Source organism: Sphingobacterium deserti (assembly GCF_000757725.1).
GTDB lineage: Bacteria > Bacteroidota > Bacteroidia > Sphingobacteriales > Sphingobacteriaceae > Sphingobacterium > Sphingobacterium deserti.
Map to the genome: position 1 here is coordinate 1 of NZ_JJMU01000031.1, position 51,423 is coordinate 51,423.

Sequence of the window (51,423 nt, forward strand, 5' to 3'; positions counted from 1 at the left end):
ACAAAAGTAACGCCCTGTCCTGGCAAAGGACGGAAAGGTTTGAGCGAGGGACAATCCGTTTGAAAAGAAAAAAGTCCCCTTACAAAAGTAACGCCCTGTCCTGGCAAAGGACGGAAAGGTTTGAGCGAGGGACAATCCGTCTGAAAAGCAAAAATCCCCTTACAAAAGTAACGCCCTGTCCTGGCAAAGGACGGAAAGGTTCGAGCGAGGGACGATCCGTTTGAAAAGCAATAAAAAACCCCTTCGATTCGTATCGAAGGGGTTTTCAAACTACTTATATAAAATCCTAAACTTTATGGTATTATCGATCTGCTTGAGCTGCTTCAACAAATTCTTATCGTAAGCAGCATGTATATCGGTCACAGCATAGCCAATATCCCCTTTTGTCATCAAAAATTGAGAGATGATATTGATGTCATTTTCTGCATACACATTATTGATCTGGGCCATAATGCCGGGAACATTTTGATGGATGTGGAGCAGGCGGTGAGCTTGCATGAGCCTTGGTAACGTCAAGTTTGGGAAGTTACGACTCATGTAGGTGTCTCCGTTGTTGATGAAGTCTGCCATTCGGCGCGGAATAAATTCGGAGTTACGTTTCTTGTTCTTTTTATCGTCGAAAACGACGATACCTTTTTCCGTACAAATTTCCTTGCTGACGTTTCCTTTAACATCACCTAAATAACCAATAGTTTTGAGCTTGTCAGCCCGTTCAAGCTGTTCGTCGAGGATCTTCACGCCATCGGCTACCAACAGCATGCCGACATCTTTGACGTATTTTTCTTCAAAGGTTTCCTTTGTGCGCACAGAAAACCCGTCGCGTTTGAGAATATGTACGGCTATTTCCGGCACATCGCCAATAATTAAACAAAGGATACGGTTTTTGGGGTACGAAATTGCTCGTGGCAAATCGTTCACGTATAAAAACTCATCAAAGCTCGGTGTGATATGGTCCGCTTTTTCCGTAACGCTTTGTCTGGAGATGTTTTCGGTAAAGGCGAAAAATTTCTCAATAAGACCGGATTCCTTCAGCTGAAAATCAGAGTAGCCGTCGCCGATTCCGAAGATACGACCATCGATATTGAGCGCTCGAAGTAGCTTAACCTTTCCTCCTTCGTCCGATAGCGGGTTGCTGTCATCGTAACCAATAATATTTCCTTCGTCGTCAAACTTAAACGTATTGGCGTAGATATTTTCTTTTTTTATGTGGTAGGGTGTTACCACAGGCGTGATAAACTCTTTAAATCCGCCCGAAACGATCCATGCGGTATCTTCATTTTTTTTGAAAAATTCCTTGTTTCGCCCAAATGACAAGGATACTTTCTTTTTCAAATGGGAAACTAACTTGTTTAGGTGTGATTTGTTTGCATTCAATAATTGCACGCGCCCCGTCAAGCTCTCCCGAAAAGAGATTTTGCCTTCCATAGCAAGATTTGTATAGTCTTCGATCTTCTGATAGATCTCCTCTCTATCGGGATGATCTTTTAATGATATGCGAGCTAATTCATCCAGTGCTTCGACTTGTGTAAAGGTACTATCGAAATCGATGATATAGTAATTTTTCACAGTAGTTCAGTTTGATTTATGGTGTTAGGATTTAGTGCAAGACTTATTTCCTTCAAAGTTACGTCAACAGGCTTAAAGATGTATCCTGTGGTGTCGGTGATCTTTTGATTCGAATAGGCTAGTTTTGAGGCCGCTGCTTTTGCGGCGTCGCGGGTTAAAGAAGGGCGCTCCCTTTTTATTAGTGCAATAAGCTTAGCTGCGCGCCAGGCAATGCTCAGCATAAAGGGCTTTGCTGCGACCGTTGGAGAAGGCTTGTTTAGAAGCTTCGAGATGCGTTCTAAAAGATCTTTGTTGGTGAGGTTTTCACTGTTCAGAATAAAACGTTCGCCAGAGATAGCTACTTGGTCCATGAGCACGATCATCACTTTAGCCACATCTTCCACATCCACGATGCCCACGGTACCTGGCGGATAGATTTTTAATCCTTTTTGCACCATATTGAAGATGACGCCGGAGCCTTTTGTGCCTGCTCCGATCCCCATGATAACAGATGGATTAACGATAACAGCGTCGAGCCCTTCAACGATGCCGCGCCAAACCTCCATCTCGCTTTCGTATTTTGACACAGCGTATTTTGAGTTCTCCGCGCCTTCGTCCCATTTACTACTTTCCGAAAGCAACTCCCCTCGCTTACTCACGCCAAGTGTTGCAATCGAGCTAACGTGGACTAAGCGTGCGCCGTGTTCAAGGCAGAGATTAACAATATGCTTAGTGCCTTCTATATTGGCATGCAGCATGGCTGCAAAGTCTTCCGGCTGGTAGGATATTTTGGCTGCACAATGGTACACCTGCGTAACACCGCCGAAGATATCGGATAACGTAAAATAATCCGTTATGTCGGCGTTGATCCATTGTATCAAAGAGGAAGAGCGCAAAGTTTCTGGGATCACCGAATGTTCGCGTTTGATGGCCACGACAGCCACACCTTGATCCGTTAATAATTTGATCAATGTTGATCCCAAAAAACCAGTTCCACCTGTTACAAATACCACTGCTGACTTAATTGTTGAAAGTTGTTCCTTCCAAAGATAGATTATTGTGATTTGCTATCCAAATCGTTTCGGTCTTATGAAGCCGGCTGTTTCTGCAGCTAATGGACGATTGATGAATAGTAATGTGATTCATCTTTGTGACGTATTACGAATAATCCTAACTATTGTTGATTAATTTTTCTTCAAAAAGCGAGCTAATAAATGCATATTTGTGAAGTTTGTATCCTATTTATACCAACATATTCTATGTCTTTAGCTGATTTTTTTTCGCCAATCTCAACACGTGAATTTTGTTCAGGCACCGATTTTTATAATTCGCAGTTTGGAAAGATTATCCAAGCTTACGAGCACACTTTCCCTGACCTTGATTCGCCGGATAATAAGCCGCAACTCGTAATTTTAGGCGTTGAGGAAGAGCGGGGTGCTGTCAATAATGCTGGTACAAAAAAATCCGCAAATGCCGTTCGCAAGCATCTTTACAATTTGTATCAAGGAGACTATAACGTACGTATAGCGGATTTAGGCAATATCCAGGCTGGCGCTACGATTCGGGATACCTATGTCGCCCTTAAAACCGTTGTTGAGGAACTTGTGAAGCAGGATATTCTACCGATCATTATCGGAGGTGGGCAAGATTTGACCTATGCGCAGTATACCGCCTACGAGGCCTTAGAGCAACGTGTAGAACTGGCTATCATCGATGCGAAATTTGATCTGGATCAAGACAATGCGGAGAATACATCTTTAAATTCCAATACCTACCTGAATCATATTATCTTACATCAACCCGACTATCTTTTCAACCTTAGTAATGTGGCCTATCAAACCTATTTGGTCAGTAAAGAATCGCTAAATATGTATGATAAGCTGTTTTTTAGCACCATGCGTATGGGGATGATGACAGGAAAGTTGGATCAAGCCGAGCCCTTGATACGTGCTGCAGATATACTAAGTTTTGATATTGGTGCAATACGGGCATCTGAAGCGCCTGGAAATGCGAATGCAAACCCGAATGGCTTATATGGCGATGAAGCCTGCCAGTTAACACGATATGCAGGGATGTCAGACAAATGTTCGTCCATCGGCTTCTACGAATATAACCCCACCTTTGATCCTATGGGGCACACCGGCAGTCTGGTAGCACAGATGATCTGGTGTTTTATTGACGGTTTCTATAACCGAAAAAACGATGCACCACTTATCCCCAAGTCCGCATACATCGTCTACCGAACAACATTGGAGAATGATGATTACGAGTTGGTGTTTGTGAAGAGCAAAAAATCTGACCGCTGGTGGATGCAAGTGCCGTATTTCGGGTCGAAATCTGTCAACGAGCGTTATTATTGGGTTCCTTGCAGGTATGAAGATTATCAGCAAGCCGTGGCAGGAGACATGCCCGACCTGTGGTGGAAAACACACCAAAAGTTGCAGTAAGACGAAGTGCTGAACAGTTCTCCTGCCGATCATGAGCAACGTGATTGGTGTTTATTATTATAGAAGTTTTTATGGAAATATTACTGATTGTAATTATCTGTGTTTTGGTAATTTTCATGCTATTATTGGTTCGCGCAAACGCAAGCAACGTCAGCAAAACCGAACATGAAAGGTTGGTTGAAATGCATAAGATTGCAGGTCTGGATCTTGCTAAAGTGCAGGAAAGAGAGCGTATGCTGGCTGAACAGCGTGTGCAGCAAGATGCTGCACTACAACGCGAGCGAAATGAGCGCGCAGCACTAGAAAGGACATTGGAGGCTACAAATGCATATTTGCAGGCACAGCAGGAAAAGTTTCAGGCGCAGCAGGCCGAGATGACGCGCTTACGCGAAGAATTTAATCTGCAATTTCAGCATATGGCCAACAGCATTTTGGAGGAAAAAACGCAGAAGTTTACCGCGGTGAACCAGCAGCAAATGGACCAGATTCTAACGCCGCTAAAAGAAAAAATCAAAACATTCGAAGAGAAGGTGGAACGGACCTATCAACACGAAGCGGCAGAAAGAAACGTTTTGAAAGGAGTTGTGGAGCAACTCATGCAACAAAGTCTACTGATAAAAAATGAAGCTAACAACCTAACCAGGGCGTTAAAAGGGGATACAAAAAAGCAGGGGAATTGGGGGGAAATTATACTAGAGCGTGTCTTGGAACGCTCGGGGCTGATTAAAGATCAAGAGTATACCTTGCAGTCGGTATTCAACGCTGAGGAGACCCGTAAAATTCCGGATGCGATTATTCTGCTTCCCGAAGAAAAGCACTTGGTCGTGGACTCCAAGATATCTTTGGTCGCTTATGAACGATGGGTTAATACGGAAGACGAGGTGGAGCAAGCAAAATTTCTGAAACAACATGTGCATTCTATTGAAAGCCATGTAAGGGATTTGGCTACGAAGAATTACCACGATATATACGGCATACATTCGCCAGACTTTGTGCTACTTTTTATGCCTATTGAATCGGCATTAAGTGTTGCTGTTCGCGAAAAGCCCGATTTGTTTTCCGAAGCGTGGGATCGCAGGGTCGTCATTGTCAGTCCATCTACACTGCTGGCTACACTGCGCACCATAGCCAGCATTTGGGTACAGGAAAGACAAAACAGAAATGTATTGGAAATTGCGAAGGAAGCTGGCGCACTGTACGATAAATTTGTGGGCTTTCTAACGGATATGCAGCAAATCGAGGTCCACTTGCAGCGCGCTGGAGAAAAACATCAGGAGGCAATGAAAAAATTATCCTCAGGGCCAGGCAACGTAGTGAGAAAGATAGAGAATCTGAAGAGCCTAGGTGCGAAAGCAAATAAACAAATCGACAATCGCTTTCTGGATTAAGAAAGCGATTGTTGGTTGCTCATGAAGGGGATTGATTCCCCACTTGCACCCTGCCATCAATATCCCGCGGCAAAGTCATCTCCCCGCGGATCTGCGCCGACCTGCAATTTTCCATTGGGTAAAACAATAATGTTTTCCATTCTACCCATCTTCCCGCGTTTGTGAATGGAATACCCGTCTCTCTCCAAGCTTTGCCGTACTTTCGTTGCAATAGCTCCTTCTTCAACATCTATCTGATCGGGCTTCCATTGATGGTGAAACCGTGGAGCCGACACCGAAGCCTGCGCATCCATATCAAATTCAAGGACGTTAAGGATGCCTTGGAAAACCGAGGTGATAATAGTTGATCCGCCAGGCGTGCCAATGACCATTTTCAATTTTCCGTTTTCCTCCACTATCGTCGGCGACATAGCGCTGAGCATCCGTTTTCCCGGTTGAATAGCGTTTGCCTTTCCGCCTAACAGTCCGTACATATTTGGCGTTCCCGGCTTTACTGAAAAGTCGTCCATTTCATTGTTCAACAAGAAGCCGGCACCATCTACCCAGACGCCGGCACCATAGGAGCCGTTTAACGTCGTCGTGAGTGAAACCGCGTTTCCTTTGTTGTCTACAATACTGAAATGCGTTGTTTCTTCCGATTCATAGCCCGGAAATTTTGCTGCTTTCACCTGATCACTCGGGGTTGCTTTCTGCAGGCTTACTTTCTGCATGCGCGCTTGATTGCGTGATTTGTTGGTAAGATATTCGGCAGGAACTTTATAGAAATCCGGATCTCCAAGATGTGTTGCCCGATCGGCGTAGATGCGTCGTTCTGCCTCGACCATAGCCCGTACAGTGCTATCCGCCTGAAATCCCCATTGTTTTAAAGGATATTTTTCTACAGATTGCAGAAGTGCCAGCACGGCGATTCCACCGCTTGATGGTGGCGGCATGGAAATTATGCTGTAGTTTTTGTAGCTGCCTACAATGGGTTGTCGCCAAACAGCACGGTAGTTTTCTAGATCGGCATGAGAGATTATGCCATTTCCTCTTTTCATTTCAGCAACGATAAGGTCGGCGGTTTCACCCCTGTAAAATCCAGCGCTTCCATTGTTCGCAATTCTTTTCAAGGTGTTCGCCAGTTGATTTTGTACAAAAACATCGCCCTGCGTCCACGGTTTTTCTCGAATGATTTCCGCTCCATTTTTGTTTAACTTTTTAAACCGATCCTGATGCCTGTTAAACTCTTTCGCTTGCTGTGTTGTTAACGGGAATCCTTTTTCTGCAAGTGCTATCGCCGGTTCGAGCAGCGTGGACCAAGCTAACGATCCAAATTTCTTGTGCGCCTCTTCCATGCCTGCCACAGAGCCGGGTACGCCAGCTGCAAGTTGCCCGTCCAGACTTAATTCTGTAATAGGTTCGCCTGCTTCATCAAGATACATGTCACGACCGGCCTTGCCAGGTGCTTTTTCCCGAAAATCCAATGACGTAGTTTCTCCTGTGTGGTCCCTATATATCATAAATCCGCCGCCGCCAATGTTTCCAGCATTTGGATAAACAACAGCTAGCGCAAACTGAACCGCTATAGCCGCGTCAACAGCGTTGCCATTCTTTTGCAAAATATCAACGCCAATTTGAGACGCTAAAGGGTGCGCTGTTACTACAGCCCCATTGGAAAATTCCTTGATTTTATTCGCTCCTTGATTGCTGTGCTGCACTTGGCAGGAGCTTATAAATAAGATAAATAAAAGTGGATAATACAGTTTCATATGCAAATAATGTGTTTTTTAAAGGCCATCTGCCAGGTGGCGGATCTTTCTTTATTCATCGGCGTTTGTGTTTCCAAATATGGACATTATACCTGATAAATATAGATTAAAACTCTCGTTCCTAAAAACCTGAGGCGATATGGCTCTGCGATTTTAAAGATATGGGTCGCATTGAACCTTTGCGAAAAGACCGTTTCTTGCTAGAAGTTTGCTAACTTTAAATGATCTACAGGTAAATTATGAAATCTAAATGAAGAATAGATGAAAAGCATTGTTGTGACTCTCACCCTTTTATTTGGCTTCGCCGCGGTTTATGGGCAGCGCGTGCAAGTAATGTCTTATAATATCCACCACGGAAACCCACCCGATAAAGGTGATGTTATCGACCTTGAGCAAATAGCAAAGGTTATCCTGGAATCGGGTGCCGAGTTGGTCGGAATTCAAGAAGTGGATGTACGCGTGCCGCGCTCGCTATTTATTGATCAGGCACATAAACTTGCCGATCTCACAGGGATGTATTACTTTTTTTCTAAGGGAATTGATTTCGACGGGGGTGAATACGGCACACTTATACTGTCTAAATATAAGATTTTAGGCAATAGGCGATATGAACTTCCTATGCCGGTGCCTAGCGAGAATAGATCGTTGGCGATTGTAGATGTGGCTCTGCCAAGTGGTCAAATTCTGTCTTTCGCTAACACGCATCTGGATTTGAAACCGGAGAATAAACTTGCACAAGCAACCTACATCACGGAGATTGGTGATTGGTATGACAGGCCGTTGATTATCGTGGGTGATTTTAACGCAGAACCGGATAGCGAACCTTTGAAAGTTTTAGAAGCGTATTTCGCACGCAATACAACAACCAATACGGTTACTCATCCAAATCAAAATCCCTCCTCGGAAATTGACTATATTATGGTCGGTAAGCATTGCCGCTTTTCTTGGAAAACGTACAAGACCATAGCAACAGATGCGTCTGATCATCTTCCGGTGTTTGCTGAAATAGAGTTTAAATAGGGCCAGTCCATACGTCGGTCTTTAAAAACTTTATGACTTTAGCTTTTCATTATTTTTATGCCTGTCAGCATCTCGGATGGATTTCTTTTCGAGGTTTTTAAGCAGGGCATCGTGGAGGTCGATACCCGTTTGGTTGGCCAGGCATATCAACACGAAGAAGACGTCTGCCATCTCATCGGCAAGGTTCACCGCTTCGTCTGACTTTTTGAAAGATTGCTCGCCATACTGCCGCGCCATAATGCGTGCAACTTCGCCAACTTCTTCCATAAGTATGGCTGTATTTGTTAGCTCATTAAAATAACGAATGCCTGTACTATTGATCCATTTGTCAACTATCTCTTGTGCTTCCTTGATGGTCATGATATAAGTAATGTTAGTTGTTAAAAGTTATCCTTGTCTTTTGTGTTCATCATGATCGTGACGGGACCATCGTTTCGCAGATCGATCTTCATATCTGCTCCAAAAATTCCCATTTGAACTTCGTTGCCTAACAGCTCTCCCAAATATGTACCCATATCTCGGTATAATGGTTCAGCCTTATCGGGGCGGGCAGCTCGGATAAACGATGGGCGATTTCCTTTTTTCGTTTGCGCAAACAGGGTGAATTGGGAGATCAATAGAATTTGTCCGCCAATGTCTTTAACAGATCGATTCATCAATCCGTTTTCGTCGGAAAAAATTCGAAGGTTGACCAGCTTTTGCCCAAGCCACTCCATATCCTGCTCGCTGTCATCCTCCTCCACGCCTAACAATACCAGTAGCCCATTTTCAATTTTGCCGGTGCAAACGCTGTCCACCGTACAACTTGCTTGTGTGACCCTCTGTACAACTGCTCTCATGGTTTGCAAAGTAGAAATTAAAAAGTAAAAATTAAAAAGTCAAAATTCAAAATTCAAAAGTGACAATTCAAAAGTAAGAAGTCAAAAGTGATAATTTCAAAAGAGTCAAGTAAGAAGTCAAAAAAATTCAAAAGTTACGATTCAACAATTAAAACCTAACATTCAATCCAAAAAGGAAATTTGTTTCTGCTTGCGGATAGTAGGCATTTCCAAAAACTCTGGAACCATCTGCTTGGGCTATTCCGCCGTAGGTATATCCGTGCGATTCGTACTTCTCATTGAAAATATTGTTTATCGCTAAGTTGGCGTCGATGTTTTCAATATTCCACAGGGAGAAGCTATAACGTAGGCGTAGATTACTAACAAAAAACGGATCGACACTTCGCTCGCGACTGCTCGTATTATCAAGATATTGACGTGATACATACTTGCTTGCTAAACTGAATTCTAATGGTGTGATAGGGGTATAAGACAACTCATTGGAAAGAATGACAGCTGGTGAAAAGGAAATGTTTGTGGATCGGTATACATTCGTTACTTGCGGTGCATCTGTAGGATCCCAGTTATCATCTAGTATGCTGAGGTACTCGGTGTAATTTTTAATTTTATTTTCGCTGATGCCGGCAGTGGCTTTCCATTGAAAGTGTCTTGAAATCTTCCAGGCACCGTCAAATTCAAAGCCTATGCGGTAACTGTCCGGAACGTTTTCCCGAATGGAGCCGCCGACGTCATTGATTTCACCCGTAAGGACTAGTTGATCTTTGTAAAACATACCATATAAATTGGCACCGATATTTATATTTTCTTTTCGCAGACGGTAGCCTGCTTCGATATTATGCATCTTTTCGGCAATTGGTCTTGCATTAGCGGAAGACGCAACATAGTCATCACGAACTGGTTCTTTGCTACCATAAGCGTAGGAGCTGTAGAGTGTCGCACTCGGTGAAAGAATATACGTAGCACCTAGCTTTGGATTGAAGAAATGATGTTTCACGTTGACGTCAGACAGTATTCTGTTGTGGTCAAACCCTTCAAATGTATAGTCAACAAAACGATATTGTAAGTCTGTATAAAGATTGAAAGCGCCAAATTTACCATTCCACTTGCCATAAAAATTGACGTCATTTTTCTCTGCATCATTAAAGTAATACTTATCGCCCAATCGGCTATCTGATGCGTATCGAGCCCATATCACTTTGCCATAATGGTCACCACGGTATTGATTTGCGCCACCACCTATAATCAGGCTATGGTTTTCGTTAAGCTTATGGTTTACTGAAAAAACAGTTCCATAAAAATAATTATCCAACCAGCGTTGACGTATTAGATCAGTGGTATTGATCGTTGTATCGGTATTGATGATGGGTGTTAAACCGTATGTGCTAAAGTTATCATCTCCCCGGTATTCTTCATAATATCCCTTTCCACGCGTATAGTGCAAGGCAACGTTAAGCGTGGTATTAGCTGTAGTAAAATAATTATAATGGAGATGATGATGTGTCTGTGTGTAATTATCTGTTTGATTTTCGTAATCAAATCCGTTGTAGCGACGGTTTGTTTCCAGTAACTCTTCCGGCACGCCGTCCCATGCTTGGAAGGTTTTCTCCTTTCCAGAGAAAATGGTTGCTTTTAACTGATGCTTGTCTCCATAATAGCCTGCGTCTACATAAAATGACTTCAAATCCGAGGTCGCCTTATCAATGTAACCGTCCGAGCTGATGCGTGATAAGCGGGCGTTAAAAGCGAATTTATCGTTTATAAGTCCTGTGCCAAGTTTCACGGTGTTTTTCCAAGTGTTGTATGAACCAAAGGTGTTATTTAGTTCGGCGTAAGGTGTTGTTTCCAATGCGTCGGACTGCATGTTTAGCGACGCACCAAAAGCACCTGCGCCATTCGTGGATGTGCCTATGCCGCGCTGGATTTGAATGCTCTGCGTGCTTGAAGCAAAATCGGGAAGGTTCACGAAAAATGAACCCATACTTTCCGCGTCGTTCAGAGGGATGCCGTTTAATGTAACATTAATACGTTGGCTATTAGATCCGCGGATCGTCATGTTTGTGTATCCAACCCCCGCGCCGGCATCAGATCCGACAACGACGGACGGTGTTTGATCTATCAAGTAGGGGATATCCTGCCCTAAATTTAAGCGGTTAAGTTCTTCTTTCGAGATGTTTTTATACGTTGTCGCGGAATTTTCCGGTGCGCGGGTCGCCATCACCTGTACTTCGCCTGTTAATCGTTGGTCGGGTTGCAGCACGACGTGAACGGTGTTTTCCTGCGTTGGGTTAACGTATTTTGAATAAGAGCCAAAGCCAATGTGGCGAACCTTTAAGGTGCCAGCTTGCGGGCCGAGCTGTGGAAATGTCACGATTCCATCTTGATTAGAGGATTTTGTGATGCCTTGAAACTCAACCGATGCACCAGGAAGGGGCTTTTGTTCGAAGGTTTGGACCGAAACGCGCAGTTGCGTTTGGGCAAATGTCATGAATGTGCAAACGATCAATGCTAGAGTAACCAATCCATTCTTTACCATAAAAATTGATATTAATAAAAGTTAAACTGACTATTATCAGGGGCTATTAATAGCGGTCTCATTTAACTAACCTTTTCCCTCCGCCAGCATTACCTGGATCAGGTGCGTTCCGCAATAAAGCGAAACTGGGTATAATCTCAGCCTGTATTTGTGTTAAAAAACAAGGCACCCCTTTCGATGGCAACAAAAGTAAACATTAATTGTAGAAACACAAATTGTTAATCTTTTTTTTCAAAGGGGCTAAATGTAATTTTTAATTATCCTAACATGTTGTTTTTCGAATAAAATTTATAAATTAGCAAATGTATTTTCTTTATGTATGTTAAGAAAAGCCATTGACACGCATCAATGATTTCTTTTTATACACAAAAATTAAGTTTTGTAAATCGATGAGGTATATTTCAGCGAGTATAGTTGTCCCCGTAGTAGGGAACTTTTTGAAGAACGGCGTGGTCGCGATAGATGAGTCGGGGGTCGTTAAAGGAATTTACGAACAGAATGATGTTGCGGTTCTCGATGAGGAAAAAGAAGTTTATGAGGGTATTTTGATACCTGCATTTGTGAATGCGCACTGCCATATTGAGCTATCGCACATGTTAGACAAAACCCAAAAAGGGTTAGGGTTGCCACGCTTTCTTTCGGAAGTGATGAAGGGACGTGCCGCTGATGAAAGCGAAATTATGGGACAAATTGCGCTCGCTGACGAACTGATGTGGAAAAATGGCATTCAGGCAGTAGGTGATCACGTAAATACGCCATATTCGGCAGAGGTAAAGGCCCACAGTAAAATAGTCTACCATACCTTTGTGGAGATTATGGGTTTAAATAAGGAAGATATCCAACCGCGGATAGACGCTGCACGTGATACAGAATTTTACTTCGATGCAAATCACGCGTCTATCACGCCCCACGCGCCTTATTCCTGTTCCAAAGAGCTTTTCAAAGCGTTCAAGCGAGCCGTGAGCGAAGACAATATATTCAGCATACATAATCAAGAAAGCGACGAGGAGAATAAGCTGTTTCGTTATCGCGAAGGCGGATTTCTTGATTTTTACAAAGAAATGGGTTTTGACGCCGAAGGCTTTAAAGCGCAGGCTCGAAACTCCGTGCAATCTTATCTGCCACATCTGCCAAAGAATAATCGGCTAATTTTAGTGCATAATACCTTCACTTCCTTAAAGGACATCGACTTCATAAACCGTCAGGATAGGGATGTTTATTACTGTATCTGTCCCAAAGCCAATCTTTACATTGAAGGGAAACTGCCCAAGATACTGAATTTCATCCCTGATAGGGCCAAAATGGTATTGGGAACGGATAGCTTGGCATCTAATGACGGCTTGAGTATTTTAGAGGAGATGAAGGTGTTAGCCTCGCATTTTGAGCATTTGGATTTCTTACAACTGCTACAGTGGGCAACGATTAATGGCGCGAGAGCCTTGGGGTTAGAGGATGTTATGGGTTCTATTGAAGTGTCGAAGCGACCTGGGCTATTACTTTTGCAGGGAATGAATAATTTGCGCATTCATGATCGGGTGACATTGCAAAGAATCGCTTAGATTTCTTGGATTTTGTTCTGTACATTTGTGCTTCATGAAGCATTTAAATATAGAAGTTTATGGCAAGGTGCAAGGCGTTTATTACCGCCTAACCTGCAAAGCTGTAGCCGATCAGTTAGGGATTAAGGGATTTGTGATGAACCGACCTGATGGAAGCGTCTATATGGAAGCAGAAGGTGATCCTTTCGCTTTGGAAGAGTTGCTGGAGTTTTGCAAAGAAGGACCTGAGCGTGCTGAAGTAAAATCGCTTATGCAGGAAGAAGGCCCTCTTCGGGGCTTCAAGAATTTTGAGGTCGTAAAAAAAATCAAATAGCATACCGTGTCAGTAGTAAAAAGGTTTTTGGGTGATACAGCGATCTACGGCTTGTCCACGATCGTCTCACGTTTGCTCAACTTTGTTTTAACCCCTTTACTTATCAGTAAATTTCCGGCATCCGTATATGGCGTTTTCACAAATGTCTATTCGTGGGCGGCTTTAATCAATACTTTTTTGGCCTTCGGGATGGAGACGACTTACTTTCGCTATCTACAAAAAGTGGAGGCAGAAGATCGTCCTAAAGTATTTAACAATACCTTTCTAGTCACCTTGGTTACCGCCATGGTATTTGTCGGTTGCCTTCTCTTTTCCGACGATGCTATTGCAGGTTGGTTCGGAAGGAAAGGCCTACAATCTATCGCGGATTATAAAATGTATATTTTACTCATGGGGCTTACACTGGCGGCAGATGCTTTGGCGGTCGTCCCTTTTGCGAAGCTTAGGTCTCAAAATCGACCTATTCGCTATGCTGTGCTTAAATTATGCAATATTCTGGTATTCGTCTTTTTCAACCTCCTATTTCTAGTATTGATCCCAAAAGCTGCGGAGATAGGGATTTTACCGCAAGTAAATTTAGGGTGGTTTAGGGAAGGCTGGCTAGGCTATGTGTTTCTATCAAACTTGATAGCTAGTACAGTGACGCTCGTTATGCTCGTTCCTGAGATGAGGGGATTTCGGTTCCAGTGGGATAAGGGTATGCTGCAGTCCATGTTGTCCTATAGCTTTCCTATTTTCGTTGCCAATATTTCCTTCATTATTAATGAACATTTGGATAAAATATTGATGCCAAACTTGTTGCCAGAACAAATTGGCGAGCGGGATCTCGGAATTTATGGCGCTATTGCTAAAATAGCTGTCTTTCTTAGCATCTTTGTTCAGGCATTCCGTTTGGGTGCAGAGCCTTTTTTCTTTTCTTATGCGAAGCATGAAAATGCACGTAAAACCTATGCACTCATTATGGAGTACTTTGTTATCGCCATGATGTTCGTTATGGTTGGTTTATCCATGAATATTGAATGGCTGAAATATTTTATCAAAGGCGGTACTGAGGCAGAGATTGCACAGTATTGGTCTGGACTGGCTTATATACCTATTATACTTTTTAATTATGTGCTTTTGGGTATCTATATGAATCTTTCGGTATGGTACAAGCTTTCTGATCAAACGAGGTACGGACTCTATATTTCGGGAATAGGAGCTTTAACGACGATGGTTCTCTGTTATTATGCCATACCCCGTTGGAGCTATGTAGGGGCAATCTTCGTTACGACAGCTACCTATGTACTCATGGTCGCTTTGTCATACTTTTGGGGACAGAAAAACTATGTTATCCCTTATAATGTTAGGAAAATTTTGACGCACCTCTTTGTTGGCAGTGCCTTGGTGGTCGTTAATTTTACATTCTTGGATCGAAGTATATGGTGGGGAAATGCGTTATTAGTCTTCTACCTTTTATTGATACTGCTGGCAGAGCGAAAATTTATACAAAGAGTCCTTCGACTTTAAAGCTGATTTATTTGGAGAGGATGAATAGGAATTTTTGGTATCCTAAACGACCTCTTCCGCAAACTTATCGCTGATCTCTTCTAATACCTCCAATATATCGTGCTGGTTTTGTAGTCCGACAAGCTGCATCCGGTATTCTTTAAAGTTGGGGATACCTTTGAAATAATTTGCGTAGTGTCTGCGCATTTCGAAAATCCCGGTCTTGTCGCCTTTCCATTCGATAGACTTCGTTAAATGCGTTTTACAAACATCTACACGCTCTGCGATAGTTGGCCCTTCTAGGCGTTCGCCAGTTTGAAAAAAATGTTTAATTTCTCGGAATATCCACGGGTAGCCAATTGATGCGCGACCGATCATGATGCCATCAACTTCAAATTCCTGTCGCCAGGCTGCCGCTTTCTCCACGGAATCCACATCGCCATTTCCAAAGATCGGTATTTTGACGCGCGGGTTTTGCTTCACGTCTCGGATCATGCTCCAGTCCGCTTGCCCCTTATACATTTGTGCGCGTGTACGTCCGTGGATAGCGAGAGCCTTGATGCCGATGTCTTGCAAGCGCTCCGCAACTTCGTAGATGTTTTTTGTGTTGTCATCCCAACCGAGTCTGGTTTTAACCGTCACGGGAAGATGCGTCGCGTCCACAACGGCTTTCGTCATGGCAACCATTTTATCAATGTCTTGAAGTAGGGAGGAACCCGCCCCTTTACAAACCACATTTTTTACGGGGCAGCCGTAGTTGATGTCTATAAGATCCGGATTTGCGAGTGTGCATATTTCAGCAGATTGGCGCATGTGCTCGATGTCTGAACCGAAAATTTGTATGCCGATAGGTCGCTCGTACTCAAAAATATCCAGCTTTTGTCGTGATTTGGCAGCGTCGCGAATAAGCCCTTCCGATGATATAAACTCTGTATACATCATATCGACACCATTTTTCTTACACACATAACGGAATGGAGGATCACTTACGTCTTCCATAGGAGCCAACAATAGCGGAAACTCACCCAGATCAATATGCTCACCAATCTTAACAGCCATCTTCTCAATTTTTTACAAAGGTACTAAAAAATAGAAAATGAGTAGGGTAGGGAATTACCCTTGTTTAAAGCTGCAATCATTTAAGTGATCATCCACCATACCCACGGCTTGCATGTAAGCGTAGCATATTGTTGTTCCGAAAAACTTAATACCGCGTTTTTTAAGGTCTTTGGCTATCGCGTCAGATTCTGCGCTATGTGTTGCGGCGGATTTCATATCGGGTAGCGCGTTGACCATACGTTTTTTATCGGGCATAAAACTATAGAGATATTGGTAGAACGATCCGAATTCCTTTTGAATAGCGATAAAGACTTGGGCATTTTTCACTGTTGCTTCGATTTTTCCCCGATGCCGAATAATGCTAGCATCAAGTACTAATTCTTCTATCTTGTTTTGATCAAATTGCGCCACTTCGTTGTAATCAAAATTGCTGAAGGCATTTCTGTAGCCCTCCCTTCGTCGGAGAATCGTAATCCAGCTTAATCCCGCTTGCGCGGATTCTAATACAAGAAATTCAAATAGTATACGATCAGATGTCACTTGTTTACCCCATTCTTCATCATGGTATTTGGTATAGAGGTCGTCCGTGCCGCACCACGGACAGCGGATCAGTTCAGCATGCTTCATGTTTTCTTTTTTGCTTAATAATATTATCCTAACTTTACGCCAAAATAAGTAATTTTTTGCATGTATTGGTTGAAGCGCATTCTAATCACTGGTCTATTTTTTTTGTCGGTTTTACCGGGCATTTGTCAGTCGGATTCGCTACAAACAACGAACAGCGCGGATAGCGTTATGATGCAGGAAATAGACACTTTTAACTACATCTATCCGCCCGACGATCGGCCGCATCAGCTTTTACAGCGTTTGCTCGCTGGTATCCAGACCCGAAGTGTAGATTTCGAAAAAAGCTTATCCTATATGCGTGGCGAGGATAGTGAAGTGCCGACAGCAATGGGAACACAAAAGATCAGCCGCCCGGCATGGATACTCGGCAGTGTGTTTGTCCTTTTTTTTGCAGTAGGTCTAGTTAGAATTCTGTTTCCTGGAGATTTTACCATGATTGTGCAGGCCTATTATAATGAACGCACCCTGCAGCAAATTAGTAAAGAGGATAATATGCTCACCTCGTGGCCTTACATATTGCTCTATCTAATTTTTAGCCTCGCTTTAGGCTTATTTATTGTGCTGGTAGAATCATCGTTCTTGCACCACGATGTATTGAATTGGTCGAACTACTTGCGCACGACAGTGATCGTTGCCGTTTTATTTGTTTTGAAGATTTTATTAATACGTTTTATATCGTTTGTTTTTGAAATCGGCCGGTTGGTAAGAGAATATGTTACGGTTTTGTATTTGGTGTATTTCAATAGTATGTTATTTTTAATGCCCATTCTTTTAGCCGTAACGCTGATCCCCGCAAACTATTTTAAATTTGTGTTAATTTTGTTTAGCGTGGTGGCGTCTATCTTATTTATTTACAGGTTTTTGAGAACAGCTCTTCGTCTTTTTGGAAATCTTAAGTTTTCAATTTTTTATTTAATTCTGTATCTTTGCGCACTCGAAGTAGCGCCGATTTTGATATTGGTTAAAACACTGAGCAATTAAAAAAATTGAATATGCAAGTAGATGTAGCAAGAGCCAAGAAGGTAAAAAGCATTTTAGTTACGTTGCCAAAACCCGAAAATGATAAGTCTCCATATTTCACATTGGCTGAGAAATACAACTTAAAGCTTGATTTTAGAGGTTTTATCCATGTGGAAGGTGTGCCAGCGAAGGACGTTCGCAAAGAGAAAGTAAATTTTGCTGATTTCTCTGCCGTTATCTTTACCAGTAAAAATGCGGTTGACCACTTCTTCCGTGTTTGTGAAGAAATGCGCTACGAGGTATCATCAGAAATGAAATATTTCTGTATATCAGAAACAATCGCCCTTTATCTTCAAAAATATATTCAGTACCGTAAACGTAAGATCTTCTTTGGAAAGCAGACCGCGAAAGATCTGGAAGAGGTTTTGAAAAAACATAGCAAAGAGAAGTTTTTGTTTCCTTGCTCAGATGTTGCAAATGAAGAAACGCAAAAGTGGCTACAAGACAATGGGTATGACTTTACGCCAGCTGTTTTGTTTCGCACCGTAATCAGCGACATACAGGATCTTGAGAATGTGTTTTATGATGTTATTGTATTCTTCAGTCCCTCAAGCGTACAATCTTTGTATGAGAATTTCCCTGACTTTAAACAAAACAACACGCGTGTTGCAGCGTTCGGAGCGACAACGCAACAAGAATTGTTAAAACATGATTTGATATTGGATATTCCAGCTCCTACGCCAGAAGCGCCAAGTATGACGATGGCTGTAGAACAATACATCAAGCAAGTCAATAAATAGACATTAAAAAGAGAGCTGCAGAACGTAGCTCTCTTTTTCGTTCATGCTATCTTAAGCGCGCATCCCGCCATATTGGTTCCTCGAAAGTTACGCCGAGGAGCAGTCCAAGCACGCTACCCTGCAGCTACTAAACAGTCGTGATTACAATCTATCCCTGTTCCGCTTTTCATTATAATTTCCAGTTTGATGATAAATTTAAAATATCGAAATTTAACATGTATATTGTCGAGCTAAAGGTAGATTCTATTCATCCCTGTAAGGCAGAAGGACTATCTTTCTCTGCTCGAACGCATAGGACTCGCTAGCATATTTTGGCGGGCGATGTCTTGAAGGAATCTAATCCTGAAGCTTTGTGTATTTATGGGTGCATCCAAGATGGTATAAGGAGGATCCGTAAGACGTTGTATGTTAATGATTTAGTGATGTACTATGCGAGCATCTTGTGCATGCATTAGCAGCGAGAATAATAAGACATGGCATAGCGAAATGGATGCTGCGATTTGCTTATTTAGAAAGATTAAAAATAGTGTAGAAATTTGCCTTCGATAGCATATTTTTTTTTTAAGTTTGCGTAGGCGATAAGTTAAAAAACTAGTGAAATTAAAACCAGTAGATAGTATATCAGGAGTTACTCCGAAGGATTTTGTTAGGGATTATCTTAGCAAAGGTCAGCCTGTCATCATCAAAGATTTTATTAGCAAGGATAGTGCGTGTTGGCAAAAGTGGAGTTACGACTATTTCAAGGAAATAGCTGGTAGCGAGCAAGTAGATATATATGGACGCGAAGAAGAATCTCAAAACCATGCCGCCAGTCCGCCGATCGGTCGCATGAGCTTTGGCGAGTATCTCGATAAAATAAGCGCAGAACCTACCGAACTTCGCCTGTTTCTTTTTAATCTCCTTAAAATTCGGCCGGAGTTAAAGAAGGATGTAATTTTCAATGACGTAACTGGCGGGAAGGTGTTGCAATGGCTGCCCTACATGTTTTTTGGCGGTGAAGGTTCTGCCACCCGTAATCATTTTGATATTGACATGTCCCATGTTTTTATCTCGCAGTTTCAAGGTACGAAGAGAATATGGGTTTTCCCTAATGACCAGTCTGACTTGATGTATAAATTACCGTATAACTTCCATAGCATCGCTAACTTGAAAACCAGTGATCCGGAAAAATATCCTGGCCTTAAGCTGTTGGATGGTTACGAAGCACTCATCCACCCTGGGGATACCCTGTACATGCCTGCGGGCTGGTGGCATTATATACAGTACGAGACAGAAGGCTATTCCATCTCCGTGCGTGCGCTGGCCAATTCGTTGAGTGAGAAAATAAAGGGTGCCAGAAATTTGTTTATCACCCGACATTTTGATGATACCATGCGTAAGCTTTTTAAGCAAAAGTGGTTGGATTATAAGATCGATGTTGCGCAAAAAAGAGCACAGCGCGGGATCCGTAGAAGAAGTTCATAAAAAAAGGAATCAGTGACGATTCCTTTTTTTATCTGGTGTTTTTTTATGCGCATGGCGTATTGCGAATAGCTTGGCTTACGTTAGCAACCCTTCACTATCATCCATCTATCTATCCCATTGATGCAACAAATTCCTCGATAGCAGCCGGGGGATTCGTAGTTTTCATAAAATTTTCGCCAATTAGAAAGCCATTAAAGCCAGCAGATTTTAGCGCGGTAATGGTTTTCGGGTCAGATATGCCGCTTTCAGAAACTTTAATGTAGTTATCAGGGATTTTATCGACCAAATCATAAGAATGCTGTAGATCAACGCTAAAATCCTTCAGATTTCTGTTGTTCACGCCGATGGCGTCGACGCTATCGATGAGATTTTGCTGAAGTTCCTCCAAGTTGTGCACTTCCAATAATACATTCAACCCAAGCGATTTAGCATACGCAGCAAAATCCTGAACTTCTTGCGGACTTAAACAAGCCGCTATCAGTAGAATGATATCTGCACCGTAAGCCTTTGCTTCCGTGATTTGATAGGCATCTACCACAAATTCTTTTCGTAAAAGCGGGATAGACAACGTTTGTCGTGCGACAAGCAAGTCGTTGAGGCTCCCGTGAAAAAAATCAGCATCGGTCAATACAGAAACGGCGGATACGCCAGCCTGTTGATATCCGAGTACGACTTCTTCCACACCCACATTACCGTTGATCAATCCTTTGGATGGAGAGGCTCGTTTAAATTCTGCGATGATTCCATTCGTTCCATGCTCTTGAATAGATTCTTTTAAGGAATAACAGGTGCGTGAATACAACGGGTAAGCCTGTAATTCTTCGGTAGTCACCTTCGCCTTCGCCTCGGCAACTTCAATCTTCTTTCTTTTAACTATTGTGTCAAGAATCGTCATTTTTTCCATTATGTAATAAAAATACAAAAATCAAGGGCTTTCTAAAATAATCGAATAGTGCAGCCATGTCGTATATGGCACACAAATCCCTTGCTATTTTTTCAACCAATTATCGATCAGTTTTTTCCCATTTGTAGTCAAGATAGATTCCGGATGGAACTGCATCCCACGGACATCATGTTGCGTATGCGCCAGAGCCATTATCACCCCATCACTATCCACCGCGGTTACTTTTAGGCATGCCGGTAAAGATTCCTTTTCTACCGCCCACGAATGATATCTGCCGATTAGGGAATCTTTAGGAAAGTCCTGAAACAGCTTTTCTTCTTCGTCCGTGATGATGATGCCTGTAGCCACCCCGTGTAGAGGTTTGGGCATATTGTATAGCGCGCCCCCGTATACCTCCGCGATAGCTTGCTGGCCCAGACAGATGCCTAAAATACTTTTCGATGATCCATACCGGCGTATAACATCCAGTAATAAACCTGCTTCCTCTGGTATTCCAGGGCCCGGTGAAAGGAGAATTTTGTCGTAGTTGGCTACTTCCTCCAGCGTAAACTTATCATTCCTTAAGACGGTATAGCTCTGCTTCAGCTCTTGCAGCAAATGCACTAAGTTGTACGTGAATGAGTCGTAATTATCAATTACCAATATTTTATCGTTGCTCATGGCAGTATGTTATACTTTATAGGTTATCGCGATTGGTGTAAAGATGCGGTGATCATGCTATTAAGCGCATGTATGCTGTCATTCTCCGGTATAAACTCGGGGCTCTCATCTGCTTCGACATTTTGCAGCGCCTTATGCCCCGCAACATATTGTTTGCGTAGCTCCAACAACTCTTGGATACGGTTATCAATAGTATCGATCGAATGCTCAAAATGATTGATGCTTTCGCAATAGGCTAATGGTCTAATCATAATGTTTCTGCAATTTCAAGTGCACGGCGAAGGGCCGCAATTTTGTTATTTACTTCCTGAAGTTCTTTTTCCGGATCCGAGTCAAGTACGATGCCCGCACCCGCTTGGTAATGCAACGTATTTTCTTTGCTCAGGAACGAACGGATCATAATAGCATGGTTAAAATCACCATTGAAGCCCATGTAGCCTAATGCGCCCGAGTAAAAGGAACGCTGTAGTCCTTCGTAGCGGTCGATAAGCGTAAGTGCCATATGCTTTGGTGCGCCAGATAATGTTCCTGCAGGATAGGTGTCGCCCACAACATCAAATGGGTTTGCCTCCGGATTAAGCTTTCCGGAAACCTTTGAAACCAAGTGGATGATATGCGAGTAGTATTGTGCTTCCTTATAAGATTTCACCTGCACATTGGTGCAGTGTCTGCTCAGGTCATTACGAGCAAGATCAACCAGCATAACATGTTCGGCAGACTCTTTCGGGTCGTTCTTCAATTCTTCCGCTATCTTTTCATCCTTTTCCATATCGCCGGTACGCTTGAATGTACCCGCAATAGGATAGATCGTTGCTTCTTTTTTCTTGATGGTGAGCTGTGCTTCCGGAGACGACCCAAAGAGTTTGAAATCGCCGTAGTCAAAGTAAAACAAGTAGGGTGATGGGTTCACAGAACGCAAGGCTCGGTAAACGTTAAATTCATCACCTAAAAATGGTGTCGCAAAGGCGCGTGATGGTACGATTTGAAATACATCTCCCCGTTGGATATGTTGTTTCATTTTTTCTACCAGCTGCTTGAAATCTTCGTCTGCCATATTGGAAGTTTCCTCGCCTACGCGCGAAAACTGATACTCCGGAAAGTTCTTGTTTTGTATAAGGTATTCCATCCGGTCGAGTTCGGAAGATTCGCCTTCAAGCAGATTTTCGAAGATGTATAGTTGGTTCCGGAAATGATCTATCGCGATGACATAGCGATACACATGGTATTGCATGTATGGGATGTTGCGACTCGCGGCGGCTTCCCTTGTTAACGTGATATCTTCAAAATGGGCAACAGCATCGAAGGTGAAATAACCAAATAATCCTGAAGAGATAACATTTACATCCGGTAGGTCGGACTGCGTGAATTGTTTTCGAAAGTTAGATACCTCTTCACGAAGTTTAATAGCCGATGCGGGTTGATAGATCGGTTCCTTTTTCGGATAGGCAATACGCAATTGCTCATCGGTCAGTACGATTCCTGCTATAGGGTCACAGCAGATGTAGCTGACGTTATTGTCGCGGCTGTGGTATTCCGAGCTTTCCAGCAAAAGGCTATTCGGGAAAATATCCCGCATGCGCAAATAGATACTGACAGGTGTTGTGGTATCTGCAAGTATCTTTCTATGGTTGGTATTTAATTGATATTCCATATGAGCGATCAAAAATAAATGTTTTATAGATAAAAAATTAGGTATGGCACTTCATGAATCCTCCGAAACAAAAAAAGCCCGACATTTTACGCGTCGGGCTGATCTTCACAATAGTTTTGGTTGATTATGAATATTTTATACCATACCAAATTATGTCCCGACGCTATCTGCTTCGAGCCACCACCAATTAGTATGTAATTTTATAGTCTTCATTTGTATAGCGCAAATTTATCATTATTTTTTGTTTATCAAATTTTTTTTAACAAAAAAACAATAAACGCCGCTAAATATTAGTCATTCAACAAATCCGGCCGGCGTTCCTTGGTGCGTATGAGCTGTTGCTCGTCTCGCCAGGCTGCAATTTTGCCCTCATGTCCACTTAATAAGATATCCGGCACCTTATGTCCTCGCCAATCGGCGGGCCTTGTGTAAAGGGGCGCATCTAAAAGACCATCCTGGAAGGAATCAGAGAGTGCGGAAGTTTCATCAGACAGTACTCCCGGAATTAATCGTGCTATTGCGTCGACCACTATAGCTGCAGGCAATTCTCCTCCAGACAATACATAATCTCCGACAGAAATCTCCTTAGTGACATAAATATCGCGGATCCGTTGGTCTATACCTTTATAGTGTCCACACAAGATCATAATATTTTGGACTGTCGATAGCTCATTAGCCAGCTGTTGGTTTAGTGTAACGCCATCAGGTGTCATGTAGATGATGTCGTCATATTCACGTTCGCTCTGTAATTTCTCTATGCAAGCGGCGAAAGGCTCAATTTGCATCACCATGCCCGAGCCGCCGCCATAGGGGTAGTCGTCCACAGACTTATGTTTGTTGTTCGCGTATTCCCGCAAATTGTGCACATGGATCTCCAAAAGATCTTTCTTTTGTGCCCGTTGTAAAATAGAGTGGGCAAACGGACTTTCCAATAGCCCTGGTAATACGGTAATAATGTCGAAGCGCATGCTGCAAAGATAAGAAGTTAATCAATGTTTCAGATACTACCTGCGTTTAATAAACATCCGGTAGAAATTATGTAAGGGGAGAGCACTGCATTATTTGATCATTGTCAATCTGTTGTTTAGCTTATATTTTTCTCGCTTTATCAAAAATTGATCATTAAAATTTCAAAATGATATCCTTTATTTTACCAGCATTGTGGTTGAATGTTACTTTTCACTGCTTATTGAATTGTAACATTTTAAAAACATTAAATTAACATTGGAACGACGGCATGCGTTATTTGTTTTATCATATTTTGTTAATTCAGAATATTATTCTGTTTTTAAAACCTATCCTTAACGATTTGTTATCAAACAAATTTGTAATTTTTACAAATAAGCAACGGTGTTCTTGGCGTTTTTGTTGAATTAAGTATTTTCTATTCAAAAACTTGCAATAACAACTTTATGCATCTATATTTGCCCTCCGCTTTCTTAACATGTTTTAACATTTATTATGGAAGCGTTACAAAAGCCTAATAGCATAGGCGACGCTTGATAAGCAAAATAATTAAACAACAAATTTATATGAAACAAAAATTACTCAGTTTTATTTTTGTGTGGACGAGCTTAATTGGCTTCACATTCGCACAAAATCGTCAAGTGAGTGGTCGGGTAACGTCCTCAACGGATGGAGCAACTCTTGGAGGGGTTTCCGTAGCCGTAGTGGGCACGTCCAATGCCACGCAAACCGATGGAAACGGTAGCTATTCGTTGACCGTATCTTCCAACGCGGTACTTACTTTTACCTATGTAGGTTACCAATCACAACGTGTAACTGTTGGAAATCAATCCGTCGTTAACGTACAACTTGTAAGTGATCAGGAAATGTTAGAAGAAGTTGTTGTACAGGTTCCTTACGGTACGGTGAAGAAGACAGCTTTTACTGGATCGGAATCTACTATCACATCGAAAACATTCGAAAAGCAACAGGTTGCTTCATTTACGAAAGCTTTAGAAGGAACAGTATCTGGTATTCAAGCCAACAGTGGTGGCGGTGCACCTGGTACAAGCGCGGATATCCGTATTCGTGGTATCGGTTCTGTTAACGCAAGTTCTTCTCCTTTGTATGTAATTGATGGTGTGCCTTACTCGGGTTCGAATGTGGCTATATCTACGGATGATATCGAGAGTACTACTGTATTGAAAGATGCGGCTGCAACAGCACTTTACGGATCACGTGCGGCGAACGGTGTTATCATGATCACGACAAAAAAAGGTCGTTCTAGCGAGCCTCGGTTAAATTTCACAGCTCGATTAGGCTTTTTAAACCGCGCTATTCCGGAGTATGACCGCGTAAGCATACCTGATTATTATGAAGGAATGTGGCATGCAACAAGAAATAGATTAGCTGGTGGTAACCCCGCTAATATCACAGATGCGATTAACCAAAATGCATCAAACCAGTTGATTACTGGTCTGCGCTACAACGTTACTAATGCTGCTAACAATCAGGTTGTTTTACCAAACGGTCAATTCAACCCAGATGTAGAGATTTTATATGCTGACGACTGGCAGGATGTTTTGTTCCGCACGCCGTTCAGACAAGATTACAACTTAAACTACTCTGGCGGATCTAATAAATCCACAAGCTATGTCTCTTTCGGATACCTTAATGAGCCAGGTTATGTTAAGTTTTCAGGTTATGAGCGTTTTAATGCACGCGTGAACGTAGATACGAAAATCAAAGACTGGTTATCATCCGGTATTAATCTAGATGGTGCTTTGGCTTATCAAGACAACGTTTCTTCCAGCGGTGGAACGGCAACAACAAATCCTTTCTATTACACACGTATGATGGGACCTATTTATCCGGTTTGGCAACGTGATGGAGAAGGTGCATTCACCGTTGATCCGTTGACTGGTGGTCGTGTGCTGGATTGGGGTGTAAACTCGCAGATGGGTGCTAGACCTTACGCTGGTAACTCCAACCTATTGGGTTCATTAGACCTGGATGAGCGTTCCGGAAAAATCGGTAACGTCAACTTTAACACCTATTTAGAAGCGAAGTTCCTTAAAGACTTCACATTCCGCACAACTTTAGGTGGTAACTATTACAACAGATATACCACAACATTCCAAAACCCTGAATTCGGGGATGCGCAAAATGTTCGTGGACGTTCAACAAAAATTCAAAACAGACAGTTGTCATTCACGTTCAACCAAGTATTGTCATGGGATAAAACCTTCAACGAGGTGCATAACATCAATGCATTGGTGGGTCATGAAAACTACCGTTTAGAGCGTAATTTCTTATCGGCTACACGATCAGGCTTTCCATTTCCAGGAAACTCGGAGTTAGCGCCGGGTGCTACGCTAGAGGATGCCACATCATACGCAAACTTCCACCGCATTGAAGGTTACTTTAGCCGTGTAAACTATAGCTACGAAGATAAGTATTTGTTATCAGGTAGTTTCCGTCGTGACGGTACTTCACGTTTCTTCCCAGGAAGAGATGGACAGGGTGGCAATCAATGGGGTAACTTCTATTCCGTAGGTGCAGGATGGCGCATCAGCCAAGAGAACTTCTTGAAAGATGTAAGTTGGGTAAATGAGTTGAAATTGCGTGCAAGTTACGGTGAGCAAGGTAACGAGGGTGTTGTACAAGCGCGTGGAACAGACGAAACCGATCAAGAAGATCCAACAAATACAAACATCGATAACTTCTACGGGTGGCAGAGTTTGTATGGCTATGGCTGGAACAACGTAAATATGCCAGGTGCAATCATTGGTTCATTGCCAAACGAAGGCCTTAGCTGGGAGAAAAACAAAGCGGTTAACGTTGGTTTAGACTTTACATTGTTCGATAGAAAGATCGATGGTACCATCGAATGGTATAACCGTGAATCGACTAACTTGTTATTCCAGGTTCCACTTCCAATGTCTACAGGTATTACTTCTATTTGGAGAAACGTAGGAACAATGTATAACCGTGGTATCGATGTACAGATTGGTTACAATGCCATTCGTAACACAGATTTTGACTGGAGAATAGATCTTAATTTCAGTCACTACAAAAATAGAATCACGAAGTTGCCAGCAGAAAGCCGTGAAAACGGTATCATTAGCGGTACGAAGAAGTTGATGGAAGGTGAAGATTTGTATCAATTCTGGTTGAGAGATTACGCCGGCGTAGATGCAAATAACGGAGATGCGCTTTGGTACAGAGACGAATTGGATCAACAAGGTAATGTTACTGGCCGTACAACGACAAATAACGTGAATCAAGCGACTTACTACTACCACGGTTCTGCTATTCCTGACCTTGTAGGTGGTATGACAAACTCGTTCCGTTACAAACAATTCGATCTTTCCGTATTGTTGACTTACCAAATCGGTGGTAAATTTTATGATGGAAATTACGCGTCCTTGATGCATGCAGGAAACTATGGTACACACTGGCATACAGATATCTTGAATGCTTGGAAACAGCCTGGTGACCAAACTGACGTTCCACGTTTGCAAAACAACATCCCAGGTGCGGGTGCTCCAAATGCAGCGTCATCTCGTTTCTTATTTGATGCATCTTACATGAATGTGAAAAACATCACGTTAGGATACAATTTCGATAAGACATGGATCTCAAGAGCAGGTTTATCAGGATTACGTGTATTTGCGAACGTAGACAATGCGGTGATTTTTACAAGCAGAAGAGGTATGGATCCACAACGCGCGTTTACAGGAACGGCAGATTATACTTACCCAACTATGCGTAACTTCACTTTTGGTGTAACGATAGGTTTATAATAGACAATAACATGAATAGAATATATAAACAATTAGCTGTAGCTGCGTTAGCCTTTACGGTGCTAGCTACGGGTTGTAGCAAAGATTATCTAGAAACAAATCCTACTGACGAAGTAAGTGCGGATTTAGTTTTCACGACTACTGATGGAGCGATGGTTGCACTGAACGGTACCATCCGTACTATGTACAGCTCCTTAACAAACCATAGTAACTTCGGACAAAAATCATATGATCTGACATCAGATATGATGGGCGAAGACATGATTTTGCATACGCAAGGATATAACTATTACACCGGCGAATATAATTATGCAGCATTTAGTAATGCGAATCCAAGCCAAAGGCCTGACCGTACTTGGTTTTACTACTACCGCATTATTAACAATGCAAACAGAATTATCGCACAAGTGCCAAATGCTACTGGTTCTCAGGAAGAGAAAGATCTTATCACAGGTCAAGCCTTAGCTTTGCGTGCACACTCCTACTTTTATTTAGTTAACTTCTTTTCTAAGTATGGTGATCAAAATCCAGGGGTGCCACTTTACACGGAGCCTACAACAGAAGGAAATCCACGCGGTACAGTGAAGGAAGTGTACGATCAAATTTTTGCTGATCTTACACAAGCGGAAACTTTGTTAGAAGGAAAGTCTCGTGCCCATCTGTCGCACGTCGATCTTGCTACTGCACAAGGGATTTATGCCCGTGTAGCTTTGCAACATGGAGACTACGCTAAAGCTATTGAAATGGCTGATAAAGCTATTGCAAATAGTGGCGCTACTTTGTTCACAACTTCCGAGTATACCGCGTCTGGTTTCAACACCTTAAGCGCTTCAGAATGGCTATGGGGTGGCGAAGTGAATGTAGAACAAGCAACGATCTTCGCATCTTTCTATTCTCACATGGATAACAGACCGGCTACAGGCGGTTATGCAGCATTAGGTGGACAAAAGAAGATCACGAAATCGCTGTATGATAAAATCCCTGCGGGTGATGTGAGAAAGACGCTTTTCCAAGCAGAGCAAAATGAAGATATTCCTATCTATTCGCAGCTGAAATTTCAGTTGAGACAATCAGGAAACTGGGCATCGGATTATTTATTTATGCGTTTAGCAGAGCTTTATCTTGTGAAAGCGGAATCTGAAGCTCGCGTAGGTCAAGCTGCAGCAGCTGTTCAAACCTTGACTAGCTTGGTAAGCACACGCTATCCGGCATACACTGCAGCGGGATTAGCAGGCGATGCATTACTGAATGAAATCTTATTGCAACGGAAGATCGAATTGTGGGGCGAAGGTTTCAGTATTTTAGATATCAAGCGCCTTGGTAAAGGTTTGAACCGTCCTACAGGTGATGGTAACCATGGTGGTGGAAATCTAAACGGCGATGGCGGAAGCAATTTCTCGCCAGGCTTCACAACGTTGCCTGCCACATCAAACAAATGGTTGTTTGCCATTCCACAGGATGAGTTAAATGCAAACAAGGCGTTGACTATCGCTGATCAAAATCCGTCAAACTAGTCAGTAAATAATTAATATAAGTTTCTCGAAAAGGGGTTGATGCCATGTGGTATCAGCCCCTTTTTGTTTGTTGCTTGAGCAACTGCATGCCTCTACCAGCACCTTTTCGCTATCTGGCGGTAGGGCCGCTCCATACTTTTCAGAGTTTACTAACTGCACTTTTTGAGTGGTACTCTTTGGCGTCTCCTTGACTCGATTTCAACGATATATGTGGTAATAGGTCACAAATTGGATAGCTAATGTTAGCCTAGGCGTGGCTTTCTTTAATTTCACTCTTTATTGAAATTCAATATTTTATGATTTCCGACTGGTTTACGAGTTTTTATTTCAACTAATACACCTTTATTGATATTAGTTATCAATGGAATATGTTTTTGCAACTTTTTTGTTAAATGTTTTGTAAGTAAGCATTAAATGATCTACATTAGCACCGTTGTTGTTATTTAACATTATTTAACACAATAAAATAAGACCAACTAATTTTGAATTTTTTAACTAACAATCTACATATGAAACAAAAATTACTCAGTTTTATTTTTGTGCTGACGTGCCTGATAGGTGTGTCCTTTGCGCAAAATCGGCAAGTGAGTGGTAAAGTCACTTCCGCAACAGATGGTTCGCCCATTAGTGGTGTTTCCGTTGCAGTCGTGGGAACCTCAGTTGCTACGCAGACGGATGAGTTGGGTAACTATTCGATAGCGGTTAGCACATCTACTTCAGCACTGTTGGTATCTTACATTGGCTATAATAGCCAGCGGATAATCGTAGGAACTCAAAATGAAATTAATGTTCAGCTGATGAGTAACGAGGAAGCGTTACAAGAGGTGGTAGTTACGGCTTACGGAACCCAAACAAAAGAGTCTATAGCCGGGTCTATATCAACGTTAAAATCAGAGGATTTACAGCAAGTTCAGACAGCAAATGTTGTGCAATCCCTTGCAGGTAAAGTTGGTGGTGTACAAATCCGCTCTACTACTGGGCAACCGGGGGCGGCAGCTACAGTGCGCTTTAGAGGACTAGGATCTATATCATCTTCGAATGATCCTTTATATGTAGTAGATGGTGTTCCTTACAACGGTGATATTGCTGCTATTTCGTCTCAAGATATCGAAGAAATGTCCTTCCTGAAAGATGCTGCTGCTAACGCCTTATATGGAAGTAGGGGGGCAAATGGTGTCATCATTATTACGACAAAAAAAGGACGAAATAATAACCGTGTTGATATTTCTGTTGAATCTCGGGCAGGTATAAACTCAAGAGCTACGAAAGATTACGACTATATAGCAGATCCTTCTGAGTACTACGAGTTAAGATGGCAACGACTTCGTTTGGGAGAACTCTCTAATGGTGCTGCGGATGTTGATGCAAGGACAACTGCTTCAAACACCTTATTCAATGATTTAAGGTATAACATTTTTGACGTAGCAAATAATCAAATTGTAGATCCAACAACAGGAAAAATCAATCCTGGTGCTACGAGGCTATACCATGACAATTGGAACGATTATCTTTTCGAAAATAGTGTCAGACATGAGCACTCTTTGAATATGAGATATGGTAACGATAAGATATCATCATATCTCTCAGGTAGCTACTTAAAAGACAATGGATACGTGGTTAACTCAGGTTTTGACAGAATTGCGGCTCGTGCAAACTTAGAGTTTAGGCCGTATGACTTTGCAAAAATTGGCGGAAACGTCAACTTTGCTAGTACTAAGGCTCGGGATCCACAATCAGGTAAAGGTTCCGGGACATATTCCAATTTGTTTTCTTGGACTAGGAGTATAGCACCTATTTACCCAGTATTTGCGAGAGGACAAAATGGCGAGATACTTAGAAATACTGAAGGACGGGAATTGTATGACTGGGGCCGCGGTGAGACTATAAATCCAGATGGTTCTGTCGCAACAAGACCTTACATTACAAATATGAATCCATATGCTTCTACTTTGCTGGATGTACAAACAAATAATAATTCAAATATTAGCTTCCGAACATATGCATCATTCGATTTCCTAAAACATTTCAACTTCACCTATAATTTAGGGTATGACTTTATTGCAGGTAACAGACTTCGGTATGGCAATAGCGAAGGCGGAGATGATTCGCAATATGGCGGAATGATCACTAATGCTCTGACGCACGAAAGCACATTGACAAATCAGCAATTGCTAACTTATGATAACAAGTTTGGAGAACATAACATTAACCTCTTGATTGGGCATGAAACATCTGACTATCTTAACAAGATGATTGCCGGTACAAAGAGTGTTATTGTAATACCAAATGAGAATTTCCTATCTAATGCAAGTAAATTTAGCTCGTTAAATGGCTATAATGACATTTACAAAGTTGAAGGTTATCTATCTAAACTTACTTACAGCTACAGCAATCGTTATTACTTAAACGCTTCTTTTAGAAGAGATGGCTCTTCTGTATTCCACCCCGATCACCGTTGGGGAAATTTCTACGGCCTAGGAGGCGCTTGGATAGCCTCAAATGAAGATTTCTTGAAATCTATGGATGCGATTTCAAATTTAAAATTGAAGGTTAGTTACGGCGAGCAAGGTAATGATAATCTCTTTTATCCAACGTATGTCACTATGGATCACCGTAGCCATTTTGGATTCGCAAGAAACTATTATCCTTATATGGATCAGTTTGAAATTACAGCGGATGCTGATGGTAATCCTTCTATAAAGCAAGTGTATCACGGAACAGAAGATTTGAAATGGGAAGTCTCGCGGAATTTCAATACTGGTTTCGAACTAGGTTTATTCGATAATAGACTGAATGTCGATTTCGAATTCTTCATACGTAAAGTATCAGATATGTTATTCAACTTTCCGCAAGCTCCATCTTCTGGGATACCAGCGGTTTCTCGTAACATAGGTGATATGCAAAATAAAGGGGTCGAGTTGTCCATTGATGGTGATGTTGTTCGTACAGATAATTGGAACCTGAATCTTTGGGCAAACGCGACACATTACAAAAACCGGATCACAAGATTGCCTCAGCCTTTTGTAAATGCGGGAATTTTCCGTTTTGCAGAAGGTGAAAGCGCATATACTTATTACTTGCGTGAATTTGCTACTGTTGACCGTAATACTGGGTTAGGTAGTTGGTACGTAGGAGATACGGATCCTATAACAGGCAAATCTACCGGCGAGAAAACCACTACAGATACACATTCTGCTGCAACTCAGTTTTTAAGTGATAAAACAGCGCATCCAGATCTCTACGGTGGCTTTGGATTGAACCTGAGATATAAGAAGCTATCTTTCAATGCCGGTTTTGCTTATCAAATTGGTGGTTATGTATATGATAATGTATATCAAGGTTTCTTTATCGAAGACACAGGTATGGGCAATAGTGGCGCTAATTTCCACAAGGATGCTTATCAAACTTGGTCTCCCGAGAATCCTGATGCTTCCTTGCCAATAATGGCCAATCAAGGATTAAACCAATATAATACATCTGATTTATTTCTAGTTTCTGCCAACTATCTTAGTTTAGAGAATTTTGGATTGAGCTACGACTTTTCAGGACAAACTTTTGACAGAATAGGAATAAAGAATGCAAGAGTAAGTGTTTTGGGAAATAATCTTTTTATGATATCCAAGCGGCAGGGATTAGATCCAAGAATGATGCAACTCGGTGGAGATATTAACAATGGCTTGTCGCTTAATAGTTATTCATTATTGCGTAGTATTTCTTTAGGCTTGTCTATTAATTTTTAAAAGAATGAAAAAAGTAAACAAATTTATAGGTATTGTCGCAGCGGGACTATTGTTTTCTGCCTGTAGCAAAGAATATTTAAATATCGACCCCCAGTCTACCATAAATTCTGAACAGTTAGGCTCTTCGTCTGCAGCGACTTTGGGAACGCTCAAAGGGGTATATGCTACACTAAGATCCGCGCTAACTACAGGTTATGCTGGTCACGAAGACTATGGTCATAAGGGCGTGCTCTCGGTAATTGATTTAATGGGGAATGATGTCATTATGAATAACTTAAACTGGGGCGGATTCAATTATAACTATACTGGGCGTGTGTCTACTAACGCAAGAGCTCATTATCCATGGTTTACCTATTACACCCAAATAAAAAACGTCAATACCATTATTAACAATGTGGATGAAAACACAGATGATGTCGAATTGAAGGGTATCCGTGGACAGGCATTGGCTCTAAGAGGCTATTTTCACTTTATGTTGGCTAGAATATACGGGCCAACATATGTTGGCAATGAATCCGACTTGAGTGTGCCTATTAACGCAGCAACGCTTTCGTCCAAAAGAAATACTGTCGCGGAGGTCTACGCGCAGATAGAGAGTGATCTTACAAACGCGGTGGAAGCATTGGAAGGATATTCTCGTCCTAGTAAAGAATTGCTGGATAAAAGCGTAGCTCAAGCTTTTTTAGCTGATGTTTATTTGGAAATGGGAAAATACAGCGAGGCGGCGGTAACAGCAAACGCTGCTAGACAAGGGTATACCTTGTTGACTGAAGCGGGGTGGAAAAACGGTTTTTATGACATCAATCAAGACGAGACGATGTGGGGGGCAGATTTAAATGCGGAATTGACGACATTTGTGGCAAATTTCTTTTCACATTTCGATAATACAAATACTGGGTACTCTGAAGGTGGAAATATCGCTATCGATCGTCGTCTTTATGATGCTATGTCTGAAACCGATTACCGAAAAGCGATGTTTCAAGGAGGCACTAGCGGTGCCTTTGAAGGGGTCTCGTATGGTCCATACATAAGTTACAAATTTCGTGATTTGACTACTGACCGAGTTTCTGGTGATTATATTTATCTCCGGTCAGCAGCGCTTTACTACATCGAAGCAGAGGCTTTGGCACGTTCAGGAAATGAACAGGCAGCAAAAGATGTTCTTTATGAAATTACAAGTGCTCGTGATCCACAATATGTGAAATCTGCAGCGGCAGGTCAAGCTCTTTTGACAGAAATTTTAACACAAAAGAGGATTGAGCTTTGGGGAGAAGGTTTTGCTTGGTTTGATCTTAAGCGCTTGAGTCAACCCGTTGAACGTGATTATGCAGGTACAAACCATCCTACTTATGGCCGTTTTAATATCCCAGTAGGTGATAATAGATTTTTATTTATGATCCCGCAGGCAGAGCTTGATGCTAATCCTGATATACTACCCAACAATCCGCAATAGTATATTTTCGCCTTAAGAGCGATTTTTATTAAATCACCTTTAAGGCCTTATAAAGATCAAACGTTTCGAGCAATGTACCCCCGACACAGGAAAAGTTTTGGGGGTACATCGTTTAATACACCTGTTAATTTTAACATATTGAAAAATATTCAACATTATTGGTCGTTTGATTTTTATATATCACTTCTATTACAATTCATTAATCCTTTTTACACAATACTCCTTGCAGGGATTTTTATCAATTACTGATATCACGGAATATTATTTGAGTAATTGTGGTTTGGTGAAAAAATGCAATACACATTCGAATGCAGATGATACATATTGAAATTGCAATAGGAAATTAAAAATAGTTAAAAATGCAGATTGATAAGCATAAATATGTCTAGATAAAATGGCACGCTGTGAAGCCATTACGAAATTTGGTGAATCTAGAAATAATCACGGCTTTTACAGATCAAATACCAGTTCTCTCAGAAATTGCACAAAAGCAAATATCCTATTACAAATCCCCGACCTCATCACTTATTTTTTTATGCAACTATAAATTCAATCTTTTTGAAAAAAATATGGTCACGAACAGTACCAACGCTTGTTTTCAAAATATTTTGAGTGATAAATCCAAATAATTTTTCAAAAAAATAGGTCATTTTTTGTTTTTTATTTTGATGTTGTTGTTTTTGCATTTATATTAGCAACGGTAACTGTTAAAAGATGTTAACAATTGCTCATACTAACTAGAATTAACGTGTGTGCTTCTTCAAGTGGAAGTATTTATTAACTAAACAACAAACAACGATGAAACAAAATTTACTAACTCAAATCTTTGCATTTCTGCATTAGGGTACATACTTGGTTTTCAAGTCCGATTTCTAATTTTTAAAAATAGTTTTTGCTGCTTCACAAGGGATTGTATCTCTATGCGCTAAACACTATTGCAATAACACATACATCCTTTAAATGGGGCGGAGATTTCTTTTGCCTTATTGAAGCGAGATTGTTATGCCTGATCGGTTGTGCCTACCAAATCGAATAACTAACGCATCCCATCTCGGGAATTAATTAACTAAACAACAATAAACACATGAAACAAAAATTACTCAGTATTCTTTTTGTGCTGACCTGCCTAGTCGGGGTTTCGTTTGCACAAAATCGGCAAGTGAGTGGTCGGGTAACCTCAGCCGTAACAGGTGAGACGCTAGCAGGCGTTACCGTTCGCGAAGGTGGAACCAACCGCGCTACACAAACGGATGGCGACGGCCGTTATAGCCTGTCGGTTAACGCATCTACTTCCGAGCTTGTGTTCACTTTGATCGGCTATGCCGAAAGCACCCAAGCTATCGGTGGACGCACATCCATTAATGTAGCTTTGGGCGAGGCCTCTAGCGATTTGGACGAGGTTATTGTCGTAGCTTACGGAACGGTAAAGAAATCTGACTTCACCGGTTCTGCAACACAGATCGGTGCTAAGGAGCTCGATAAACGCCCGTTGTCCAATCCATTGGGCGCGCTTCAAGGTGCTGGTCCAGGTATCCAGACAGCTACACCGGGCGGAGCACCTGGCTCATCACCGACCATCCGTATTCGTGGGGTAGGTTCTTATTCTGCTGGTAATGATCCGTTATTTGTTGTGGATGGCGTACCATTTGATGGAGGAATGTCCAATATCAATCCAGATGATGTAGAGACAATTACCGTACTAAAAGATGCGGCTACGATTGCTATGTATGGTTCGCGTGGTGCAAACGGTGTAGTGATGGTGACTACAAAACGCGGTAAAGAAGGAAAAAGCACCTTTGACGCAAAAGTTCAAAAAGGGATCAACCAAAATGCAGTGCCTAACTATAATACAGTATCCGCAGGTGAGTACTACGAATTGATGTGGCAAGCGTATACAAACAGTTTAGCTTATCGTGCAACAGCTCCAATTCCATTGGATATTGCTCGTCAGATTGGTTCAGGTCTGCTTACGAGAAATGCGGCGGGCCAACAGGTATATAACGGTCAAACATTTCAGGATATCGTACAGTACTTAGGGGGTTATAACTCATACAATGTTGCGAACAATGAATTGATTGACGCGACCGGAAAATTAAACCCAAATGCACAGATTAAGTACAAAGATCTACGCTCCTGGGAAGATGAGGCCACCCGTAACGGTAAGCGTGATGAGTATAGCGTAAACTATTCAACAGGAATTAAAAATACGGATGTATATGCATCAATGAACTATTTGAGTGAGGATGGTTGGGGCTTACGCTCTTCAATGGATCGTTTTCAAGGCCGTTTAAACGTAAATAGCAAAATCACCGACTGGTTAAAGACAGGTATCAATATATCTGGCGCAAGTAATAAATACAACTATGCATATACTGGATCAGGTTCTATTAATAATCCTTTCGGATTTTCGAGAGGTATTGCCCCAATCTATCCGGTTTATGTACATGATCCGGTAACGGGCGAAATTATCAGAGATATTAACGGCAACAAACGTTACGACTATGGAAACTTGGTGTCAGAGTTTGGCCTGTCCCGTCCATACAACAGTGGTCGCCATGCGATAGCAGAAACGCTAATGAATACCAGCAAAGCGGATCGTGATTTTGTATCTGCTAGAGCCTATATTGATATCAATATCTTACCTTGGTTAACATTCTCGACGACCTTCAATCCTGACATTCAAAGTTTACGAGAAGAAGGCTATGAGAATACTGAGGTAGGAGATGGTGCGCCAGCCGGTCGCTACAGCCAAAATTGGTACCGGCAGGAAAGCTATACGTTCAACCAAATCTTGCGTGCAAATAACTCCTTTGGTAAGCATAATCTAGAGTCGTTATTAGGACATGAGTATTACAAATTCAAGGTGGAAACGATTGATGGTATGCGTACCGGACAGGGTTTTGACGGCTTATATGTGTTTTCCAATTTTGCAGATATCAGCTCGCTCACTTCTGGCTTAGGAGAAGAGGCTATTGAAAGTTATTTCGGACGTGCAAACTACAACTATGATAGCCGCTATTATTTAAGTGCAATGGTCCGTTACGATGGGAACTCAAGGTTTCCTGCGCATTTGAGATGGGAAGAATTTTGGTCGGTGGGTGCTGCATGGCGTTTGGATCAGGAGCCATTCTTTAAGAACGACTTTACTGACTTGTTTAAACTACGCGCTTCATACGGTAGACTCGGAAACTCAAGTTTGTTAACCAGTACAGGTGCTCAGAACCGTTATCCATACCAGCCAGGCTATAGCATTGGCTATAATAACGGGTCGGCATCGGGCGCTGCGTTTACTTCGCTAGGTTCAAACGAAATAACATGGGAATCGCAGAAGCCTCTGGATATTGGGGTAGACTTCTCCTTTATAAATGGAAGAATCAGTGGTACATTTGAGTATTACAATAGAGTTTCAGATGGTTTGTTGTTTGATGTTCTTCAGCCTTACCACAATGGCAGTACAACTACAAATTCTTTTTCTATTCCTAGAAATGTAGGAGCGATGACGAATAAAGGTATCGAGCTCTCCTTAACAGGTAATATTATCCGTAAGCAAGACTTCAATTGGAACCTGACATTAAATGTAACGACAATCAAAAACAAAATTACAAGGATGCCAGTAGAAACACCTGAAATTGTAGACGTGCCTTACAAGTACGCCGAAGGTAGATCGATGTATGACTTTTTTACCAGAACGTACTATGGCGTAGACCCGGAAACCGGTCGTGCAATGTATTTAGGATTAGCGGATGGTGTAGAATACAATCCAACTAATGCAGATCACAAATTGATAGATAGAGGCAATGGCGTAGTGGATACGGTAACGTTCAACCATAACTCGGCTAAGCAAGACTGGATTAATAAATCGGCTTTGCCACCGGTGTATGGAAGTATCGTAAATAGTTTTTCCTACAAAGGATTTGATTTCGGATTTGTCGTAACGTACAGCTTAGGAGGCTACTTTTACAATGGTCAATATGCGAGCTTAATGAGCGCTGGTCCGGCAAATGCTGCTAACCTGCACAAAGATTTGTTTGGTGCATGGAAAAACCCGGGCGATCAAACTGATATTCCATTGATGGACTTAAACAGAGTATCACAGCATGGTGCCACGTCCACACGTTTCTTGGAAAAAGCTTCTTCGCTGAATCTATCTGCGATCACAACAAGCTACACCCTCCCAAGAAGCTTGACGAACCAAATTGGCGTGCAACGCGCGCGCGTATTTGCCAGTGCAGAAAATCTATTCTTCTTGTCGGCAAGGAAAGGCTTTAATCCAATTGGTGGTATCTCCAGCGCAACAGGCGCATCGGGTTACAACCATGCAAGAACAATTAACTTTGGTATTAACTTCGGATTTTAAAACATGAGAATTTTTAACAAACTATCTATAAAATCTACCCTCGCTACGCTAGCGCTTTCAGCCTTGCTTTTCTCGGGGTGTAATAAAGATTTGCAATTGGATCCTACCGGACGTATTGCTCCTTCTGTTGTATTTGCAACAACACAAAATGCTTACGCGGCGATTAATGGTATGCACCGCTATATGTACTCGCAATGGTACAGCAACCAAGCTGCCGGCGGGCAGAGTGGAAATATGCTCTATATGGAGGTGTTGGGTGAAGATTTTGTAATGACCGCAGCAGCAAACGGTTGGTTCAATACGGAACATCGCTGGATTTCACACCGCGATGAAAATGCAAATATTCTGACATTTAACTATGGCTTTTATTACGCGCTGATTGCGAATGCGAATGAAATAATAGCCAACATTGATGGCGCGGAAGGGCCGCAGGAAGACAAGAACTTCTTGAAAGCACAAGCTTTGACTTACCGTGCCTGGTCGTACTACCAAATGGTACAATTGTTTGGTAAGCGTTATGTAAAAGGTGGGGACAACTCTTCGATGGGGATGTCGCTAATTTTGGAAAGGACAGTGGGGGCAGTGCCTCGTAATACGGTGGAAGAGGTGTATACACAGATCAATACGGATTTGGATGCGGCCATAGGCCTGTTTGCTACTGCTACAACTCGGCCAAACATTTCTCACTTAAATGCAAATGTGGCACATGGCGTTAAAGCGCGCGTTGCATTAACGCAACAAAACTACGATATTGCTGTCGCGGAGGCCAAAGCAGCTAGATCTGGTTTTACGCTTATGAACCAAGATCAGTATGTCAACTCCTTTGTGAGTTTTGCCAATCCGGAATGGATTTGGGGAATTGAGCATCGGGAAGATCAGCCTACTTATTTCTATTCCTTTTATGCATATGTGGGTAACTTTAGTTCGACAAATACACGGGGAAATCCAAAAGCGATCAATTCATTATTGTATGCTAAAATTCCGACTACCGATGTTCGGAAGAAATTGTGGGATCAAAACGGAAATACGCCTGGATTCCCAGTGGCTGCAAGTGGTGTGAGACGTCCGTATATGACACGTAAGTTTACTATGCCTAACCCTGCAAACAGTAATGGTGATCTGATGTTTATGCGCGCAGCAGAAATGTATTTGATCGAAGCGGAATCGTTGGCTAAACTAGGTGGAAGAGAAGCGGAAGCAAGGCAGACGCTATTTGATTTGGTTAAGACAAGAGATGCTAATTACGCGGTTTCCACAAACTCAGGTGCAGCGTTGGTGGAAGAAATTTTAACGCAACGTCGTATAGAACTTTGGGGTGAAGGGTTCCGTTTTTATGATCTAAAACGCTTAAACCTTCCATTGGACAGAACGGGAGCAAACCATAATACGTCGCTCGCCGTTAAAATGAACGTGCCAGCAGGAAGTGATGAATGGGAATTCTTAATCCCTCGCGGTGAAATCGATAGAACCTTAGGTGTCGTTCAACAGAACACACGTTAATAATTAATTTTACTATCTACCTTTAAACGGGAGTTGTCTGAATGGCAACTCCTTTTTTTGTCGTATAACCATCCATCGGTTGTGTCGCATTGTTGTTGCTATGGATTCCCATCTCGTTTAGCGATAGTTCTCTTTGCCTTGTCATATTTTTGAACCTGAACACTCGTGTTTGCGACACCCTAATACTTTTCTTACGCAAAATACCGCCCATTTTTTATAGACATATTTAAAAAGTAAGGAACTTATATATGTATTGTTATAGTGTTGTTTTATTGATATTAATGGTGATATTATTACTTTATAAAAATAGAATTAAAGTTAATTTTATTATTTTAGTTCTCTTTTTTAACTTGACCGGCACCTAATTAACAATTATATTAGCGGTACCAATCAATAAATGTTCGCCTGCATTTACATTGATAGCACAATATTTTTTTCCAAATTGGAACAAACGGATATTTTAAACTAACAAATGTAATTATGAAGCGAAAAGACTGCACATATGGCGCCACTACGAACTACTGGCGTGAATTCAACATCAAAATCTGCGGAATACATTAAGCTAGATCTGCTTTAGGCGTCAACTATGCTCTCTAGAGCTGTGCGTGCGAAAACTTGGACCTTTGTCAAAGGTCTCCCATACTCTTGTTCTTTGAGTCTTGGGAAGCGGGCTTATATGGTTTGCGATCCCATGGAAAATAACTTATTAACTAACAACAACTATATGAAACAACAATTATTAAGTATTTTTTTTGTGCTGACCTGCCTAATCGGCGTTTCGTTCGCGCAAACCCGGCAGGTGACCGGGAAGGTCACTTCGGCAGCAGATGGTGCGCCTATTAGTGGGGCGACGGTACTGTTGAAGGGAACATCTACTGCAACGCAGACTGACGCTAACGGGCAATTTGTCATTTTGGCGCCAGATGCTGCAGCCCTAATCGTCAGGAACATAGGATACGTCGAAAAGCTTGTGACAGTAAGTTCAAATGCCTTAAATATTCGTCTCGAAACAACTGAAGCTGCCCTTGATGAAGTTGTAGTCGTGGGATATGGCTCTGGAACAAATTTATCGACGACAGTCGGCTCTGTAGCTCGTGTATCTTCTAAAGATATTGAAGGGCGTCCTACAGCTAACGCTTTGGAAGCACTTCAAGGTAAAGTTCCAGGTTTACAAGTGTTCACGTCCAGTGGTGAGCCATCGGCGACACAGTCTGTTCGTTTGCATGGTGTTGGATCACTAGGAGGAAGTTCGACGCCTTTGTATGTGTTGGACGGTGTTCCGGTTTCCCCAAACTCTATCGTTTCGATGAACCCAAGTGATTACGAAAGTATCACGGTACTTAAAGACGCGTCAGCAACGTCTATTTACGGTGCACGAGCTGCCAATGGCGTTATCTATTTTACCTCTAAAAAAGGAAATAAGGGCGAAAAAGCTACCATTACATTGCGTTCACAGGTAGGTTGGTCGAATCTGGCTACAACAAAAGCACAAGAAAACCTAATGAATTCAGGCGAACTCCTGAACTTCTGGCAGGAAACTGGGTATCGCACGCCTGCCCAAATTGATCAATTGCGCCAGCAATATCCGAACGATACGCAGTGGTATAAGTATTATAATAAAGAAGATGCTCCGATGCAACAGCACGACCTGAATATTTCTGGAGGTTCGGACAAAACGACCTATTTTATATCTTCAAGTTATTTCGATCAGGAAGGGTTGATGTACAGATCCAGTTTTGACCGGATAACATTAAGAAGCAATATCGACTCCCGGTTAAATGATTGGGTACGCGTAGGGCTAAATTTATCGGGAGGATATGATGTTCGCGAACTTAATGGATGGGGACTAAACGATACTAATGGAGGGCTTGCTCTGTTGGCTCCGCCATTTTATACACCATACGATGCAAATGGTAACGAGTATTATGATCAGCAAATTCCGGGATGGGCGCGTTGGTCTCCACGTTATTTAGCCGATAAAAACCCTGCCGATCGGAAAAGAAAGCAATTTAATCCAGTAGGTTATATTGAAGTGAAGCCAATCTCTGGTTTGTCACTTAAAGTTCAAGGTGGGTTGGATTATACTGGTGATCGGTACACAACTAGACGATTGCCGTCATTTGGTTCTAATTTCGGGAATGGTCAGGGGACGGAGGAATCTGAAGAACAAATTATGCGGACTATCCAAAATACCGCCGAATACAGATTCACTGTTTCGGAGAAGCATAATCTTGCCCTTCTGGCAGGACATGAATACGTTGATTTTACGCGTGATTTCTTTATGGCCTCTTCCACAGGGATGACGGATGACGCTTTAATTTTATTGCCAGCAGGGCCTAGTAATCGTAACGTTGGACAGGAGAAGATTCAATTTGCATTCAATTCTTATTTTGGACGCGCTAGCTATGACTTTGATAAGAAGTATTTCTTTGATGCAACCATAAGACAAGACGCTTCTTCGAGATTTGGTATAAATAACCAAACGGCCACTTTTTGGTCTTTAGGAGGTATGTGGAATGCAAAGTCCGAACTGTTCCTTAAAGATATAGCATGGATTAACGATTTGAAAGTAAGGGCGAGCATCGGCACAACAGGGAATTCCGAAATGCTGATGACGCAACAATATAGCAGTTTGTCTACCACAGGAACCTCCATCTATAACGGAGAAACAGCTTGGGGGGTAGTCTCGCCGGGAAATCCAAATTTAAGCTGGGAGTCCCAGCGTAAATTGACGATTGGGTTTGCTACGACTTTGCTTAATAAGGTGAATTTCGACTTTGAATATTACCATAGAACAACAGACGATATGTTGGTAAATGTTCCTCATCCCTTTACCACGGGATTTGCCAATATTTTGGAAAATGTTGGGTCTTTACAGAATAGAGGTTTTGACATAGCATTAAGTGTCGATGTATTATCGGGAAGCGACTATTTCTTTAGTCCTTATATCAATCTGAATTACAACAAGGAAAAGATTACCGACCTATTTCAAAATAGAGATTACTGGGTAGTGCCTAATACCGGCGTATCATGGGCAATAGGACAACCGGTGATGTACTTTTATCCTGTTGTGGCTGGAGTCAACCCAGAAACTGGTTTACAGCAATGGTTCGTGCCGGGCGAAGATATTGCTCAGACGAACAAAGATCCTAATAATGTCACTTCTGTATTCAACAATGCTAATCTTCAGCAAAATACGGGTATCAAAAGATATCCCCCGTTTAATGGCGGATTTGGTTTTACATCGGGTTACAAAGGGTTTTCGGTAGACGCTTTTTTTGCTTTTTCTCAAGGGAAATACTTAATCAATAATGATCGCTTTTTCTATGAAAATCCTTCTCAGTTCGCGGGTTTTAACCAGTCAAGAGATGTGTTGGATTATTGGAAGGAGACTGGTGATGTTGCAAAATTCCCTAGGTATGGCCAGATCAATCAGTTTGATACAAGTTTAATAGAGGATGCGTCTTTTTTAAGATTGAAGACGTTGACGATTGCCTATCAACTTCCAAGACGTATTCTAGATAGGTCTAAGTTTTTCACGGGAGCGCGCATCTTTTACACTGGTCGTAATTTGTTTACCGCAACCAAATATTTGGGGCCGGATCCTGAAGCCGATTCTAACTTGGCTTTAGGTGTAAACCCCAATACCAAACAATCTATGTTTGGACTAGAAATTCAGTTTTAACTAAAAATACAATACGATGAAATTTAAATATGTAAGGGTTTTAACCGCTATTTTAGGCGTGGCTATCACCTCGTGCGATGTGGAGCGATTGCCATTTGACTTAGTAGAAACAGGGTTGGCATTTCAATCTGTGAGAGACGCGGGGAACTGGCGTAATAGACTATATGGCCAAATGCGAGGAAATTTCTATGGTTCCTTTACTTTTCCTCAGGACGTTCAGGCAGATCAGTTAAATGCAACCTCAGATTACGGGAATCGAAATGGAGGTCCGCATCGCTGGACTTTTTTGGCTGATGATGGCACCATTAGTAATGTATGGTCGCTTCAATATAATGCCTTGACAAATATCAATACGATGTTGAGAGGTTTTGGAACGATCAACCCTGCCAATACAGAAGAAGCGGCACTGCTGGAACTGTACAAAGGGGAGGCACATTTTGCCCGCGCTTTTTATTACCATAGCCTGGTCGTACGGTATGCAAAAATGTATGACCCAAGCACAGCAAGCGCTGATCTTGGTGTTCCGGTAGTTTTGGTTCCGGATTTAGATGGTAATCCTGCACGCGCTACTGTAACGCAGGTTTACGATCAAATATTAAGTGATATCGATGAGGCCAAAAGTCGACTTCAAGGTGTAGCAGGATCGGCTGGTTCCATCAGATTTACTATCGATGCAGTAATTGCACTAGAGGCGAGGGTCAAGCTCTATATGCAAGATTGGGCCGGTGCGAAGGTAGCTGCGGAAATTTTAATCAATTCAGGTACTTATAGACTTTATTCCACTGCGGACGATATAAAAAATATGTGGCACATAGATCTTACAGGGGAAGATATTTTAAATCTAGCTGTGAGCGCGCCCAATGAGTTGCCTAATGCTAATTCCATTTATTTAGGTTATAATGCTGCCCAAAATCTTTTCAGTCCTGATTTTATGCCATCTCAATGGGTAGTCGATAATTATGCGGAGAATGATTACCGTAAAAATGCCTATTTTTTAAACACCGACCTATTGATATTGGGCGCTTTGAGATCTAGTTATTGGGTGGTGAACAAATACCCTGGAAATCCAGTTCTTTTTACATCCAACGTAACTAATTACACACACAAGCCGAAAGTATTCCGTATCGCGGAGACCTATCTTACAGCTGCTGAGGCAAGTTTTAAAGTAGGAAATGAAGCTGATGCCTTGATTCATTTAAATGCTTTACGCGTATCGCGAGGGTTATCCGCAGTTAATGTGAGTGGGGCAGTGTTATTTGGTGCGATTAAAGAGGAGAGAATGAAAGAGCTTGCCTTCGAAGGGTTTCGATTAGATGATTTGCGCCGTTGGGGCGAAGGGTTTACGAGAAGAGAACCGCAGTCAACTGAATTTATCCAAACTGGACCCGAATTTAATACGAAGACAGTAACCGCTAATGACCCTAAATTTATTTGGGGAATTCCAGAGCGCGATCGTACTGTCAATCCAAATATAGTGCAGAACGAAGGCTGGTGATTTTTTTGATTATTGCGCTTGGAAGCTTCAACAAAATCCCGATTTTTATATGGGATTTTGTTGAAGTAAACTTTCTATCAATCGCCGGGGTCTACAGATGCCTTGGTCTCTTAATTTACTTTTCATAGCGACGATGATCCGCTCTGTTGAACAATAATTGTTATTCCTTCTCCTATGTAAAATTAGGTTTGCAACTAATATTTCCTCGTTGCCTTGTTCATGTATCCTTCGTTCCTATCCTTACTTGTTGGTCAGTGTTGTTCATGAAGCTTTGTCTTTTTTTTCATCACATGCCGGTCATGATTCCTGTTTTTAGTGCTGTGTTACTCTAATGTGTAGTGACCGCCCTTGTTTTTACTTGGCTAACAATACCGAGTGTCAGCTTCGCGCCCTTTGTGACATACAGGTTTCCATTTGCGTTAAAAAAACAACGGTTTGTGACTTTATGTAATTAAAATATATGGAATTTGTAGACGGTTGTAGAATAATATTGTAATCAATGTTAACGTGAATTTTTATATTTTATATAGATTAATAAAAATTGAAATAATATATATTTTTATATTTTTATGAGCTATATTGTAACTTTTTTATTTTGAATATTAATCTTTTTACTGTTATATTGGTTGCTGAAGTGGAAAAGGTTAGTTAACATTTATATAAAATTAAGCCGCTTATTGTCCCATATATCGGAGGATTAATGAAAACTAAACAAACGTAATTATGCAACAACAGAATCACATACGCTACCGCGCGATCCATCTCTAGGGCATTCCTTATGCTATATCAGCTCTTAGATTTTGGGAGCCACGAGCTTTTGGAATTCGTGCTTATTCCTGCTATTAGTCTGTGTCAACCCTAGTGTGGGCTTACTTAACGTGGGCAGTATAACGTTGCTCCTTTAAGCTTTAGGGAACGAAACAAACCCACATTCACTTTGTAGGGTATTGATCCTTGTGATCCTTCACGCGATAACTAACTAAACAACGATAAACAAAATGAAACAAAAATTATTAAGTATTCTTTTTGTGCTGACTTGCCTGCTCGGGGTATCGTTCGCGCAAAATAGACAAGTTACCGGAAAGGTGACTTCCGCCAAAGACGGCACGCCTATAAGTGGCGTATCCGTGTCGGTAGTTGGTAGTACTACCGCAACGCAAACAGATGCGGATGGAAAGTATACAATCTCTGTTCCATCCGTTGGAACACTTTCCTTTTCGTATATAGGGTATGTTGCTCAGCGTATTGCACTATCGAACCAATCGGTGCTTGACGTTCAATTAAGCAATGATGAGTCTGCATTGGAAGAGGTGCTAGTGACGGGATATGGAACGCAGCTTAAGAAAGAGTTTACGGGAGCTGCATCTTCAGTCAAAGGAGCTGTTTTGGCAGATCGACCGATTCAAAGTTTCGGTCAGGGATTGACAGGGCAAGCCTCGGGTGTTAATATCGTACAGCCTAATGGACTTTTAAATAATCCACCCGTGATACGTGTGCGTGGTTTAAGCTCGATTTCCTTAAGCTCGTTCCCACTTGTTGTAGTGGATGGGATCCCGATCTCAACAAATGATGTGTCTGTCAATGCGGCTACAAATAATCCTCTTTCCGATATTAATCCCGCTGACATCGAGTCCATCGATATTTTGAAAGATGCGGCGTCAGCATCTATCTATGGATCACGTGCCGCAGCAGGTGTGCTGGTGATTACCACCAAGCGCGGTAAGGTAGGTGCTACTAAAGTTACGTATGACGGTTGGGTAGGTGTGACATCACCCGTCCGCCTACAGAAAGTATTAAATGCGCAGCAATACATGGATTTTAAGAACAATGCTATTGCTAACGCCTTGCAGGTAAATCCTGGTTTTACAGCTGCCCCTGCAGGTGCTTTGAGGCCGAGTTATGATGAAAATGGTGATTTAGTCGATGTAAATTGGGCAGATGTTATATATAGAGATGCATTTTCGCAGAACCACAATTTAACCGTTTCCGGCGGGACTGAAAAAACGCGCTACTATTTTTCGGCTGGAATGACCGATCAAGATGGCTTTTTAGCGGCTAACAATTTCAAACGTAGGAATGGCCGTTTCAATATTGATCACAACTTAACGGATTGGCTAAAAATCGGGGCAAATATCAATTTCACAAATAATATCAACAATGCTCCTAATAGCGGCTCCAATGTGGATGGTGCATTTGCATCTTCGGGTTTAGGTCGTCTAGCCCTAACGCAGGCTCCCAATGTTCCTATTTATAACCCGGCCACCTCAAGCGGCTACAATGTTGAAAATAATGCTATCGGACGTGGTGCAAATGCTATTGCTATGCAATGGTCCAATCCGCAAGTATTAATTGATTTAGATAGGAATACATCCGAAAACAATCGGTTGTTTTCTAATTTCGCTGCCGAAGCAAAGCTGTTAGAGGGCCTGACCTTTAAAACATCTTTTACTTGGGATCTGCGAAATACTCAGAATAACCGCTTTTGGAACCCCATCAACGGCGATGGCCAAGCAACAATCGCGGATGCCTATAATAATCAGACAAAAGCCGATAACTGGAATTGGATTAATACCTTACAGTATCAGCGAAGTTTTGATGATCATAATCTAAATCTTATAGTCGGTTCCGATGCGCAAAAAACTCGCATCACGAACTGGGGAGCGATAAGACAAGGGCTTACAGATCCATTCTTTGATAGTTTCCAAGGCGTATATTTAACAAATTTAGCTGGCCTCGACAACGGTATTGACGATATAGCTTTCGAGGCCTACCTAGCAAGTGCGAGCTATAACTATGCAGGAAAATATTTTATCAGCGGTAATTTCAGACGCGACGGCAATTCCGCTTTGTCGGAGCGTAATCGTTGGGGGAATTTCGGTGGAGCGTCAATAGGTTGGGGTATACACCAGGAAGAGTTTTTTAAGTCAAGTTCCTTGGCCAGGTTTATGAGCAACTTTATGGTTCGGGCTAGTTGGGGTAGGACGGGCAATGGTAACCTGACGAATTACTATGGAGCCTATAGCCTCTATGGAAGCACGGTTTACGGTGCCGCCGCTCCGTCTATCTTCTATGACCAGGCTGGGAATCCAGACCTGAAGTGGGAGACAAATCAACAGACCAACGTTGGCGTAGATCTCGGTTTTTTTAACAATCGGTTATCTGTAGAAGCGAATTGGTTTAACAAAAATATTGACAATCTGATTCTAGAGGTTCCACAGGCTCCGTCGAAAGGAATTCCGGAGAACATTATTCTAACGAATGTGGGCTCCATGTATAACCGAGGATGGGAATTTGCATTGAATGCGACACCAGTGTCTACAAACAATTTCTCATGGCGCGCAAACCTGAACGTTTCATTTATAAAAAATGAGGTAACAGCGTTGATAGATGATAATACCCCTATTTTAGGGTATACGAGCGGACTTGAACTAACTAGCGTAACAATGGTCGGTTATTCCGCTGCTAACATTTATGGTGTGCGCACCACAGGCGTAAATCCAGAAAATGGACGTCGAATATTTATCGATAATCAAGATCGGCAAGTACAATACCAACACTTGGGAGGAGCTAATGCATGGACGTTGCTCGATGGTACGCCGGTAAGCGCTTCATCGGTGACAGGAGCTACTAGACCTCTAGGAAATACGATGCCGACCTACTTTGGCGGTTTCAACAATACCTTCACCTACAAAAATTGGGATTTGTTATTAAATTTTACGTTCTCGGGAGGAAACTATATATACAATGGAACGCGGGCGGGCTTATATGATCAGCGCGTTTGGAATAACTCTGTAGACGTCCTCGATGCCTGGTCGCCCGAAAACACGGGTAGCAATATTCCTAGGCCGATTTACTCCGATAATGTATCGAATGGATCTGCTTTCTTGATCGAAGAACATGTCGAAAAAGGTGATTTTCTTCGTTTGCAAACCGCCACATTAGGGTATCGATTGCCAGAACGGCTGTTCGGAAGGTCCGGTATCTCATCCGCTCGGTTTTACTTGCAGGCAAACAATCTATTTCTACTTACAGGATACACGGGGGTGGATCCGGAAATATCCTCCAACGGTAATTCGAACATATCTTCCGGTATCGAGCGTAATTCCATACCGCAAGGCAGGGCATTTACATTGGGTGTGAGTGTAGGTTTCTAATTCTTAACTATTCAATAAGATGAAAAATATATTTCAAAAATTTAAGGGCAGCGTTACGAAGGCTACCTTTGCGCTGTTGCCATTCACCCTGTTGGCGGTGGGGTGTGGGAAAGATTTCCTGCAATATCCGTCGGAGACCAGTATCCCTGAAGAGATAACGTTCGACACGCCTGAGCGCATCCTTGCTCAGGTAAACGGTCTCTATACATCTACTAAAAACGGAGGTCTGTACGCGGGAAGATATTTGATATACAACGATATCAGGGGTGAAGAGTTTGCAAATAGAACATCAAATACGGTCACTGGCTTCACGACATGGCAATTTACGAATGACCCTACGGATACTTATATTGCTAATTTTTGGACGATGGCATATCTTACCATCAATCGTGTAAATAAGTTCCTTGCAGATTTTGATAATCATCCCGGTGTGGTCTCTGCCGAGCTAGAGGCAAACTACCGCGCGGAGGCAAAATTTATACGCGGACTTTGTTACTACACCCTAGTCCAGTTGTTTGCCATGCCGTACGCCCTTGATAACGGTGCGTCGCCTGGCGTGCCTCTTCGTCTGCAGCCGGAAACAAACACGTCGAATAATAATCTGGCGAGCAGCTCGGTAGCGGAAATTTACGCCCAGATCTTAAGTGATCTTAACGATGCGGAAGCAAACCTTCCTGCATCCTACAGTACAGCAGAATTGAACACAACGCGGGCGCATAAAAACACGGCAATAGCATTGAAAACCCGTATCTATTTGGTGATGAATCGTTACACGGATGTTATTACCGAGGCAAATAAGCTGGTTTCAGTTAATGCTCCATTCGCTTCCCCAAATTCGGCAAATGTAGCGCATCAGCTGAATGCGAATGTCGTCAATGTGTTTAGGACGCCCTTTACTACGTCAGAAAATATATTCTCATTTCCCATGGCTGAAACAAATGCTCCGGGTATACAGAATCAGTTGGGGTATTATTACAATGCCGGCAACATCGAATACTATTTAAGTCGTGGTGCAGCTAGTATTTTCGGTAATACGACAGCTTGGCCATCGGCAGATGCCCGGCGGACGGGGCTTACTGCGGCCTATGATGCCAACATGGATATTTTGACTAAGTGGAGCGGCGCGGCTCCTTTTACAGACTGGGTTCCAGTAATACGATATGCAGAAGTCTTGCTGAACCTTGCCGAAGCTGAAGTGGGAGACCAATCCCGAGCTATTGCGCTTCTGGCGGCGGTAAGAAACCGGTCCGACGCATCTTATGTGTTTTCAGGATTGACAGATAGGGCGAACATAGTTAATAGTATACTTACGGAACGAAGGATAGAATTTCTTGGGGAGGGATTTCGAGTGCCGGATTTGCAGCGAAGACTATCACCAATTGTATCATTGGGTGCCGGCGCAAACATCCCTGTCACAGATGGTAGATACATTTTTCCAATACCAGCGGGAGAGGTGTTGACAAATCCGGGTGTTAGTCAGTAAAGTTGGAGTAGTGAAACGCATGATTCATGCTCCATACGCATCGTTGAAAATTCGATTATAGGCATTGCTTTTAATCACGGCAGTATCGTATAAAAAAGGGTTGGAGTTTAGTGCTCTGATCCTTTTTTTAGATGATTGTGTGTAGAATTGCGTAATGTGATAAGTTAGATTTTATAGCAGTGGCCGTCCTTGCGAGCCAGAGGGACGATGGCGCGGCAATTTTCAGTAGCTGGTAGTGGGTATTGCGTAATGAGATAGTAAGTCTGTCAGAAGAGAGGCCGTCCTT

At 42.1% G+C, this 51,423-nt stretch carries 34 protein-coding genes; 19 read left to right on the top strand and 15 right to left on the bottom strand.

Translation table 11 applies throughout. The features are described from left to right. Positions 1-270: 270 nt before the first annotated feature. On the bottom strand, positions 271-1,566 hold the full coding sequence (locus DI53_RS10275) for an HAD-IB family phosphatase (protein ID WP_037498697.1): 1,296 nt from the start codon (positions 1,564-1,566) through the stop codon (positions 271-273). After that, positions 1,563-2,558 carry an NAD-dependent epimerase/dehydratase family protein gene (locus DI53_RS10280; protein WP_037498700.1) on the bottom strand — a complete coding sequence of 332 codons (996 nt, stop codon included), beginning with the start codon at positions 2,556-2,558 and terminating at the stop codon, positions 1,563-1,565. The genes DI53_RS10275 and DI53_RS10280 overlap by 4 nt, the downstream gene beginning before the upstream one ends. 246 nt (positions 2,559-2,804) lie before the next feature. On the opposite strand from DI53_RS10280, the gene DI53_RS10285 reads away from it, so the two are divergent. Both DI53_RS10285 and DI53_RS10290 read left to right on the top strand, forming a co-directional pair. Beyond that, on the top strand, positions 2,805-3,992 hold the full coding sequence (locus DI53_RS10285) for a formimidoylglutamase (protein ID WP_037498704.1): 1,188 nt from the start codon (positions 2,805-2,807) through the stop codon (positions 3,990-3,992). A 71-nt stretch (positions 3,993-4,063) separates the two neighbouring features. Continuing rightward, on the top strand, positions 4,064-5,380 hold the full coding sequence (locus DI53_RS10290) for a DNA recombination protein RmuC (protein ID WP_037498705.1): 1,317 nt from the start codon (positions 4,064-4,066) through the stop codon (positions 5,378-5,380). A 56-nt stretch (positions 5,381-5,436) separates the two neighbouring features. Here DI53_RS10290 and ggt read toward each other — a convergent pair whose 3' ends face one another. Beyond that, positions 5,437-7,128, bottom strand: a complete 1,692-nt coding sequence (gene ggt, locus DI53_RS10295; RefSeq protein WP_037498708.1) for a gamma-glutamyltransferase — start codon at positions 7,126-7,128, stop codon at positions 5,437-5,439. A gap of 261 nt (positions 7,129-7,389) precedes the next feature. Between ggt and DI53_RS10300 the strand changes: the two genes are divergently transcribed. After that, positions 7,390-8,148 (top strand): endonuclease/exonuclease/phosphatase family protein, encoded by a 759-nt coding sequence (locus DI53_RS10300; protein WP_037498711.1) that lies wholly within the window; start codon positions 7,390-7,392, stop codon positions 8,146-8,148. Between the two features lie 30 nt (positions 8,149-8,178). Here the strand turns inward: DI53_RS10300 and DI53_RS10305 are convergent, their stop codons facing one another. The 3 genes from DI53_RS10305 to DI53_RS10315 form a co-directional block, all read right to left on the bottom strand. After that, positions 8,179-8,508, bottom strand: a complete 330-nt coding sequence (locus tag DI53_RS10305) for a nucleotide pyrophosphohydrolase (protein ID WP_037498714.1) — start codon at positions 8,506-8,508, stop codon at positions 8,179-8,181. Between the two features lie 20 nt (positions 8,509-8,528). Beyond that, entirely contained in the window at positions 8,529-8,987 is a 459-nt protein-coding gene (dtd, locus tag DI53_RS10310) for a D-aminoacyl-tRNA deacylase (protein WP_037498717.1), read from the bottom strand. Between the two features lie 148 nt (positions 8,988-9,135). Beyond that, complete coding sequence (locus tag DI53_RS10315) at positions 9,136-11,520, bottom strand: TonB-dependent receptor (protein WP_037498719.1); 2,385 nt, start codon at positions 11,518-11,520, stop codon at positions 9,136-9,138. A 389-nt stretch (positions 11,521-11,909) separates the two neighbouring features. Here DI53_RS10315 and DI53_RS10320 point away from each other — a divergent pair, with 389 nt between their 5' ends. The 3 genes from DI53_RS10320 to DI53_RS10330 are packed head-to-tail and all read left to right on the top strand — an operon-like array spanning position 11,910 to position 14,901. Further along, positions 11,910-13,079, top strand: coding sequence for an amidohydrolase family protein (locus DI53_RS10320; protein WP_037498723.1), 1,170 nt, complete (start codon positions 11,910-11,912; stop codon positions 13,077-13,079). Positions 13,080-13,113: 34 nt separating this feature from the next. Beyond that, complete coding sequence (locus DI53_RS10325; RefSeq protein WP_037498726.1) at positions 13,114-13,392, top strand: acylphosphatase; 279 nt, start codon at positions 13,114-13,116, stop codon at positions 13,390-13,392. A 6-nt stretch (positions 13,393-13,398) separates the two neighbouring features. Then, a complete protein-coding gene (locus tag DI53_RS10330) occupies positions 13,399-14,901 on the top strand; it encodes a lipopolysaccharide biosynthesis protein (protein WP_081939433.1) in 1,503 nt (500 codons plus the stop codon). 42 nt (positions 14,902-14,943) lie between these two features. On the opposite strand, the gene dusB is transcribed toward DI53_RS10330, so the two are convergent. Further along, positions 14,944-15,939, bottom strand: coding sequence for a tRNA dihydrouridine synthase DusB (gene dusB, locus DI53_RS10335; protein WP_037498729.1), 996 nt, complete (start codon positions 15,937-15,939; stop codon positions 14,944-14,946). Between the two features lie 54 nt (positions 15,940-15,993). Continuing rightward, entirely contained in the window at positions 15,994-16,566 is a 573-nt protein-coding gene (locus DI53_RS10340) for a DNA-3-methyladenine glycosylase I (RefSeq protein ID WP_037498732.1), read from the bottom strand. A gap of 60 nt (positions 16,567-16,626) precedes the next feature. On the opposite strand from DI53_RS10340, the gene DI53_RS10345 reads away from it, so the two are divergent. From DI53_RS10345 to DI53_RS10355, 3 genes are all read left to right on the top strand, one after another. Continuing rightward, the gene (locus tag DI53_RS10345; RefSeq protein ID WP_037498735.1) at positions 16,627-17,547 is read left to right on the top strand and encodes a DUF4271 domain-containing protein; all 921 of its coding nucleotides are present in this window, start codon (positions 16,627-16,629) and stop codon (positions 17,545-17,547) included. An 11-nt stretch (positions 17,548-17,558) separates the two neighbouring features. Next, positions 17,559-18,326 (top strand): uroporphyrinogen-III synthase, encoded by a 768-nt coding sequence (locus DI53_RS10350; protein WP_037498738.1) that lies wholly within the window; start codon positions 17,559-17,561, stop codon positions 18,324-18,326. Positions 18,327-18,920: 594 nt separating this feature from the next. Further along, on the top strand, positions 18,921-19,790 hold the full coding sequence (locus DI53_RS10355) for a cupin-like domain-containing protein (RefSeq protein ID WP_037498741.1): 870 nt from the start codon (positions 18,921-18,923) through the stop codon (positions 19,788-19,790). Positions 19,791-19,899: 109 nt separating this feature from the next. Here the strand turns inward: DI53_RS10355 and trpC are convergent, their stop codons facing one another. The 5 genes from trpC to trmD all read right to left on the bottom strand — a co-directional run bounded on the left by trpC (position 19,900) and on the right by trmD (position 23,973). Then, positions 19,900-20,685: an indole-3-glycerol phosphate synthase TrpC gene (trpC, locus tag DI53_RS10360; RefSeq protein WP_037498774.1), complete on the bottom strand. Its 786-nt coding sequence runs from the start codon at positions 20,683-20,685 to the stop codon at positions 19,900-19,902. A gap of 93 nt (positions 20,686-20,778) precedes the next feature. Further along, positions 20,779-21,354, bottom strand: coding sequence for an anthranilate synthase component II (locus tag DI53_RS10365; RefSeq protein WP_037498743.1), 576 nt, complete (start codon positions 21,352-21,354; stop codon positions 20,779-20,781). Positions 21,355-21,377: 23 nt separating this feature from the next. Next, positions 21,378-21,605 carry a hypothetical protein gene (locus DI53_RS19595; protein ID WP_052072331.1) on the bottom strand — a complete coding sequence of 76 codons (228 nt, stop codon included), beginning with the start codon at positions 21,603-21,605 and terminating at the stop codon, positions 21,378-21,380. Next, a complete protein-coding gene (locus tag DI53_RS10375) occupies positions 21,602-23,005 on the bottom strand; it encodes an anthranilate synthase component I family protein (protein ID WP_037498746.1) in 1,404 nt (467 codons plus the stop codon). The genes DI53_RS19595 and DI53_RS10375 overlap by 4 nt, the downstream gene beginning before the upstream one ends. Before the next feature lie 290 nt (positions 23,006-23,295). Continuing rightward, positions 23,296-23,973 (bottom strand): tRNA (guanosine(37)-N1)-methyltransferase TrmD, encoded by a 678-nt coding sequence (gene trmD / locus DI53_RS10380; protein WP_037498748.1) that lies wholly within the window; start codon positions 23,971-23,973, stop codon positions 23,296-23,298. Between the two features lie 564 nt (positions 23,974-24,537). Between trmD and DI53_RS10385 the strand changes: the two genes are divergently transcribed. The 4 genes from DI53_RS10385 to DI53_RS10400 all read left to right on the top strand — a co-directional run bounded on the left by DI53_RS10385 (position 24,538) and on the right by DI53_RS10400 (position 34,463). Continuing rightward, entirely contained in the window at positions 24,538-27,756 is a 3,219-nt protein-coding gene (locus tag DI53_RS10385) for a SusC/RagA family TonB-linked outer membrane protein (protein ID WP_037498750.1), read from the top strand. An 11-nt stretch (positions 27,757-27,767) separates the two neighbouring features. Next, on the top strand, positions 27,768-29,270 hold the full coding sequence (locus DI53_RS10390) for a RagB/SusD family nutrient uptake outer membrane protein (RefSeq protein ID WP_037498752.1): 1,503 nt from the start codon (positions 27,768-27,770) through the stop codon (positions 29,268-29,270). Positions 29,271-29,854: 584 nt separating this feature from the next. Then, positions 29,855-33,010: a SusC/RagA family TonB-linked outer membrane protein gene (locus tag DI53_RS10395; RefSeq protein ID WP_071790481.1), complete on the top strand. Its 3,156-nt coding sequence runs from the start codon at positions 29,855-29,857 to the stop codon at positions 33,008-33,010. Between the two features lie 4 nt (positions 33,011-33,014). Next, positions 33,015-34,463, top strand: a complete 1,449-nt coding sequence (locus tag DI53_RS10400; protein WP_037498756.1) for a RagB/SusD family nutrient uptake outer membrane protein — start codon at positions 33,015-33,017, stop codon at positions 34,461-34,463. A 533-nt stretch (positions 34,464-34,996) separates the two neighbouring features. Here DI53_RS10400 and DI53_RS20330 read toward each other — a convergent pair. After that, positions 34,997-35,149, bottom strand: a complete 153-nt coding sequence (locus tag DI53_RS20330; protein WP_157836769.1) for a hypothetical protein — start codon at positions 35,147-35,149, stop codon at positions 34,997-34,999. A 398-nt stretch (positions 35,150-35,547) separates the two neighbouring features. Between DI53_RS20330 and DI53_RS10405 the strand changes: the two genes are divergently transcribed. Beyond that, positions 35,548-38,820 carry a SusC/RagA family TonB-linked outer membrane protein gene (locus tag DI53_RS10405; RefSeq protein WP_037498758.1) on the top strand — a complete coding sequence of 1,091 codons (3,273 nt, stop codon included), beginning with the start codon at positions 35,548-35,550 and terminating at the stop codon, positions 38,818-38,820. Positions 38,821-38,823: 3 nt separating this feature from the next. Then, positions 38,824-40,320, top strand: a complete 1,497-nt coding sequence (locus DI53_RS10410; RefSeq protein ID WP_052072334.1) for a RagB/SusD family nutrient uptake outer membrane protein — start codon at positions 38,824-38,826, stop codon at positions 40,318-40,320. A gap of 22 nt (positions 40,321-40,342) precedes the next feature. Here DI53_RS10410 and DI53_RS20685 read toward each other — a convergent pair whose 3' ends face one another. Further along, a complete protein-coding gene (locus tag DI53_RS20685) occupies positions 40,343-40,465 on the bottom strand; it encodes a hypothetical protein (RefSeq protein ID WP_275041041.1) in 123 nt (40 codons plus the stop codon). Positions 40,466-41,044: 579 nt separating this feature from the next. Between DI53_RS20685 and DI53_RS10420 the strand changes: the two genes are divergently transcribed. The 4 genes from DI53_RS10420 to DI53_RS10435 all read left to right on the top strand — a co-directional run bounded on the left by DI53_RS10420 (position 41,045) and on the right by DI53_RS10435 (position 51,137). Beyond that, positions 41,045-44,005: a SusC/RagA family TonB-linked outer membrane protein gene (locus DI53_RS10420; RefSeq protein ID WP_037498782.1), complete on the top strand. Its 2,961-nt coding sequence runs from the start codon at positions 41,045-41,047 to the stop codon at positions 44,003-44,005. A 16-nt stretch (positions 44,006-44,021) separates the two neighbouring features. Continuing rightward, positions 44,022-45,500: a RagB/SusD family nutrient uptake outer membrane protein gene (locus DI53_RS10425; RefSeq protein ID WP_037498764.1), complete on the top strand. Its 1,479-nt coding sequence runs from the start codon at positions 44,022-44,024 to the stop codon at positions 45,498-45,500. 998 nt (positions 45,501-46,498) lie between these two features. Continuing rightward, the gene (locus tag DI53_RS10430; RefSeq protein WP_037498767.1) at positions 46,499-49,654 is read left to right on the top strand and encodes a SusC/RagA family TonB-linked outer membrane protein; all 3,156 of its coding nucleotides are present in this window, start codon (positions 46,499-46,501) and stop codon (positions 49,652-49,654) included. Between the two features lie 19 nt (positions 49,655-49,673). Further along, positions 49,674-51,137, top strand: a complete 1,464-nt coding sequence (locus DI53_RS10435) for a RagB/SusD family nutrient uptake outer membrane protein (RefSeq protein ID WP_037498769.1) — start codon at positions 49,674-49,676, stop codon at positions 51,135-51,137. Positions 51,138-51,423: the final 286 nt, after the last annotated feature.

Excerpts from the sequence above, each read along its gene's own strand:
- DI53_RS10385 (WP_037498750.1), top strand. The coding sequence starts at position 24,538 with ATGAAACAAAAATTACTCAGTTTTATTTTTGTGTGGACGAGCTTAATT.
- DI53_RS10340 (WP_037498732.1), bottom strand. The coding sequence starts at position 16,566 with ATGAAGCATGCTGAACTGATCCGCTGTCCGTGGTGCGGCACGGACGAC.
- DI53_RS10400 (WP_037498756.1), top strand. The coding sequence starts at position 33,015 with ATGAAAAAAGTAAACAAATTTATAGGTATTGTCGCAGCGGGACTATTG.
- DI53_RS10435 (WP_037498769.1), top strand. The coding sequence starts at position 49,674 with ATGAAAAATATATTTCAAAAATTTAAGGGCAGCGTTACGAAGGCTACC.
- DI53_RS10375 (WP_037498746.1), bottom strand. The coding sequence starts at position 23,005 with ATGGAATATCAATTAAATACCAACCATAGAAAGATACTTGCAGATACC.
- DI53_RS10290 (WP_037498705.1), top strand. The coding sequence starts at position 4,064 with ATGGAAATATTACTGATTGTAATTATCTGTGTTTTGGTAATTTTCATG.
- DI53_RS10410 (WP_052072334.1), top strand. The coding sequence starts at position 38,824 with ATGAGAATTTTTAACAAACTATCTATAAAATCTACCCTCGCTACGCTA.
- DI53_RS10345 (WP_037498735.1), top strand. The coding sequence starts at position 16,627 with ATGTATTGGTTGAAGCGCATTCTAATCACTGGTCTATTTTTTTTGTCG.
- trpC (WP_037498774.1), bottom strand. The coding sequence starts at position 20,685 with ATGACGATTCTTGACACAATAGTTAAAAGAAAGAAGATTGAAGTTGCC.
- DI53_RS10430 (WP_037498767.1), top strand. The coding sequence starts at position 46,499 with ATGAAACAAAAATTATTAAGTATTCTTTTTGTGCTGACTTGCCTGCTC.
- DI53_RS10350 (WP_037498738.1), top strand. The coding sequence starts at position 17,559 with ATGCAAGTAGATGTAGCAAGAGCCAAGAAGGTAAAAAGCATTTTAGTT.
- DI53_RS20685 (WP_275041041.1), bottom strand. The coding sequence starts at position 40,465 with ATGACAAGGCAAAGAGAACTATCGCTAAACGAGATGGGAATCCATAGC.
- DI53_RS10285 (WP_037498704.1), top strand. The coding sequence starts at position 2,805 with ATGTCTTTAGCTGATTTTTTTTCGCCAATCTCAACACGTGAATTTTGT.
- DI53_RS10300 (WP_037498711.1), top strand. The coding sequence starts at position 7,390 with ATGAAAAGCATTGTTGTGACTCTCACCCTTTTATTTGGCTTCGCCGCG.
- DI53_RS10365 (WP_037498743.1), bottom strand. The coding sequence starts at position 21,354 with ATGAGCAACGATAAAATATTGGTAATTGATAATTACGACTCATTCACG.
- ggt (WP_037498708.1), bottom strand. The coding sequence starts at position 7,128 with ATGAAACTGTATTATCCACTTTTATTTATCTTATTTATAAGCTCCTGC.
- DI53_RS10390 (WP_037498752.1), top strand. The coding sequence starts at position 27,768 with ATGAATAGAATATATAAACAATTAGCTGTAGCTGCGTTAGCCTTTACG.
- trmD (WP_037498748.1), bottom strand. The coding sequence starts at position 23,973 with ATGCGCTTCGACATTATTACCGTATTACCAGGGCTATTGGAAAGTCCG.
- DI53_RS19595 (WP_052072331.1), bottom strand. The coding sequence starts at position 21,605 with ATGATTAGACCATTAGCCTATTGCGAAAGCATCAATCATTTTGAGCAT.
- DI53_RS10405 (WP_037498758.1), top strand. The coding sequence starts at position 35,548 with ATGAAACAAAAATTACTCAGTATTCTTTTTGTGCTGACCTGCCTAGTC.
- DI53_RS10320 (WP_037498723.1), top strand. The coding sequence starts at position 11,910 with ATGAGGTATATTTCAGCGAGTATAGTTGTCCCCGTAGTAGGGAACTTT.
- DI53_RS10315 (WP_037498719.1), bottom strand. The coding sequence starts at position 11,520 with ATGGTAAAGAATGGATTGGTTACTCTAGCATTGATCGTTTGCACATTC.
- dtd (WP_037498717.1), bottom strand. The coding sequence starts at position 8,987 with ATGAGAGCAGTTGTACAGAGGGTCACACAAGCAAGTTGTACGGTGGAC.
- DI53_RS10420 (WP_037498782.1), top strand. The coding sequence starts at position 41,045 with ATGAAACAACAATTATTAAGTATTTTTTTTGTGCTGACCTGCCTAATC.
- DI53_RS10425 (WP_037498764.1), top strand. The coding sequence starts at position 44,022 with ATGAAATTTAAATATGTAAGGGTTTTAACCGCTATTTTAGGCGTGGCT.
- dusB (WP_037498729.1), bottom strand. The coding sequence starts at position 15,939 with ATGGCTGTTAAGATTGGTGAGCATATTGATCTGGGTGAGTTTCCGCTA.
- DI53_RS20330 (WP_157836769.1), bottom strand. The coding sequence starts at position 35,149 with ATGCAAAAACAACAACATCAAAATAAAAAACAAAAAATGACCTATTTT.
- DI53_RS10325 (WP_037498726.1), top strand. The coding sequence starts at position 13,114 with ATGAAGCATTTAAATATAGAAGTTTATGGCAAGGTGCAAGGCGTTTAT.
- DI53_RS10305 (WP_037498714.1), bottom strand. The coding sequence starts at position 8,508 with ATGACCATCAAGGAAGCACAAGAGATAGTTGACAAATGGATCAATAGT.